General features: G+C 66.7%; 49 protein-coding genes. 25 read left to right on the top strand and 24 right to left on the bottom strand.

The genetic code is table 11. The features are described 5' to 3' along the window. Positions 1–9 precede the first annotated feature (9 nt). Positions 10–501, bottom strand: coding sequence for a JAB domain-containing protein (locus tag QZ546_RS15930; RefSeq protein ID WP_294239716.1), 492 nt, complete (start codon positions 499–501; stop codon positions 10–12). On the opposite strand from QZ546_RS15930, the gene QZ546_RS15935 reads away from it, so the two are divergent. The 7 genes from QZ546_RS15935 to QZ546_RS15965 all read left to right on the top strand — a co-directional run bounded on the left by QZ546_RS15935 (position 500) and on the right by QZ546_RS15965 (position 7689). Continuing rightward, positions 500–1294, top strand: a complete 795-nt coding sequence (locus QZ546_RS15935; RefSeq protein ID WP_294239718.1) for a thymidylate synthase — start codon at positions 500–502, stop codon at positions 1292–1294. The two genes, QZ546_RS15930 and QZ546_RS15935, sit on opposite strands and share 2 nt — an antisense overlap. Next, on the top strand, positions 1291–1758 hold the full coding sequence (locus tag QZ546_RS15940; RefSeq protein WP_294239720.1) for a dihydrofolate reductase: 468 nt from the start codon (positions 1291–1293) through the stop codon (positions 1756–1758). The genes QZ546_RS15935 and QZ546_RS15940 overlap by 4 nt, the downstream gene beginning before the upstream one ends. Before the next feature lie 152 nt (positions 1759–1910). Continuing rightward, on the top strand, positions 1911–2945 hold the full coding sequence (locus QZ546_RS15945) for a diguanylate cyclase (protein WP_294239723.1): 1035 nt from the start codon (positions 1911–1913) through the stop codon (positions 2943–2945). Between the two features lie 33 nt (positions 2946–2978). Then, complete coding sequence (locus tag QZ546_RS15950; protein WP_294239725.1) at positions 2979–3917, top strand: bifunctional riboflavin kinase/FAD synthetase; 939 nt, start codon at positions 2979–2981, stop codon at positions 3915–3917. A 35-nt stretch (positions 3918–3952) separates the two neighbouring features. Then, positions 3953–6784, top strand: a complete 2832-nt coding sequence (gene ileS, locus QZ546_RS15955) for an isoleucine--tRNA ligase (protein WP_294239728.1) — start codon at positions 3953–3955, stop codon at positions 6782–6784. After that, entirely contained in the window at positions 6777–7283 is a 507-nt protein-coding gene (gene lspA, locus QZ546_RS15960) for a signal peptidase II (RefSeq protein WP_294239731.1), read from the top strand. Before ileS ends, lspA begins: the two co-directional genes overlap by 8 nt. Continuing rightward, positions 7276–7689, top strand: coding sequence for a DUF3035 domain-containing protein (locus QZ546_RS15965; RefSeq protein WP_294239734.1), 414 nt, complete (start codon positions 7276–7278; stop codon positions 7687–7689). Before lspA ends, QZ546_RS15965 begins: the two co-directional genes overlap by 8 nt. Positions 7690–7794: 105 nt before the next feature. Here QZ546_RS15965 and QZ546_RS15970 read toward each other — a convergent pair whose 3' ends face one another. From QZ546_RS15970 to QZ546_RS15995, 6 genes are all read right to left on the bottom strand, one after another. Further along, positions 7795–8949, bottom strand: a complete 1155-nt coding sequence (locus tag QZ546_RS15970; protein WP_294239737.1) for an energy transducer TonB — start codon at positions 8947–8949, stop codon at positions 7795–7797. 135 nt (positions 8950–9084) lie between these two features. After that, complete coding sequence (locus QZ546_RS15975; protein WP_294239742.1) at positions 9085–9927, bottom strand: TorF family putative porin; 843 nt, start codon at positions 9925–9927, stop codon at positions 9085–9087. A gap of 212 nt (positions 9928–10139) precedes the next feature. Next, complete coding sequence (locus tag QZ546_RS15980; RefSeq protein ID WP_294239745.1) at positions 10140–11432, bottom strand: mechanosensitive ion channel domain-containing protein; 1293 nt, start codon at positions 11430–11432, stop codon at positions 10140–10142. Then, entirely contained in the window at positions 11429–12625 is a 1197-nt protein-coding gene (metC, locus tag QZ546_RS15985; RefSeq protein WP_294239747.1) for a cystathionine beta-lyase, read from the bottom strand. Before metC ends, QZ546_RS15980 begins: the two co-directional genes overlap by 4 nt. A 5-nt stretch (positions 12626–12630) precedes the next feature. Continuing rightward, on the bottom strand, positions 12631–13482 hold the full coding sequence (locus QZ546_RS15990) for a sulfurtransferase (protein WP_294239750.1): 852 nt from the start codon (positions 13480–13482) through the stop codon (positions 12631–12633). 355 nt (positions 13483–13837) lie between these two features. Beyond that, a complete protein-coding gene (locus QZ546_RS15995; RefSeq protein ID WP_294239752.1) occupies positions 13838–15370 on the bottom strand; it encodes a cryptochrome/photolyase family protein in 1533 nt (510 codons plus the stop codon). A gap of 20 nt (positions 15371–15390) precedes the next feature. On the opposite strand from QZ546_RS15995, the gene queF reads away from it, so the two are divergent. The 5 genes from queF to QZ546_RS16020 all read left to right on the top strand — a co-directional run bounded on the left by queF (position 15391) and on the right by QZ546_RS16020 (position 21884). Beyond that, positions 15391–15831: a preQ(1) synthase gene (queF, locus tag QZ546_RS16000; protein ID WP_294239828.1), complete on the top strand. Its 441-nt coding sequence runs from the start codon at positions 15391–15393 to the stop codon at positions 15829–15831. A 123-nt stretch (positions 15832–15954) separates the two neighbouring features. Beyond that, positions 15955–16752: a PEPxxWA-CTERM sorting domain-containing protein gene (locus QZ546_RS16005; RefSeq protein WP_294239754.1), complete on the top strand. Its 798-nt coding sequence runs from the start codon at positions 15955–15957 to the stop codon at positions 16750–16752. Between the two features lie 193 nt (positions 16753–16945). Continuing rightward, positions 16946–17851: a hypothetical protein gene (locus QZ546_RS16010; RefSeq protein ID WP_294239756.1), complete on the top strand. Its 906-nt coding sequence runs from the start codon at positions 16946–16948 to the stop codon at positions 17849–17851. A 415-nt stretch (positions 17852–18266) separates the two neighbouring features. Further along, positions 18267–20537: a glycosyltransferase family 4 protein gene (locus QZ546_RS16015; RefSeq protein ID WP_294239758.1), complete on the top strand. Its 2271-nt coding sequence runs from the start codon at positions 18267–18269 to the stop codon at positions 20535–20537. Between the two features lie 63 nt (positions 20538–20600). Continuing rightward, positions 20601–21884, top strand: a complete 1284-nt coding sequence (locus tag QZ546_RS16020; protein ID WP_294239760.1) for a glycoside hydrolase family 130 protein — start codon at positions 20601–20603, stop codon at positions 21882–21884. Between the two features lie 213 nt (positions 21885–22097). Here QZ546_RS16020 and QZ546_RS16025 read toward each other — a convergent pair whose 3' ends face one another. The 5 genes from QZ546_RS16025 to hflK all read right to left on the bottom strand — a co-directional run bounded on the left by QZ546_RS16025 (position 22098) and on the right by hflK (position 29887). Beyond that, positions 22098–24074 carry an OPT family oligopeptide transporter gene (locus QZ546_RS16025; RefSeq protein ID WP_294239761.1) on the bottom strand — a complete coding sequence of 659 codons (1977 nt, stop codon included), beginning with the start codon at positions 24072–24074 and terminating at the stop codon, positions 22098–22100. Positions 24075–24515: 441 nt separating this feature from the next. Continuing rightward, positions 24516–26126 (bottom strand): helicase HerA-like domain-containing protein, encoded by a 1611-nt coding sequence (locus tag QZ546_RS16030; protein WP_294239763.1) that lies wholly within the window; start codon positions 26124–26126, stop codon positions 24516–24518. Between the two features lie 119 nt (positions 26127–26245). Then, a complete protein-coding gene (locus QZ546_RS16035; protein ID WP_294239766.1) occupies positions 26246–27772 on the bottom strand; it encodes a Do family serine endopeptidase in 1527 nt (508 codons plus the stop codon). A gap of 106 nt (positions 27773–27878) precedes the next feature. Continuing rightward, positions 27879–28745, bottom strand: coding sequence for a protease modulator HflC (gene hflC / locus QZ546_RS16040; RefSeq protein WP_294239771.1), 867 nt, complete (start codon positions 28743–28745; stop codon positions 27879–27881). After that, entirely contained in the window at positions 28742–29887 is a 1146-nt protein-coding gene (gene hflK / locus QZ546_RS16045) for a protease modulator HflK (protein ID WP_294239773.1), read from the bottom strand. Before hflK ends, hflC begins: the two co-directional genes overlap by 4 nt. Before the next feature lie 71 nt (positions 29888–29958). On the opposite strand from hflK, the gene QZ546_RS16050 reads away from it, so the two are divergent. The 5 genes from QZ546_RS16050 to QZ546_RS16070 all read left to right on the top strand — a co-directional run bounded on the left by QZ546_RS16050 (position 29959) and on the right by QZ546_RS16070 (position 32706). Continuing rightward, positions 29959–30912 carry an Mrp/NBP35 family ATP-binding protein gene (locus tag QZ546_RS16050; RefSeq protein WP_294239776.1) on the top strand — a complete coding sequence of 318 codons (954 nt, stop codon included), beginning with the start codon at positions 29959–29961 and terminating at the stop codon, positions 30910–30912. Between the two features lie 91 nt (positions 30913–31003). After that, positions 31004–31438 (top strand): CoA-binding protein, encoded by a 435-nt coding sequence (locus tag QZ546_RS16055; RefSeq protein WP_294239778.1) that lies wholly within the window; start codon positions 31004–31006, stop codon positions 31436–31438. Between the two features lie 42 nt (positions 31439–31480). Then, the gene (locus QZ546_RS16060) at positions 31481–31744 is read left to right on the top strand and encodes a hypothetical protein (RefSeq protein WP_294239781.1); all 264 of its coding nucleotides are present in this window, start codon (positions 31481–31483) and stop codon (positions 31742–31744) included. A gap of 136 nt (positions 31745–31880) precedes the next feature. Next, entirely contained in the window at positions 31881–32255 is a 375-nt protein-coding gene (locus QZ546_RS16065) for a hypothetical protein (protein WP_294239832.1), read from the top strand. Positions 32256–32268: 13 nt separating this feature from the next. Further along, on the top strand, positions 32269–32706 hold the full coding sequence (locus QZ546_RS16070; RefSeq protein ID WP_294239783.1) for a hypothetical protein: 438 nt from the start codon (positions 32269–32271) through the stop codon (positions 32704–32706). Positions 32707–32710: 4 nt separating this feature from the next. On the opposite strand, the gene QZ546_RS16075 is transcribed toward QZ546_RS16070, so the two are convergent. Next, positions 32711–33274 (bottom strand): 3'-5' exonuclease, encoded by a 564-nt coding sequence (locus QZ546_RS16075; protein ID WP_294239786.1) that lies wholly within the window; start codon positions 33272–33274, stop codon positions 32711–32713. Between the two features lie 125 nt (positions 33275–33399). Here QZ546_RS16075 and QZ546_RS16080 point away from each other — a divergent pair, with 125 nt between their 5' ends. Further along, positions 33400–34689 (top strand): homoserine dehydrogenase, encoded by a 1290-nt coding sequence (locus QZ546_RS16080; protein WP_294239789.1) that lies wholly within the window; start codon positions 33400–33402, stop codon positions 34687–34689. Positions 34690–34854: 165 nt separating this feature from the next. Here QZ546_RS16080 and QZ546_RS16085 read toward each other — a convergent pair whose 3' ends face one another. From QZ546_RS16085 to QZ546_RS16100, 4 genes are all read right to left on the bottom strand, one after another. Then, entirely contained in the window at positions 34855–35811 is a 957-nt protein-coding gene (locus QZ546_RS16085) for a 2-oxoglutarate and iron-dependent oxygenase domain-containing protein (RefSeq protein WP_294239794.1), read from the bottom strand. A gap of 70 nt (positions 35812–35881) precedes the next feature. Continuing rightward, positions 35882–36379 (bottom strand): hypothetical protein, encoded by a 498-nt coding sequence (locus QZ546_RS16090; protein ID WP_294239797.1) that lies wholly within the window; start codon positions 36377–36379, stop codon positions 35882–35884. A 92-nt stretch (positions 36380–36471) separates the two neighbouring features. Continuing rightward, positions 36472–36603 (bottom strand): hypothetical protein, encoded by a 132-nt coding sequence (locus tag QZ546_RS16095; RefSeq protein ID WP_294239798.1) that lies wholly within the window; start codon positions 36601–36603, stop codon positions 36472–36474. 88 nt (positions 36604–36691) lie between these two features. Then, complete coding sequence (locus QZ546_RS16100; protein ID WP_294239800.1) at positions 36692–38218, bottom strand: hypothetical protein; 1527 nt, start codon at positions 38216–38218, stop codon at positions 36692–36694. A 218-nt stretch (positions 38219–38436) separates the two neighbouring features. On the opposite strand from QZ546_RS16100, the gene QZ546_RS16105 reads away from it, so the two are divergent. From QZ546_RS16105 to QZ546_RS16125, 5 genes are all read left to right on the top strand, one after another. Continuing rightward, entirely contained in the window at positions 38437–39684 is a 1248-nt protein-coding gene (locus QZ546_RS16105) for a multidrug effflux MFS transporter (protein WP_294239802.1), read from the top strand. A gap of 67 nt (positions 39685–39751) precedes the next feature. Continuing rightward, positions 39752–40093 carry a DNA primase gene (locus QZ546_RS16110; RefSeq protein ID WP_294239804.1) on the top strand — a complete coding sequence of 114 codons (342 nt, stop codon included), beginning with the start codon at positions 39752–39754 and terminating at the stop codon, positions 40091–40093. Continuing rightward, complete coding sequence (locus QZ546_RS16115) at positions 40090–40434, top strand: MliC family protein (RefSeq protein WP_294239806.1); 345 nt, start codon at positions 40090–40092, stop codon at positions 40432–40434. The genes QZ546_RS16110 and QZ546_RS16115 overlap by 4 nt, the downstream gene beginning before the upstream one ends. A gap of 212 nt (positions 40435–40646) precedes the next feature. Continuing rightward, positions 40647–41294 carry an opacity protein gene (locus QZ546_RS16120; protein ID WP_294239809.1) on the top strand — a complete coding sequence of 216 codons (648 nt, stop codon included), beginning with the start codon at positions 40647–40649 and terminating at the stop codon, positions 41292–41294. A gap of 144 nt (positions 41295–41438) precedes the next feature. After that, positions 41439–41720, top strand: a complete 282-nt coding sequence (locus QZ546_RS16125; RefSeq protein WP_294239835.1) for an HNH endonuclease — start codon at positions 41439–41441, stop codon at positions 41718–41720. Positions 41721–42061: 341 nt separating this feature from the next. Here the strand turns inward: QZ546_RS16125 and QZ546_RS16130 are convergent, their stop codons facing one another. From QZ546_RS16130 to QZ546_RS16140, 3 genes are read right to left on the bottom strand one after another with little or no spacing between them, the layout of a single operon-like run. Beyond that, complete coding sequence (locus QZ546_RS16130) at positions 42062–43117, bottom strand: ribonucleotide-diphosphate reductase subunit beta (RefSeq protein WP_294239810.1); 1056 nt, start codon at positions 43115–43117, stop codon at positions 42062–42064. A gap of 5 nt (positions 43118–43122) precedes the next feature. Beyond that, positions 43123–43422 (bottom strand): hypothetical protein, encoded by a 300-nt coding sequence (locus tag QZ546_RS16135; RefSeq protein ID WP_294239812.1) that lies wholly within the window; start codon positions 43420–43422, stop codon positions 43123–43125. Beyond that, on the bottom strand, positions 43419–43616 hold the full coding sequence (locus tag QZ546_RS16140) for a hypothetical protein (RefSeq protein ID WP_294239815.1): 198 nt from the start codon (positions 43614–43616) through the stop codon (positions 43419–43421). The genes QZ546_RS16135 and QZ546_RS16140 overlap by 4 nt, the downstream gene beginning before the upstream one ends. Positions 43617–43672: 56 nt before the next feature. Here QZ546_RS16140 and QZ546_RS16145 point away from each other — a divergent pair, with 56 nt between their 5' ends. Beyond that, positions 43673–43924, top strand: a complete 252-nt coding sequence (locus tag QZ546_RS16145) for a DUF2171 domain-containing protein (protein WP_294239816.1) — start codon at positions 43673–43675, stop codon at positions 43922–43924. A 74-nt stretch (positions 43925–43998) separates the two neighbouring features. On the opposite strand, the gene QZ546_RS16150 is transcribed toward QZ546_RS16145, so the two are convergent. The 4 genes from QZ546_RS16150 to QZ546_RS16165 form a co-directional block, all read right to left on the bottom strand. Then, entirely contained in the window at positions 43999–44427 is a 429-nt protein-coding gene (locus tag QZ546_RS16150) for an endonuclease domain-containing protein (RefSeq protein ID WP_294239818.1), read from the bottom strand. A 127-nt stretch (positions 44428–44554) separates the two neighbouring features. Further along, entirely contained in the window at positions 44555–46477 is a 1923-nt protein-coding gene (locus QZ546_RS16155; protein WP_294239820.1) for a ribonucleoside-diphosphate reductase subunit alpha, read from the bottom strand. A gap of 338 nt (positions 46478–46815) precedes the next feature. After that, positions 46816–47286 carry a hypothetical protein gene (locus QZ546_RS16160; RefSeq protein WP_294239821.1) on the bottom strand — a complete coding sequence of 157 codons (471 nt, stop codon included), beginning with the start codon at positions 47284–47286 and terminating at the stop codon, positions 46816–46818. Between the two features lie 60 nt (positions 47287–47346). Continuing rightward, complete coding sequence (locus tag QZ546_RS16165) at positions 47347–50001, bottom strand: EAL domain-containing protein (protein ID WP_294239824.1); 2655 nt, start codon at positions 49999–50001, stop codon at positions 47347–47349. Positions 50002–50150: 149 nt separating this feature from the next. Between QZ546_RS16165 and QZ546_RS16170 the strand changes: the two genes are divergently transcribed. Next, on the top strand, positions 50151–51674 hold the full coding sequence (locus tag QZ546_RS16170; protein WP_294239826.1) for a fumarate hydratase: 1524 nt from the start codon (positions 50151–50153) through the stop codon (positions 51672–51674). The last annotated feature ends 50 nt before the right edge of the window (positions 51675–51724 follow it).

The following is a 51724-nucleotide window of genomic DNA, read 5'->3' on the forward strand; positions in this document are numbered from 1 at the left end:
GGAGGGGCTTTAGAGCAGGCCCTGTTCGCGCAGGCTAAAGACCGCTCCATTCGCCAGGATCAGGTGATCCAGCAGCGTCACGTCCAGCGCGCTTAGCCCTTGTGCCAGCCGCCGGGTGAGCGCCAGATCGGCCGCGCTTGGGCGGGCGTCGCCATCGGGATGGTTGTGCGCGATCAACACCGAGTCGGCCGACCACAGGAGCGCGTCGCGAGCGATCCGTGCGATGGGGACCGTCACCGATTCGGGGCGGCCCATGACATGGCGCAAGCCCAACAACATCCGATCCGAACCGAGATAGGCAATTCCCATCGTCTCCCGATCATTCCGGTTCAGGGCGCCAAACAGCGACAGCGCCTCCTGGCGCGTGCGAATGTGAAGGAGGGGACAGGGTAAGCGGTACACCAACAGAACTGCCCGAAAAGCCGGATGGACGCAGCTTTGTTCCGCACCGATCCCGATCCGCTTGGCTCCGGCCCCGCGCGGCGCTAGGCCCGTGGCCATGCGGCAATATCTCGACCTCATGGACCGGGTGATGACCCAGGGCGTCCGCCAGATGGACCGGACCGGCACGGGCACCTTGTCCGTCTTCGGCCATCAGATGCGTTTCGATCTGGCCAAGGGCTTCCCGGTTCTGACCACCAAGAAGCTCCACCTGCGCTCGATCATCGTCGAGCTGCTGTGGTTCCTGCGCGGCGACACCAATGTTCGCTGGCTGCAGGATCGCCGGGTGAGCATCTGGGACGAATGGGCCGACGAGCAGGGCGATCTGGGCCCCGTCTATGGCAAGCAGTGGCGCGACTGGGCGACGGCGGATGGCCGCCATATCGACCAGATCGCCGAGCTGGTGGAGCAGATCCGCACCCAGCCCGCCTCGCGCCGCCAGATCGTGTCGGCCTGGAATCCCGGCGACCTGCACGCGATGGCGCTGGCCCCGTGCCACTGCCTGTTCCAGACGCATGTTGCGAACGGTCGCCTGTCGCTGCAACTCTATCAGCGGTCGGCCGACATCTTCCTGGGCGTACCGTTCAACATCGCCTCCTATGCGCTGCTGACGCACATGCTGGCCCAGCAATGCGATCTGGAGGTGGGCGAGTTCATCTGGACCGGTGGCGACTGCCACCTGTACCTCAACCATCTGGAGCAGGCGAAGACACAGCTGGGCCGTGAGCCGGGCGTGCTGCCGCGTCTGGAAATCCTGCGCCGTCCCGAGGGGATCGACCGTTACGAGCCCGAGGATTTCGTGCTTCACGATTATGTCGCGCAGCCGCATATCAAGGCGCCGGTCGCGATATGATCGTGTTGATCCTGGCCCGCGCGCGCAACGGCGTGATCGGGCGCGATGGCGGGCTGCCCTGGCACCTGCCCGCCGATCTGAAGCGGTTCAAGGCGCTGACCATGGGTCGTCCGATGATCATGGGCCGCAAGACCTTCGAGAGCTTTCCCGCGCCCCTGCCCGGGCGGCGCCATATCGTCCTGACCCGCGACCGCGAATGGCGGGCGGCGGGGGCCGAACGGGCCCATGATCCGGCCGAAGCGCTGCAGATGGCGGGGGAAGGGGAGGTCTTCGTCATCGGGGGGGCAGAGATTTTTGATCTGTTCCGCGACCGCGCCGACCGTATCGAGCTGACCGAGGTCGATTGCGACGCGCAAGGGGATACGATCGTCGCGCCCTTTACTGGCTGGCGGGAAGTTGACCGCGCGCGATATCCTGCTTCGGACGGCCGGCCTGGCTATTCCTTTGTGACGTTACTTCGCTGACAGAAACAGGGCACAGCGAAGACGGATTAACCAGTTCGTTAAAATTTTGTCAGACCCCCGTCTTCATTTGCCCGTCGAGAGGCCGTAAGACTTTCGACAAGGACGAGATGCGGTCCTCAAGCCGCATTCATCTTGAGGGCAGACCCGACGGCATGATCATGGATTGGGAGAGCCAGGGGCAGAATCGGCCGAGTGCCGACCCCCCTGGCCTGTTCGACGCCAGCCGCGAGGCGCTGCTATTCCTCGACCGGCATCATCTGCCGCGCACGACACTCAGCTATGCGATGGCGCTCCAGTCCGTGCTGCACCCCTATGGCCCGCTGGGACAGGAGGTCGCGCGTCGCACCGATGGCGGGGTCCGCCTGACCGAAGACGACGTCCGCGACCTGATGCCGCTGGTCCGCCAGCATGAAATGACCGAGCGCCGTGGCGATCGCGCCCAGCTGGAAAACGAACTGGGCGATCAGGCCGAGCGGCTGGAGACGCTGACCGCCGATGCGCGCCAGATCACGAGCGGCTTTACCTCCGAGATCGCCGCGCTGTCGCAGGCGCATCGCGGCGGCAACGATATGGGCCCCGATACGGGTGCGGTCGCGCTGCTGCTGGAACAGCTGATCGCGCGTATCGCCCGGACCGAGCGCGATCTGGAGGAGCTGGCCGCCAATGTGGCGAGCTTGCGGACCCGGATCGACTCGGTGCCGCATGACGAGGATGTCGACCCGCTGACCGGCGTCATGAGCCGCACCGGCGCGCGCGCCCTGGTCGAGGCGCTGGCCGGCGATCCGCATGGCTATGTCGTGGCGACGTGCAGCCTCGACGATCTGGAGGGGATCAACGACCGCTATGGTCGCTCGGTCGCCGACAATGTCCTGCGCGCCTTCGTCGCCACGCTGCGCCAGAGCTGCGAGGGGGCGGAGATCATCCGCTGGCAGGGCAATCTGTTCGTCGTCGTCCTGCGCGGGCGTCCGCTGTCCATGGCGACGGGGATGCTGGAGGATGCGCGCGGGGCGATGCAGGCGCGCACCCTGCGCCTGCGCGGCTCGGGGGAGCCGATCGGCGTGGTGACGATGTCGGCAGGAGTCGCCGTCGGCATCGGCGTGCCGATGGAGGAGACGTTCCACAAGGCCGAATCGCTGCGCCAGCTCGCGGTGGACGGGATCGGCAACCGCATCCTGTCGCGCGCCTAGCCAATTCGCTCCGGCCTGTTATAGCGCCCGGCCATGCAGCGTGTTGAGGGCGTGGGACCGATCCCCACGCATCTGGCGGGCGGGATCGTCGCGCTGGGCAATTTCGACGGTTTTCATCTGGGGCATCAGGCGGTGGTCGGTGCCGCCGTCGCGCGTGCGCGTGCCGAGGGGCGCCCGGCGCTGGTCGCGACCTTCGACCCGCATCCGATCCGTTACTTCAAGCCCGACGCCGCGCCCTTCCGCCTGACCACGCTCGACCAGCGCGAGCGGCTGTTCGCCGCGGCGGGCGTCGATGCGATGATCGTGTTCCGCTTCGACGAAGATCTGGCCGCGCTGTCGGCGGAGGATTTCGTTCGGGGCCGGCTGTTGGCCGCGTTGCAGGTCGGCGGCGTCGTGACGGGCGAGGACTTCACCTTCGGCCGCGCGCGCAGCGGCGATGTGACGTCCCTGCGCGCCTGGGGGCGGGCGCACGGCTTTTCGACCGATGCGGTGGCACCCGTGATGCTGGACGGCGAGACGATCTCGTCCAGCCGGATTCGCGCGGCGCTGGTGTCGGGAGATGCGCAGACGGCGGCGCGGCTGCTGACCCGACCCTATACGATCCAGGGCGTGGTGCAGCATGGCGACAAGCTGGGCCGCACCATCGGCTATCCGACCGCCAATCTCGACATGGGCGAATATCTGCGTCCCGCCTATGGCATCTATGCGGTGCGCGGGGTTCTGGACGATGGACGCGTGCTGGACGGCGCGGCCAATCTGGGCATCCGGCCCAGTTTCGACCCGCCCAAGGAATTGCTGGAGCCGCATTTCTTTGATTTTACGGGCGATCTCTACGGCCATACCCTGTCGGTCGAGCTGATCGAATATCTGCGGCCCGAAGCGAAGTTCGACTCGCTGGACGCGCTGGTCACGCAAATGGACGCCGATTGTGCCCGTGCCCGTGGGATACTGGCATCGCATAATCCGGCATGACGTGTTAACCTAAAGGCGCTAAGGGCCTGTCCCCTATGACCGACGCGCCCGATTACCGCGACACCGTCTTCCTGCCGAAGACCGATTTCCCCATGAAGGCGGGGCTTGCCGCCAAGGAACCGGCGATCCTGGATCGCTGGGCCAAGATGGGGCTGTACGACCGCCTGCGCCGTGAGCGTGCGGGGCGCGAGCGGTTCATCCTGCATGACGGTCCGCCTTATGCGAATGGCGACATTCACATGGGCCATGCGCTCAACAAGGTGCTGAAGGACATCATCGTCCGTTCGCAGACCCTGCTGGGCAAGGACGCGCCCTATGTCCCCGGCTGGGACTGTCACGGCCTGCCGATCGAGTGGAAGGTCGAGGAGGCGTATCGCGCCAAGAAGCTGAACAAGGACGAGGTGCCCGTCGCGCAGTTCCGCGCCGAGTGTCGCGCCTATGCGGACACCTGGGTCGGCACGCAGAAGGCGCAGTTCGAGCGGCTGGGCGTGATGGGCGACTGGGCCCATCCGTACCTGACCATGACCTATGACGCCGAGGCGGTGATCGCGGGCGAGCTGCTCAAGTTCGCCGAATCGGGTCAGCTCTATCGCGGCGCCAAGCCGGTCATGTGGTCCCCGGTCGAAAAGACCGCGCTGGCCGAGGCCGAGGTCGAATATGAGGATATCGTCTCGACCCAGATCGATGTTGGGTTCGAGGTGGCGAGCTGCCCCGAATATCCCGATCTGGTCGGCGCGCTGGCGGTCATCTGGACGACGACCCCCTGGACGATCCCGGTCAACCAGGCGCTGAGCTATGGCGAGGCGATCGACTATCTGCACTTCGAGAGTGCGGGGCGTCGCTATCTGGTTGCCGAGCCGCTGCTGCCCGCCTTCACCAAGCGGACCGGCATCGCGATGGAGACGTTCATCGGCCTGGCGAAGGGCCCGGTGCTGGAGGGCGCGATGGCGAAGCACCCGATGCACAAGCTGGGCGGTTTCTTCGCCAAGCCGCGTCCGTTCCTGGCGGGCGAGTTCGTCACCACCGATGCCGGTACGGGCCTGGTCCATATGGCCCCCGATCACGGCGAGGACGATTTCCTGCTGTGCAAGGCGCATGGCATCGACCCGGTCTTCGCGGTACAGGGCGACGGCACCTATCGGCCCGACTGGGCGTGGCTGGGCGGCCAGGGCAGCGTCATTAACAAGAAGTTCGTCGCCGCCGAAGGGCCGATCTGTTCGGACCTCCGCGCGGTCGGCGCGCTGCTGTCCGCCTCGGATGATTTCCAGCACAGCTATCCGCATAGCTGGCGCTCCAAGGCGAAGGTCATCTTCCGCGCGACGCCGCAATGGTTCATCCCGATGGACCGGCCCGACACGACGATGGATCCCGGTCTGGCGCTGGCCAGTGTCGACCCGATCTCGGGCGTGACGCCGCTGCTTACCGTGCCGCTGGGCAATGGCGCAACGCTTCGCCAGACCGCGCTGGACGCGATCGAGCGGACCCGCTGGGTGCCCGAGCGCAGCCGCAACCGCATCCGCTCGATGGTGGAAGGGCGTCCCGACTGGGTCATCAGCCGTCAGCGCGCCTGGGGCGTGCCGATCGCGCTGTACGTGAACCGCCAGACCGGCGAATATCTGGCCGACAAGGGCGTCAATGCCCGCATCCTCGACGCCTTCCGCGCAGGCGGGGCGGATGCGTGGTTCACCGCCGATCACCAGGCGCTGCTCGGGGCCGATTACAACCTAGCCGATTACGAGCCGGTCAACGACATCCTCGACGTGTGGTTCGACTCCGGCTCGACCCATGCCTTCGTGATCGAGGCACGCTATGGCGAGGGCACACGCGCGAACCTGTATCTCGAAGGATCGGACCAGCATCGCGGCTGGTTCCAGTCGTCGCTGCTCGAATCCTGCGGCACGCGGGGGCGCGCGCCGTACGATGCGGTGCTGACCCATGGCTTCGCGCTCGACGGGCAGGGGCGCAAGATGTCCAAGTCGCTGGGCAATGTCGTCGATCCGCTGAAGATCATTGGCGAGTCGGGTGCCGACATCCTGCGCATCTGGACCGCCTCGACCGATTATTTCGAGGATGTGCGCATCGGCAAGGAGGTGCTCGCCACCGCCTCGGACAGCTATCGCAAGCTGCGCAACACCTTCCGCTATCTGCTCGGCGCGCTCGACGGGTTCACGGAAGAGGAGCGCATCTCCTACGACGTGATGCCCGAGCTGGAGCTCTATGTCCTCGCCCGCCTGACCCAGCTCGATACCGAGCTGCGCCGTGCGGCCGATGCCTATGAGTTCAACCGCTATCTGCGCGCGCTGACCGATTTCGCGAACGAGGACCTGTCGGCCTTCTTCTTCGATATCCGCAAGGACTCGCTCTATTGCGATGCCGCGACCGATCCGAAGCGGCGCAGCTATCGCACCGTGCTCGACATCCTGTTCCACGCGCTGGTCCGTTATGCCGCGCCGATCCTGTGCTTCACCGCCGAGGAAGTGTGGCAGTCGCGCTTCCCGTCGGAGGATGGCTCGGTCCACCTGCTCGAATGGCCGGAACTGCCGCAGCTGGGCGAGGACGAAGCGCTGATGGCGCGCTGGACCGAGATTCGCGGGCTTCGCGCGCAGGTGACCGAAGCGATCGAGCCGCTGCGCCGCGAAAAGACCGTGCGCTCGTCCAACGAAGCCGAGGTAACGGTGCCGTCGTTGCCGCTGGAGCCCCATGCCCTGGCCGAGGCGTTCATCGTCGCGGATGTCAGCCTGGCTGAGGCGGTGTCCGTGACCCGGACCGACAAACACAAATGCGGGCGCTGCTGGCGCCATCTGCCCGACGTGGTGGTGGACGGCGAATTGTGTGGCCGCTGTGCCGAGGTGGTTGCGCATGGGTAAGTTTCCCCGGCTGGGCCTGGCCACGGCGTTCGCGCTGTTCCTGGTCGATCAGGTCATCAAATGGGCGATCACCGGGCCGCTGGGCCTGCGGTCGCTGGGCGATGTCCGAGAGATCATCGGCATCTTCAACCTGCGTTTCGTGCCCAATTACGGTATTTCGCTGGGGCTGCTGACCGCCGACAGCAACGCCTCGCGCTGGGCGCTGGTCGCGATGACCGGGGCGATCGCGCTCGTCGTGGCCTTCTGGATGACGCGCGAGCGCAACCCGGTCGACCAGGTGGCGCTCGGCTGTGTGCTGGGCGGCGCGCTGGGCAATATCCTCGACCGGGTGCGTTTCGGTTATGTCGTCGACTTCGCCGATCTGCACTTCGGCGAGTGGCGCCCCTTTTTGGTCTTCAATGTCGCCGATGCAGCGATTACGATAGGCGTTCTGGTTCTGCTGGCGCGCGCGCTCCTCGTGCGCGACCGGCCCGCTCCCGTGGAGAAGAGCAATGCGTAAGTTGGTGCCCGTCATCGCAGGTCTGTCCTGCGCCGCGTTGCTGACGGGATGTGGGGCCGGTCGTGGCCTCGACCGGGCGCGCCCCGACGAATTCGCCGTCGCGCGGCAGCCCTCGCTGATCATTCCGCCCGATTTCGCGCTGGTCCCGCCCCAGCCGGGTGCGGCGCCCGTCCAGGCGCGCAGCAGCCAGCAGCAGACGCTCGACGCGCTGTTCGGCGGTCAGGCGGCGCGCAGCCAGTCGGAATATGGTCTGGTCCAGAATGCCGGGGCGGACAGCGCCGATCCGGGCATCCGCTCCTCGGTCGGCGATCCCGGCACCAATGTCGTCGACAAGGGCGCGACCACCCGCGACATCGTCGCCGCGCCGGAAGGCGACGGCCAGGACGCACGCGCCGCGACCAAGTAAACGCGCCGCGACCGCGATACGAAAAGGGCCGGGGGCAACATCGCCCGTCCGGCCCTTTTTGCTGTGCCATAATTCCTCTCCTGCGAGGGGAGGCATGGTGGAGGATCAGCTCTGCGGGTCGGTGCTCGCCCCTTCGCCGCCAGGGCTGGGCGTCCGCTCGGGCCCCATGACGAACCGCACCCGGTCGACACAGCCGGTATAGCCCGCCCCGTTGGTCGGCAGCCGCGCGGCCCGGATCATCGCGACCGCCTGCGTGCCGAAATCGTCGGAGGGCTGGGCGACGACGACCTTCCAGTTGCCCGTCTCGCCCCAGGGCGCGACATCGTAGCGGACGACCGCCCAGCCTTCGATCGACCGGCGTCGATAGGCCTGGGGATAGCGCAATTGCGGTGGGACGGCCCAGCCATGTTCGTCCGGGCAGGTGCCGCCTTCGACCTTGGTGGCGCGGATCGCCTCGGGCATGTCGGGGGCGGGCAATTTCGCCGCACCGCGCCAATAGGGGTAGAGGCACCCCGTCCGCGCACCCTTGGTGAAGCGCGATTCGCGGATCGCCTTCAACGCCGCCGCATCGAGCGCGCGGTTGCCGGTGCCGGTCAGGATGGCGAGCGCCCGTGGCTTGCCCGCCGCATCCAGGTCGTAACGGACCATCGACCAGTCGCGCACGCCCGGCGTGGCGGGGATCGTGGCGAAATCAGGGAAATGGCGTTCGAGCGGCTGGGGCTGCGGATCCTGCAGACAGGTGCCGCCCGCCTCGCGAATCCGCTTCCATCCCTCTTCGGGCAGCACGCCCGACAGTGGTTGCAGCGTGTAGGAGACAAGTTCCGGCACCGCTGCCTGCGCCAGCGGGGTGCTGCGCAGCGTGAAGGTGATGGTACAGCCGTCCCGTGGCTCGCCGGGCGCGAAGCGGCTGGCGGCCAGGGCGGGTGCGACATCCTCGGCAAAGGGCATGTAGCCGGGCGTCTCATGGCTCAGCGAAACCGGGCGGCCGCTTGCGTCGATGGCGAAGTGCAGGGTCAGCGTGCGGGGGGCCTGGGAACCGATCCAGCCCATCTGGTTCCAGGGCCGCCGGATCGGCTGGCCGGTGACGACCATCCCGCCGCACCGCACCTCGCCCGGGTCCCACTGGATGAGCGTCCGGCCGCCAGCGGGCTGCTCGACGGCTATGATCGGCGGGCCCTGAAGTGACCAAGCCGCCCCGGAAGACAGGGCGAACGCCCCGAAGACGCCGATGTACAGGACGGAACGGCGGTATCGATGCATGGGACGCACTCCATCGCGACAGGGCGTCAGCTTACGCAGCCATCATGTCGCGGGAAAGTCGTCCCGGCCGGCGTTTTGTTGAGACAAAAAAAGAGCGGCGCCCCCCAGCGCCGCTCTTCCCTCCCCTCACTTCGATCAGAAGGCGGCGGTCAGCGAGAAGACCACCGTCGCATCCGAGATCGAAGCGCCGCCCGGAACCTGATATTGCGAGAAGTTCGGCTGGATATAGGCCGCTTTCGACTTGGTGATGTCGGTGTCGATATACGACACGTTGAAGGTCAGGTTCTTGTACGCCGCGACATCGGCGCCCAGCGACCAGTCCCAATAGCTGCCGGTCGGGGCCAGGCTGGTGCCGTTCGGGCCCAGGCCGGGATTGCCCTTCGAATAGCCGATATGCGCCTTGGCGGTGATCGGCGTGCCCGGAATGGCCGCCGCGCCGTCGCCGGTCAGATAGATGTTATCCCAGCGCTGGCCACGGCTGTACGAGGTGTTGGAGAAATTGCCGAGCGAGGTCTGCTTGGGCGCGTAATAGGCACCGGCGGTCAGCGTCGCGGGGCCCGCCGTGCCCGAAAGGCGGCCGAAGAATTCGACCACGTCGGTCTCCGACGCACCGCCCGGATAGGTGTACCAGGTGACGCCGACATCGGCGGTCGCGCTGCCATAGGTGTGCTTGTACCCGGCGATGCCGTCCAGCTCCATATTGGCGCCGCCGAACGTGCCCCAGCCCGCCAGGTTCGACGCGAAGGTGCCGATATAGAAGCCGCTTTCATGCGCGACGGTCAGCGCGACCTGCACGGCCGCGTTCTTGTTCGTTTGCGACACGCCGCGCAGGCGATAATCGGTCAGGATCGCCGCGCTGCCGCTGACCGTGATCGGAGAGGGAGCCGCCGTCGGTGCCGCGGCACCGCTGTCCTGCGCAAAGGCCGGGGTTGCGGCAGCCAGCGAGAGGCCGCCAAGAAGAATCGTGGAGAAGCGCATCGTTTCCCTTCCAAACCGGAAATTCGACGTTCTCACCTGCATTCCCGCACCGGTGCGGCTTCTGTCTGTCGGGGCGAACCCGGCGAACCGTCTGCCGTTGCGAGGCCTGAAGACTGGCAGCGCATGGTGCGCCGCACAAGCATAATCTAATGCAGGATGGTTTTTATGAGACGCGATGTTGCGCAATAGGCACAGTCCTGCGCGACGAAATTCTAATCGCGCAGATTCTCGTGACGTTCAGCCGTGGGCAGCGAGCGGATATGAATGTCCCGCTGGGGATAGGGCAGGCCGATGCCATGTTCCTTGAACAGCCACCATAGCCGATTCAGCACGTCCGAGCGGACATTGCCCACCCCGCTTTCGGGGTCGCTGATCCAGGCGAGAATCTCGTGCTGGAGCGCATAGTCGCCAAAGCCCATCAGCCAGACATTGGGCTTGGGGCTTTTCAGCACGCGCGGCGATTCATGGGCGGCGCGCAGCATCAGTTCCTGCGCCAGTTTCAGGTCGCTGTCATAGGCGATCGAGACGGGGATGCGGACGCGGACGTTGCGGTCGGAATAGGACCAGTTCTCCACCTCCTGGGTCATCAGATTCTCGTTGGGGATCAGATGCTCTTTGCCGTCGCGGGTGATGATCGAGACGGCGCGCACGCCGATCTTGTTCACCCAGCCGATCTCGTTCTGGAGTGCGATGACGTCGCCCGGCTTGATCGAGCGGTCCATCAACAGGATGATCCCGGCGATCAAATTGCCGATCGTCTTCTGAAGCCCGAAACCGATCGCCAGGCCGAAGCCGCCGGAGAACAGCGCCAGGCTGGTCAGGTCGATCTCCAGCAGGTCCATCGCGAAGAAGAAGGCGATGACGACGATGGCGATGCTGGCGAGCTTCTGCGCCAGAAGCTTCTGGGTGGGGTCGAGGCCGCGGGCATGGCCGATCCACTGCTCGGTGATCCGCGTGACGGCGCGGGTGACGGCCAGGATCGTGACCACCGTGACCAGCATCGTCACCAGCAACATGACCGAGAATCGGCGCGAGCCCACGGTAAAGCCGATCTGCTCGGCAAGGCGGCTGACCGGCTCCAGCCCGCCGATCTCGCGGCTGAACAGCGCCACGAAACAGACGATGGCAAAGACCCAGGCCAGCCAGCGCGGCAGGTTCAACCCGCGCAGCAGCTGGAACCCGGCGCGCGCCACCGACGCGCCGAGCGCCAGCCCGATGGGCACGCCCGCCAGCGACTCCCACGGCCAGATCGCGCCCAGCGTCATCAACAGGAACGCCGCGACGACATGCCGGGTGATCGCGCAGATCCGCGCGTGCAGCGTCTCGCCCTTGGCGATGGCGAAACGCTGCACCATCGCGGCGATAGGCGGGCCGAGCCTGCGTCCCGCGATCACCCCGCCCGCCAGCATGGCCAGCGTCAGGACCGAGGCGATCCCGGCCTCCATGGCCTCGGCGCGGGTCGGCAGGTCGATGCCGCTCGCCTGAAGCCATTCGGTGAGCGTCATCCGCGCGCGGCCCGGAACCGGGCTAGCCCCCGGTCGAGATCGGCGATCAGGTCGCCTGTGTCCTCCAGCCCGATCTGCAGCCGGATCAGCGGCCCGGCGAAGTCGCGCTTGGTCACGCTGCGATAGCGATGCGGGTCGGCGGGGATGGCGAGGCTCTCATAACCGCCCCAGCTGAAGCCGAGGCCGAAATGCGCGAGGCCATCGAGCATCGCCGTCCGCGCGGCGTCGTTGCCGCCGTCGAGGACGAAGGCGAACAGCCCGCTCGACCCCAGGAAGTCGCGCGCGAAAATCTCATGGCCGGGGCAGGAGGGCAAAGCGGGATGAAGCACCTGCGCCACGCCCGGCTGCTCGGCCAGCCACTTCGCGATGGTCAGTGCGCTCGCCTGGTGATGGGCAAGGCGTACGCCCATGGTGCGCAGCCCCCGGCTGCCCAGATAGGCGTCGTCGGGGCTGGCGACCTGGCCGAGCTGGAAACTCGCATCGCGGAGCGCCGCCCAATGCGAGGGCGCGGCCGTCACCGACCCCAGCATCGCGTCCGAATGGCCGACGATATATTTGGTGCAGGCCAGCACCGTCAGGTCGACGCCCTTTTCGATCGCCGGGAAGAACAGCGGCGTCGCCCAAGTATTGTCGAGGATCGTGGTGATGCCCCTGGCCTTGGCGACCGCGACGATGGCGGGAATGTCCTGCACCTCGAAGCTGAGCGAGCCGGGGCTTTCGAGGAAGATCGCCTTCGTGGCGGGGCCGATCAGCTCGGCGATGCCCGCTCCCACCAGCGGATCGTAGAAGCGCGTCGTGATCCCCATCCGCGCCAGCAGCCCGGTGGCGAGCCCGCGCGTCGGATCATAGGCGCTGTCGACCAGCAGCAGCTCGTCGCCCGGCGACAGGACGGACAGCAGCGCCGCCGCGATCGCCGCCACGCCCGAGGGGTAGAGGAAGGTCGCCTCCGCGCCCGGCTCCAGGCTGGTCAGCGCGTCCGCCAGCGACCATTGGGTGGGCAGGCCCTTGCGGCCATAGAACAGCTTCTCGTGCAGGTTGCCCGACCCCACGGCACGCATATGCGCGACATTGTCGTAGAGCACGGTCGATCCGCGCCAGACGGGGACGTTGACCACGCCCTTCGTCCATTCGGCGCGGCGGCCCGCCTGGACCAGGCGGGTGGCGGGCTTGATGGGCAGGTCGTCGTCGGTCATCGGATTCACACGTCTTTCGCTTTGGGAGTGCTGGGGTCGGAGCCCCATTCGGTCCAGCTGCCGTCATAGACCGGCATCATCCCGCCGATCCGCTCCGCCCCGAAGGCCAGGACGCAGGCGGTGATGCCCGATCCGCAGGTGGCGACCATCGGCCTGGCCGGGTCCACCCCGGCGGCGGCAAAGGCCTCGGCAATGGCGGCGGGGGATTTCCAGCGGCCATCGGCCGCGAACAGCTTGGAATAGGGCAGGTTCAGCGCGCCGGGCATATGGCCGGGCTCGACGCCGGGGCGCGGCTCGGGCTCGGCCCCGGCCCCGGCGAAGCGGCCGGGGGAGCGCGCGTCGACGATCTGCGCATCGCCCGCCTCGACATGGGTCCGCACTTCGCGAAGGCTGCGCACGCGGGCGAGGTCGGGTTCGGCGAGGAACAGGCCGGGCGCTTCGGGCGCGCCCGCGGCACCCAGCATGACCGGATGCCCCGCCGCCTTCCAGGCGTCCAGCCCGCCGTCGAGGAGCGAGACCGACTTCGCTCCGAACAGCGTCAGGAGCCACCAGACCCGCGCCGCGCTGTGCAGCGGCGATCGGTCGTACAGGACGATGCGGTCGGCATGGCCGACGCCCGCCTCGCTCAGGGCATGGGCGAAGTGGTCGGCCGGCGGCAGGGTCATCGGCAGGTCGCTGTCGGGATCGGCGAGACGGCCCATCGGCAGGAAGCGCGCAGCCGGGATATGCCCGTCCTCAAACCCGCGCCGTGCGGTGGTGCCGTCGGGATCGTCGAGGAAATAGGTGACGTCGAGGATGCGCACATCCGCTTCGCCCGCGATGGCGGCGAGTTCGTCCGGAGTGATGAGTGGCGGCATCTCGGGTCCCCTTGGTCGAGTGCCGTACCTAGGCGCGTTGGGGGCGGGGTCGCAAGCGGGGTGCGGTAAGCCCCTCCCGCAGGCGGGAGGGGTTTGGGGAGGGCAGGGCCGCGGGCGGTGGGCTCGGTGAGACTCCTCACCCTCCCCCATCCCAGTTTCAGGTAAACGATGCCCCGCATCGTTTAGGTCATGCCGGGGGGGCATGACCGACCTGAAACTCGCTTGCGGGAGGGGAGCGGCCAGAGGCGAGGGAGGGGCGTGGCCTTCGACTTCGCTCAGGCTGAACGGCGGTTGTAGCGTCGATCTTCCCTCGCGCCGTTCAGCCTGAGCGAAGTCGAAGGCCACGGGAAACCCGCTATTCCAACCCCTTCAAATACCCCGCCGCCTGCGCCCGCACCGCCTTCTTGTCCGCCTCCGGCATCCGGTCCCAGTTCCGATACGCCATCGCCATGCGCACATTCCCCGCGAACCGCGTCTCGTGCCGCGCGAGGAAATCCCAATAGAGCGCGTTGAACGGGCAGGCATCCTCGCCCACCCGTTGCTTCACATCATAGCGGCACGACCCGCAATAATCCGACATGCGGTTGATATAGGCCCCGGACGAGACATAGGGCTTGGAGGCGATGATGCCGCCATCGGCGAACTGGCTCATGCCGACGACATTGGGCAGCTCGACCCATTCATAGGCGTCGATATAGATTTCCAGATACCAGCGATGCACCTCGGCCGGGTCCGCGCCGATCAATATGGCGAAATTGCCCGTCACCATCAGCCGCTGGATATGATGGGCATGGGCGGTGTCGAGCGTCTGGCCCAGCGCCTCGGCCATGCAGTGCATGTCGGTTTCGCCGGTCCAGTAGAAGCCGGGCAGCTTGCGATGCGCGCGCAGGAAGTTGCGGTCCACATAATCCGGCCCGACATGCCAGTAGAGCCCGCGGACATATTCGCGCCAGCCGATGATCTGGCGGATATAGCCCTCGACCGAATTGAGGCTGGCGTTGCCGTCCTCATATTCCCCCTCCGCCATCCGGCAAAGCTCCATCGGGTCGAGCAGCCCCGAATTGATATAGGGCGACAGGACCGAGTGCCACAGCTGGTGCTGGCCGGTCAGCATCGCATCCTGATAGTCGCCGAATTTGGGCAAGCCGTGGGCCATGAACGCCTCGGCCTGGGCCCGGGCCTCCTCGGCGGTCGTGGCATAGGCGAAGCCGTCGAGCGAGCCGGGATGATTGTCGAAGCGGGCGGCGACCAGCTGCAGCACCTCGCGCGTCGTCTTGTCGGGCGCGAATGTCAGCGGCTCGGGCGGGACGCCCTTCTTCGGCGCGGGCTTGCGGTTGTCGGCGTCGTAATTCCATTTGCCGCCTTCGGGCTTGTCACCCTTCATCAGCAGGCCGGTCTTGCGCCGCATCAGCCGGTAGAAATACTCCATGCGGAGTTCCTTGCGGTCCTTCGCCCAGTCCTCGAATTCCGCCTGGCCGGCGATGAAGCGGGCGTCGGGGCGGATGTCGACGGGAATGCCGAACATCGTCTCCCACGCTTCCAGCATCGCGGCGACCCGCCATTCGCCCGCTTGCGTGACGACGATGCGCGCTGGATCGTGGCGCTCGACCGCGCGGGCGACCTCGCCGGTGAAGCTGCCCGCATTGTCCGGGTCGTCCAGCTTCACATAGTCGACCGTCCAGCCCGCCTTCCTGAGCGCTTCGGCATGGTGGCGCATCGCGGACAGGATATAGGCGATCTTGGCCTTGTGATGGCGGACGTAACCCGTCTCGTCCTCCACCTCCATCATCAGCAATATGCTGTGCCTGGGGTCCGCGCCCTCCAGCGACGACGGATTCATCGACAATTGGTCGCCCAGGATCGGGATCAGCGTTGGCGATTGGGGCATGATTATCCTACATGGCCTTCATGAAGCATCTCGGCCAGACCAGCGCGCTGCCCGCTTCCCCGGAAGAGGCGGTGCTCGATTATGTTCCCAACCCGCGCCCGGGGCGCACCTATCTGATCCGGTTCGCGGCACCCGAGTTCACCTCGCTCTGCCCCGTGACCGGCCAGCCCGACTTCGCGCACCTCGTCATCGACTATGTGCCGGGCGAGACGATCGTCGAGTCGAAGTCGCTGAAGCTGTTCCTGGGCAGCTTCCGCAACCATGCCGGTTTCCACGAGGATTGCACCGTCGGCATCGGCGAGCGGCTGTTCGACGAGATGAAGCCGGTCTGGCTGCGCATCGGCGGCTACTGGTATCCGCGCGGCGGCATCCCGATCGACGTGTTCTGGCAGTCCTCTACCCCGCCCGCCGATCTATGGCTGCCCGACCAGGGCGTCGCGGGTTATCGCGGCCGGGGCTGACGCCGGCCCTAACGTCCCGTTCATCCCTTTGTGAAACAGTGACGATGTTTGAAGGCGATGACCGACGGGCGTAAGGGCCCGCCGGTCATCGGCATCGTCATGGTGCGCTGAAGGAACAGGGTTGTGCAGACGTTCGTCAAATATCTCGCCATGCTGCTGCTATCGCTGATCGGCCTGGGAACGGCCGGTGTCGCGAATGCCAGTCCGACCATCCTGATCAACGACGCCAATGGTAGCCTCGTCTCCTATGACACGGCCACGAAGGTGAGCACGGTGCTGAGCACCACGTGCGACACGATGTACGACATCGCGCTGAACCCGGGTGGCGACCTCTATGGTGTCGATGGCGGCACGCTCTACAGGATTTCGACCGCGTCCGGCGCCACCACGATGCTCGGTTCGCTGGGCTCGTTCGTGAACGGGCTGGTCTTCGGCGCCGACGGTACGCTCTATGGCTCGGGCGACAGCAACCTGTACAAGATCAACACCACCACCGGCGTCGCCAGCCTGGTCGGCGCGATGGGCAAGATGCAGTCGGCGGGCGACCTCGCCTTCTTCAAGGGGCAGTTGTACCTCGCCAGCGACCTGGGGCTGGCGGTCGTCAATACGACCACCGGCGTCGCCAGCCTGATCGGCGGCACGTCCAATATCTTCGGCCTCGCCTCCACGGCGGACGCGCTGTTCGGCGTCATGGGCACCAGCATCTACAACATCAACCCGACGACCGGTGTCGGCGTGGCTGTCGCGTCGTATAAGGGCAGCAGCGCTTATGGTGCGGCCTCTATCCCGACGCCGACCGCGATCCCCACGCCGACTTCGGTGCCGGAGCCCGCGACCTGGGCGATGCTGCTGCTGGGTCTGGTCTTGGTCGGCATCGTGCTGCGCCGCCGCCAGACCGCGCCGCGTGCTGCCTTCGCCTGACACGTCCGATCGCCGGATACCGGCGCGAACACCGAATTGCGACCGGCCGTCCTTCGGGGCGGCCGGTTTTGCTTTGGGCCGGTGCCCGGGCACCGACGGGATAAGGATATCGCAACGGATTTGCGCCAGGGAAGACGATGTGGGGGCCGTTAATCGGTCCCATCATCGGACCGATGGAACTGGAGTGACGAGCGTGAAACACCTGCTTTGGAGCGCGGCTCCCCTGGCCCTTCTGCTGCTGTCGGGTTGCCAGTCCCGGTCCGAGGGGCCGGCGGCCGCCAAGGTCGACGGGCGCGACATCCCGGTGGCGACGCTGGACGCCGAGCTGAAGGACGCGCCGCCCAATATCGACCGGGTCGCCTATCGCAAGACGATCCTGCCTCAGGTGATCGACCGCGACCTGCTGGCCCAGGCGGCGCGGCAGATGGGGCTCGACAAGACCGCCGAATTTGCCATCGCGCGCGACCGCGAAGAACAGAAGCTGCTGATTGCGATGCTGGCGCAGAAGCTCGCCAACACGCTGCCCGCCCCGACCGGCCAAGCGATCGACGTCTATATCGCTGCACATCCTTACGAATTCGCGCAGCGGCAGAAATTCTATGTCGACCAGATCCGCTTCGCCAAGCCGTCCAGCACCGAGGCGCTGATGGCGTTGGGCCAGTATAAGACGCTCGACGCGCTGGCCGATGCCCTGACGCAGAATGCCGCGACCTTCACGCGCAGCCATGTGCTGGTCGACTCGGCATTCCTCGATCCCGCCATTGCGGGCGCGATGACCAAGCAGCCGCTGGGCGATCCGATCCTCGTGCCGCTGGACGGCTTCTACACCGCCAACGCGATCGTCCAGCGCATGGCGGAGCCGCTGACGGGGCCCGCCGCGCGCGGGCTGGCCGCGGAAATCCTGCGCCGCAAGGCGATCGCCGACGCGCTGGGCAAGGCGCTCCAGGACCAGCGCAAGGCGGCGTCGATCGCCTACCAGCCGGGTTTCCAGCCTGCGGCCAAGACGTCCGGCACTAGCCCCGGCACCAGCAAGGTGGTCGAGGATGCGGCCGGACGCGCCGCCGGTACAGCGGGCGCGACGCCGGGCACTCGTCCGTAAGAGGCCGTCCCGATCGGCATTCGGGGTCGGCTTACTCCTCCCTCTCCCCTGTCCAGGGGAAAGGGAAGAATAGGCGACGCGGACGTTCTGCGACGCCCCGTACGGCGGCAGCTCATCTTCCCATCCCTTCGTCGTACAGCCGAACACCTGCATCGCCGGGGCTGCGCTTGCAGAACAGGGCGAAACCAGCCGGCCACCAGGCCGGCCAGGGAAAGCTGTCATTGCCATGCGGTAATGATCCGAGGCGCCCCTTCCCCGATCGCCCATGACCCGTTGTTTGGCCGAGCGATCAGAAGTTGCGGTGCAGCAAATATGTCATAAGATGTGCAACCATAGTGCCCCCGACGGGTTGACCTTCTCGGGAGAGGAGACTGGCGGATCTGCCGCTTTCCTCGTGCCTGCAAGGACATGCGACATGGTGGATGCGAACGGAACCGTGATTGAACGACTGGCGCTGATCGGAAACTTCCTGCCCCGCCAGTGTGGGCTCGCGACCTTCACCACCGATGTCTATTCCGCGCTGCGCAATCGTTTTCCCGACATCGCGGTCGACGTTTATGCGATGGACGATCATCCCGGCCGCTATGCCTATCCCCCGGCGGTGACCGCCGCCATTCCGCAGCATGAGCGGTCTGCCTATATCGACATGGCCCGCCGGATCGAGGCGAGCGGCGCCCAGGCGATCTGGGTCCAGCACGAATATGGCATTTATGGCGGCGCGGCGGGCGAGCATCTGCTCGCACTGCTCGACCGCACGACCCTGCCGGTCATCGCCACGCTGCACACCATCCTGGAAAAGCCCTCCGCCGACGAGCGTCGGGTGATGGAAGGGCTGCTACGCCGGTGCTCGCGCATCATCGTGATGGCCGACAAGGGGCGCGACATCCTGCAGCGCGTCTATGGCGCCGATCCGCGCCAGATCGCGATGATCCCGCATGGCGTGCCCGACCGGGCGCTGATGTCGCCCGAGGCGCTGAAGCCGCGTTTCGGTTGGGAAGGACGCAAGGTCGTGCTGACCTTCGGCCTGCTTGCCCCGAACAAGGGGATCGAGACGATGATCGAGGCACTGCCCGCGGTCGCCGCGAACCAACCCGAGCTGCTCTATGTCGTGCTCGGTGCGACCCACCCGAACCTGATCGCGCATGAGGGCGAGGCGTATCGCGACCGGCTGAAGGCGCTGGCGGACACGCTGGGCGTGTCGCAGAACGTCGCCTTCATCGACTCCTTCGTCGAGCATGATGAACTGCTCGACTATCTCCAGGCGGCCGATATCTACGCGACGCCCTATTCCAACCCCGCCCAGATTACGAGCGGCACGCTGTCCTATGCGGTGGGTGTGGGCAAGGCGGTGATCTCCACCCCCTATGTCCATGCGACCGAAATCCTGGACGACGATCACGGTGTGCTGGTCGGTTTCGGCGATGTGGGCGCGTTCGCGCGCGAGATCGACCGGCTATTGTCCGACGAAGCGGCGCGCAACCGCTTGTCGAGCAGGGCCTATGCGCGCGGACGCACCATGACGTGGCCGCGCCTGGCCGAAGCCGCCGTCGAGCAGATCGGCATCGCCATCACCGCGCGCCCGCGCCGGATCGCAAGCCAGTATCAGAACGCGATCAAGCCGTTGACCCCCGACCTGTCGGCCGTCGAACGGATGAGCGACTCAACCGGCATGTTGCAGCACGCCATCTATTCGGTGCCCGATCGTCGCCACGGCTATTGCATCGACGACAATGCCCGGGCGCTGATCTTCATGACGCAAGCGCCGGATATCGACCCGGTCACGCGCGACAAGTGGACCACCATCTACGCCTCGTTCCTGCAATATGCCTGGAACCCGGAGGCGCGACGCTATCGCAACTTCATGCGCTTCGATCGCACATGGTGCGAGGATGTCGGGTCGGAAGATTCCAACGGCCGCACCCTCTGGGCGTTGGGCGTCACCGCGCGCGATGCACAGATGCCCAAGCATCGCGACTGGGCGCAGATGTGGTTCGACGCCACCGCCTCGCTCGCCTTGGATCTGGGATCGTTGCGCGCCCAAGCCTTTGCCATGCTGGGCGCCGCCGCCATGCTGGAGGCGCGGCCGGGCCATCAACTGGCCCGCGCCATCCTGGAAAAGCTGCCGCCGCTGCATCTGGCCTTGCTGGAGGAAGCACGGCGTCCCGAATGGCAGTGGTTCGAGATCGTGCTCGCCTATGACAATGCCCGGGTGCCGCAAGGCCTGATCGAGGCTGGGCGTGCGCTGGGGCGTCAGGACCTGATCGACTGCGGCATTTCCACGCTGGAATGGATCGTCGCCAAGCAGACCTCGCCCGAGGGGCGTTTCCGCGCGGTCGGCAGCGAAAGCTTCGGCCGCCCCTATGCCGATCCGTTGCAGTTTGACCAGCAGCCGCTGGAGGCGCAGGCGACGGTCGAGGCGTGCAGTTCGGCCTATCTGGCGACCGGCGACGTGCGCTGGATCGCGGAGGGCGAGCGGGCTTATGGCTGGTTCCTGGGGGCCAACGACCTCGACCTGCCGCTGGCCACCGCGCATGACGGCGGCTGTTTCGACGGGCTGATGCCGACCGGGCTCAACCGCAACCAGGGCGCGGAATCCATCCTGGCGCTGCAATTGGCGAATTGTGCGATTTCCAGCCTTTGCCAATCCGCCTCATCCATGGCAGGAGCCGAACGTCATATCGCCTGATTGCGTCATCGCGTTCGGGGGATGGGATGAGCGTTTTGGGTAACATGGCGAGACAGTAGCGCGATGGATTTGTTCAACCACCGGCTGCGGCTTCATGCCGATCCTTCGCGCGTCGTCGTGCGCCCCTTCCATATCGCCTGGGGCGGCGGCAACGGCGCGCCCCCCAGCCGGACCGAGCGTCTGGTCGACGAGGTGCTGGCCATGTCGCCGCAGGAGGCCCGCGACCAGCTGGAAACCGTGCTGAAGGACTTTGAGGCGCGGCACTGGCAGACGCGGCGCGTCTTCATGACCCGCTACGACCAGATCGAGGATTTGCTGAAGCTCGACGGGTCGAAGATCAGCGACGAGAAGCGTCAGCTGATCGGCGCCTATTTCTGTCACGAATATAGCTATGCCGCCGCCGCGCTGATGAACCCGTCGGCGGTGCCGCATTTCGACCAGACCGGCATCCAGCCGGGGTCGCAGCGTATCCTGATGTCGATGCGCGCGGTGGGCGAGGGGCATATCTCGTCGGTCGCCTTCCGCGAAGGCATCATCAACGACCAGAATCAGCTGCGCTTGGCGCCCGAGCCGCCCTTTGCGACGGCGACCGACGTGCATGGCTGGGGCGACGACGATGTGCCGAGCGGCCCGATCACGGTGCATCGCCACCGCGATTCGACCCTGTCGGGCACCGTCATCTTCCCGATCACCAAGGCCCAGTCCAAGGGGCTGGAGGACATGCGGATCGTCCAGTTCACGCATGACGACGGTTCGGTCGAATGGATCGGCACCTACACCGCCTATGACGGCGCGGGCATCCAGTCCGAGCTGATGCGCACCCGCGACTTCCGCGCGTTCGACTTGGTGCCGATGACCGGATCGGCGGCGCGCAACAAGGGCATGGCGCTGTTCCCGCGCAAGGTCGGCGGGCAATATATGATGATCGGGCGGCAGGACGGCGAGAATCTGTTCCTGCTCAAGTCCGACTCGCTGACCCATTGGGACGAGGGCGAGAAGATCCTGACCCCCGTCTATCCGTGGGAGCTGGTGCAGATCGGCAATTGCGGCCCGCCCATCGAGACGGATGAGGGCTGGCTGCTGCTGACCCATGGCGTCGGCGCGATGCGCAAATATTCGATCGGCGCGGCTTTGCTCGACAAGAACGACCCGTCCAAGGTGCTGGGCCGGACGAAGCAGCCGATCCTGGCCGCGAAGGATCAGGACCGCGAGGGCTATGTGCCCAACGTCGTCTATTCCTGCGGCGCGATCCGCCACGCCGACTCGCTGTTCCTGCCCTATGGCATCGCGGACAGTTCGATCGGCTTTGCGTTCGTGAAAATCAGCGAGCTGCTGTCGGCGATGTAAAAGCCCGGTGGCGCGTGTAGCGATACCTCGCGCCGTCAAGGCTCCTCTCTTCCTCCCCTGTAAGGGGAGGGGGACCATGCGAAGCATGGTGGAGGGGTGTCGCCCTTTGTAAGCAAAGCCCGCCCTCTCCCACCGGGACACCCCTCCGTCAGGGCTGCGCCCTGCCACCTCCCCTCGCAGGGGAGGAATATCACTTCGCTCTCGTAGTGAGGGTCAGCGTGCCGCGGGTGGCAGGCTGACGGCCTGACGGCGGGTATAGCGATACAGCGCCGCCATGATCCCAAGGAACAGGATCGTGCCCCCGACCAGCGCGGGGGTGGCGAAGCCGTCGTCGACCAGCGCCAGCGGCGCGTCGGAATTGGTCAGATAGACGATTCCCGCAAATCCCACGCCCCACAGACTCTCGCCGACGATCAGGCCAGTCGCAGCCAGCACGCCCAGCCGCTCGGCCGCTTCGGGGTTGGCGCTGCGCCGGGCCCAGTGGTCATAGACATGGCCGACGACCGCCCCCAGCACCACCGGCAGCGTCGCCGACATGGGCAGATAGATGCCCAGTCCCACGCCCAGCGGCGGCAGGCGCAGCCAGCCCAGCTTGCCGCAGATTTCGTCCGCGACGATCACTGCGACGCCCACTAGCGCCCCGACCCCGATCATCGCCCAGTTCAGGTCGCCGCCCAGCACGCCCTTGGCCAGCGCCGAGATCAGCGCGGCCTGCGGGGCCGATAGGGCATTCGGTCCCGCGCCCGGGGTGCCCGCAAAACCCAGCGTAGCGTTGAGCAGGTCCAGCACCGGCGGGATCACCAGGCTGCCGAAGACGACGCCGATCATCAGCGCCACCTGCTGTTTCCATGGCGTCGCACCGACCAGCTCGCCGGTCTTCAGGTCCTGGAGATTGTCGTTGGAGATGGTCGCGACGCCGAACACGATTCCGGTGACGATCAGCGCATAGGCGACCAGTGCCTGCGTCGTCTCCGGCGGGGTGCCGCGTCCGAACAGCCCGACCAGCAGCAACGCGGCGGCCAGGACGGACAGGATGCCGATGCCCGACACCGGGCTGTTCGACGCGCCGATCAGCCCCGCCATATAGCCGCACACGGCCGCGATCACGAGGCCGATGAGCAGGATGAAGAGTAGCGCGCCGCCGATCAGCGCGACGCCCGATGCGGCCAGCGGCCCACCCGCGATCACCGACCAGAGCAGCCCCGCGATCGGTACGAGCGTCGCCAGCGTGACGGCGGCGACGATCCCGATCGGCAGGTCGCGCTCGCCGATCGCCAGCACCGCGCCGTCCCGCTTGGCCGAGGCGGCGGCGAGCGAGGAGCGGATGCCGCCGATGACTGGCCCGATGATCTTGAGGAGTGTCCAGATCGCCGCCACCCCGATCACGCCCGCGCCCAGGAAGCGGACGTCATGCGAAAAAATGCCGCCCGCCCACGCCGCGACCGGCCCGGTCGAGGGGGCCATGGCGGTCAGGATCGGCAAGGCCACCCACCAGCCGATCGCGATGCCGACCAGCATCGCGATACCGACCGACAGGCCGACCAGATGCCCGACGCCGATCAATGCGAAGGACAGCCCGCCCGAAATCCCGGTCGCGCCCGCCCCGGTGCGGAACCAGACCGCGGCTTCGGCCACCGCCAGCTTGGTTTGGGTCAGGATGGCGAAACCCGCCGAGGCGAGGGCATTGACGACGATCAGGCGCAGGCCGGTGGCGCTCTCCGCCTCACCTTCACGACTGCCTGCGCCGACCTTCAGCACCTCGGCGGCGGCGCGGCCTTCCGGGTAGGGCAGGTCGGTGTCGACCACCAGCGCCCGGCGCAGCGGCACCGAAAACATCACGCCCAATATGCCGCCCGTCGCGGTGATTCCGGCGGTCAGCAGGTACGGAAAGCCCTGCCACCAGCCGATCATGACCAGCCCCGGCAGCACGAAGATGATCGCCGCCAGCGTCCCCGCCGCGGAGGCGACCGTCTGGACGATATTATTCTCCAGCACCGAGCTGTTCGGCAGATAGCGCAGGATCGCCATCGAGATCACCGCGGCCGGAATCGAGGTGGCGAAGGTCAATCCGACCTTCAGCCCCAGATAGACGTTCGCGGCGGTGAACAGCAGGGTGATGATCCCGCCCAGCGCGATGCCGCGCAGGGTCAGTTCGGCAACGGGGGCGGCGGCGGGAGGCGTACGGCTCATGCGCGCAGATGTGGCAGATGGCGGGCCGCGCGCCTAGGGTTTCGTGTGGGGTGTGTAGCGGGGCGTGTGCTTCGCCTTCGCTTGGTGCGAACGGGGCGGGGGATGGATGGTCCATCCTGGTCAGCGAGCGGGTCTTCTCCGACATCCGTTCAGCGGGCGGGGGATTCTCCGACATCCGTTGAGCGTGCGGGGCAGTCTCCAACATCCGTTCAGCCTGAGCGCAGTCGAAGGCCAAGGGAATCCACCCGCCAAAAATCCGCCGCCACCCCGGCGAAGGCCGGGGTCCAGTTGCCGCGAAGTCCGTGGCGTTGGAAGGCAAGGGCGTCGCGCCTTCGATATCGCATTGCAACTGGACCCCGGCCTCCGCCGGGGTGGGGGCTTGGGGTAGCCCGATTCCCTTGGCCTTCGACTGCGCTCAGGCTGAACGGAGGTTGGGGAGGATCAACCCCGGAACAGATTCCCCAGTACGCCCCGAACCACCGCGCCGACGATCCCGCCACCGCTGTTGCTCGACCGCCGCCTGGAGCCGGTCCCGAACACCTGCTTGCCGATCTCGTTGGCGACCTGTCGCCCGATCGAGGAACTGGCGGCGCGTGCGGCGCTGTTCGCCATCTTGGCCCAAGGCGAGTTGGCCGCCTCCCGCTGTTCGGCGATGCGCGCGCGTTCCGCTTCCTTGGCGGCCTTCGCATCGGCCTTGGCGGCTTGTGCGGCCTGTTTGTCCGCCTCGGTCTGCGCCTTGGCCTCGGCGGCGGCAGCAGCGGCTTCCTGCGTCTTGGCGGCGAGCAATTCCTCGGCCGACTCGCGGTCGACCGCCTGGTCGTATTTGGTGCCGACCGCGTCGGTTTCGACTAGGACCTTGCGCTCCTCAGGGGTGACCGGGCCGACCCGGCTGCGCGGCGGGGCGATCAGGGTGCGTTCGACCGGCGATGGCGAGCCGTCGGGCTGGAGCAGCGAGACCAGCGCCTCGCCGACCTTCAGCTCGGTGATCGCGGTCGCGACATCGACGCCGGGATTGGCGCGAAACGTCTCGGCGGCCGATCGCACCGCCGCCTGGTCGCGCGGGGTGAAGGCGCGCAGCGCGTGCTGGACGCGATTGCCCAGCTGACCCGCGATCTTGTCGGGCACGTCGATCGGATTCTGGGTGATGAAATAGACGCCGACGCCCTTCGACCGGATCAGCCGCACGACCCGCTCGATCGTATCGACCAGGGCGGGGGCGGCATCGTCGAACAGCAGATGCGCCTCGTCGAAGAAGAAGACGAGCTTGGGTTTGTCGGGATCGCCGATCTCGGGAAGCTGCTCGAACAGCTCGGAGAGCAGCCACAACAGGAAGGTGGCGTAGAGTTTGGGGCTGGCCATCAGCTGGTCGGCGGCCAGGATGTTGACCATGCCGCGTCCCGCATCGTCGGTGCGGATCAGGTCGCCGAGTTCCAGCGCGGGCTCGCCGAAGAAATGCTCGGCCCCTTGCGTACGCAATTGGAGCAGCGCGCGCTGGATCGCGCCGACCGATTGCTTGGACACATTGCCATAGGTGGTGGTCAGCTCTTCGGCCCGCGCGGCGCAATCGGCCAGCATCGCCTGCAGGTCGTCCAGGTCGAGGAGCAGCAGCCCCTCCTTGTCCGCGATGTGGAAGGCGATGGTCAGCACGCCTTCCTGCGTCTCGTTCAACCCCATCATCCGCGACAGCAGCAGAGGGCCCATCTCCGATACGGTGGCGCGGACCGGGTGGCCCTGCGTTCCGAACAGGTCCCAGAACTGGACGGGCGCGGCTTCATAGGCCCAGTCGGTCATGCCCAGTTCGGCGGCGCGCGCGGTGAAGGCGGCGTGGGTCTTGCCCTGCGGCGATCCGGCCATGCCCAGGCCCGACAGGTCGCCCTTCACGTCGGCGACGAAGCTGGGCACGCCCGCGCGGGAGAATCCCTCGACCATGGTCTGCAGAGTCACGGTCTTGCCGGTGCCGGTCGCGCCCGCGATCAGGCCGTGCCGGTTCGCGCGCTTGAGGTCGATCGCTTGGGGCTTGCCGCCGCCCATGCCGATGAAGATGCCGTCCATGGGGGCATCTTATCGCCTGTGCGCGTGACGGAAATAGGAAAAGGCCGCCGCATCCGGAGATGCGACGGCCCTTTGATTCGGCAAGCCATTCTTCCTCTCCGGGGAGAGGGCGAACGGACTTACTTGATGCGCAGCGGCATCAGGCGGTCGGCGATCCGCCCGCGGGTGATCTGCGCCAGCACCTGCGGACGCCCGGCGGCCTTGGCCGCGGCGACCACGCGCTGAAGGTCCTCGGGGCTGCGGATCGGCACGCCGTTGACGGCGCTGATCACGTCGCCGCGCTTCAGCTTGGAGGCGGCATCGCTCGACGCATCGACCGCCGCGATCACCACACCCTGGGTCGACGGATCGACGTTGATCGCCCGTGCGATCGCCGGGGTCAGCGTCTGGACCGACAGGCCCAGCCCGCCACCGGCGGTCGGCGCGACCTGCGCATCGTCGTCGCTGTCGGGGAAGGCATCCGAGCCGTCGCCCATCTGCGCGGCCAGCACGTCGTTCGACGGACGCGTCGCGGCGGTCGCGGTCAGCGACATCGGCTTGCCGCCCCGCAGGATTTCCAGCTGGACGCGGCCGCCCGGCTGAACATTGGCGATCAGATAGGACAGGGTCTGGTCGGGGGTCACCGCCTGGCCGTTGACCTTCGTCACCACGTCGAACGCCTTCAGCCCCGCCTTGGCCGCCGGGCCGTTGGGCTCGACCTTGGCGATCACTTCGCCCTGGTTCTTGGGGATGCCGAGCGAGGCGGCGACGTCGTCGGTCACCGGGCCGCCGATCTGGACGCCCAGATAGCCGCGCTCGATCTTCTGACCCTTCATCAGACGGTCGATGATCGGCTTGGCGTCCTCCGCCGGGATGGCGAAGCCGATGCCGATATTGCCGCCCGACTGCGAATAGATCTGGCTGTTGATGCCGATGACGTTGCCGTTCATGTCGAACATCGGGCCGCCCGAATTGCCCTGGTTGATCGCGGCATCGGTCTGAATGAAGCGGTCGTTCGCACCGCCCTGGCCGGTGACGCGGTGGACGGCCGAGACGATACCGGCGGTCACCGTGCTCGACAGGCCGAAGGGCTGGCCGATCGCCAGCACCCAGTCGCCCGGCCGCGCCCGCGACGAATCGCCGAAGCGGACGAAGGGCAGGTTGGTGCCGTCGATCTTCAGGACGGCGAGGTCCGAGGTTTCGTCACGGCCGACGACCTTGGCGGTATATTCCTTGCGGTCGTTCAGCGTCACCGTGATCGAATCGACCGACGCGCCCTGCGCGCCCGGTGCGATGACGTGGTTGTTGGTGACGATATAGCCGTCGGGCGAGATCAGGAAGCCCGAGCCCAGCGACATGCCCTCGCGCTTCTGCGGCTGGGCGCCGCCGCCGCCGGGCGCACCGAAAAAGCCCTCGAACGGCGTGCCCGCAAACGGGTTCGCCTGCTGCTTCACCGAGATCGACTGCTTGGTCGAGATGTTGACGACGGCCGGCTGGAGCTTGGCGACCATGTCGGCAAAGCTCATCGGCGCGCCGGCACGCGGGGCGACCGCCTGGATCGCGCCGGGTTCGTTCTGCGCAACCTGCGCGGTGCCCGGCTGAAGGGCCAGGGTCGCGGTCGCGCCACCGAGGAGGAGCGCACTGGTAATGGCGTAGGCGTAGCGCACTGGGTGAAGGTCCTCTCAAAGAAAATTCAGTTTGACCGTGGCCTATTTGTCACGGTTTGGCTGAACGACGCTTGAATATGAACGGGTGGAAAGGTGGAAAATCCCCTTATCGACCCGGCGCGGTGAATTCCTTCAGATAGCTGTTCTCAGGCGACAGAATGATCTGGGTCGATCCCCGTTCCTGATTGGTGCCGTCCGTGCCGAAGGTATGGCGATAGGACTGCATGGCGCGGTAGAAGTCGTAGAAGCCGGGGTCCTTGCCAAAGGCCTGGGCATAGATCTGCGCGGCCTGGGCATCGGCATCGGCGCGTACGATCTGCGCCTGCTTCTGGCCTTGCGCGGCGATGGTGATCGCCTCCTGCTGGCGTGCGGTCTGCATCCGGGCGAGCGCGCTTTGCAGCGGCGTGCCGGTCGGCAGTTCGGCTTCCTTGATCCGCACGTCGACGATCTGGACGCCGTACTGGCGCGCGATCCGGTCGAGCTGGACCTGGATCGCGTCCATCACCTGGCTGCGCTCGGGGCTGAGCAGTTCGGCGGACAGCCGCTTGCCCAGTTCGTTGCGCAGCGCCGAGCCGAAGATCGGGCGCAGCTGGTTGACGACGCCGTCCACGCTGCCTGCCGTCGCCAGCATCCGGCGCGGGTCGATCACGCGGAAACGGGCAAAGGCGTCGACGTTCATGCGCAGCTGATCGGTCGACAGCACCTGGGTCTTTTCCAGGTCGAGGTCGAGCACGCGCTTGTCGACCCAGACGATCTGGTCGAAGAACGGGATGCGCGCGATCAGGCCCGCACCGCTATTCCCCGGTTCCTCGCCGGGGCGATAGCCGTTGATGACCTCCCGGGGCTGGCCGAAGCGGTAGATGACCGCCTGTTTGGTTTCCGGCACGATCGCGAAGGTCGCCGCCGCCAGGATGACCGCGACCAGCAGGGCGACGCCCAGCACGATCGGATTGCGCAAGGTCAGGCCGTTCACTGGCCACCTCCCTGCGCCTGTGCCGCGTTGGGCTGGGCCGGGGCAGTGGCGGTGATCTCGGGCGGCAGCGTCCGGGCCGGTGCCTTCGACAGCGGCAGATAGGGGACGACGCCCGGCGTTTCGACGATCGTCTTGTCCGACTTGGCCAGCACGGCCTCCATGGTCTCGTAATACATGCGGCGGCGGGTCACTTCGGGGGCCAGGCGATATTGCTCATAGACCTTGTCGAACTGGGCGGCCTCGCCCTGCGCGCGGGCGATCACCTGCTGCGCATAGGATTTGGCCTGGTTGACGTCGGCGATCGCGCGCTGCTGTGCCACGGTCACCTTGTTGAAGTCGTCGACGATCTGCTGCGGCGGCGCGGCCTGCTTGATCGCGACGCCCTGGATGCGGACGCCGGAGCGATATTCGTTGAGGATCGACTGGGTCAGGTCCTGCACCCGCTGGCCGATTTCGCCCCGGCCCGACCCCAGCGCCTGGTCGAGCGTGGTCTGGGCGATGACCGCACGCATCGCGCTTTCGGCGGCGGCGCGGACCGTCTGCTGCGGTTCGGCCAGGCGGAAGGCATAGTCGCGCGGATTGGCGATGTCCCAGCGCACCGAATAGCTGAGGTCGATGATGTTCTGGTCCCGCGTCAGGACCAGATTCTCCGCCGTTCCTTCCGGGAAATTCTCAGTCCGGATCTTCTGCACGTCCAGCACACGGACGGCGGCGATCGGGGCGGGGGCGGTGAACTGGATGCCGGGTTCCAGAATGCCGGTATAGCGGCCGAAATAGGTGACGACGCCGCGCTGCTGCGGGCCGATCGGGTGGATCGAGGTATAGAGGACCCAGATCGCGACCAGGATCGCCGCGCCGATCGCCCAGAGCGTCCGGCTGCCGGGCGCGCCGGGAATGCCGCCAAAGCCGCCGCCCGAACCGCCGGGGCCTTCGCCCGGTCCGCCGCCGCCCGAGCCGCGCGCCTTGCGGATGAACTCGTCCAGCGCGGTCGGCTTGGCCGGTCCCTTGCGCCCGCCCGGCGGCACCGCCCAGGGGTTGCGGGGACCGCTGTCGGAGTCGTCGCCGGAGCCTCCCCAGGGGCCCTTTGGCGTTTCTGCGGCAAGAATGGGGGGGCGTCGCAACCAGCCCGTCAGATTTCTCATGCTCATCGTTATAGGAACGGTTCGTCGACAAAAACAGTGCCAAGCCGCGTATCGCATCCTATCTGGCGGCCATGAGCATGATCGAGACGGTGAAGGCGGCGGTCGCCGCGGTGGCGGGCAAGCGCGCCAATGTGCGGATGGAGGGCGCGCGGGCGGGCGTCGTCCTCGATACCACGGGGCTGGACGGCGCCGGTCGCCACGCGTTGGAGGAAGAGGTGAAGGCCGCCGCGATGCAGTCGGGGGTCGAGGATGTCCGCGTCGTCCTGACCGCCGAGAAGCGCGAGCGCCGGATCGTCGCGGTCGCCAGCGGCAAGGGCGGCGTGGGCAAGTCGACCCTGTCGGCGAATCTGGCGATCGCGTTGGCGCGGGGCGGCGTGAAGACCGGGCTGGTCGATGCCGATATCTATGGTCCCTCGCAGCCCCGGCTGATGGCGGCCGAAGGGGTGAAGCCGGTCGCGCAGGACGGCAAGCTGCAACCCGTGCCCACGCCTTACGGTGTGTCGCTGCTGTCCATGGGCCAGCTGGTCGAACCCGACAAGGCGATCGCCTGGCGCGGGCCGATGGCGGCGGGCGCGCTCAGCCAGCTGGTCGATGGCGATTGGGGGGCGACCGAGCTGCTGGTCCTCGACCTGCCGCCCGGCACCGGCGATGTGCAGCTGACTATGGTGCAAAAGCATCGCCCGGCGGGTGCTGTGATCGTCTCGACCCCGCAGGACCTGGCGCTGATCGACGCGCGCCGCGCCATCGACCTGTTCCAGAAGGCGGGGGTGCCGATCATCGGGCTGGTCGAGAATATGGCGGGTTATTGCTGTCCCCATTGCGGCGGCATCTCCGACCCGTTCGGATCGGGCGGTGCCGAGGCGGCGGCGGCGGAGCTGGGCATTCCGTTCCTGGGCCGGGTGCCATTGACCATCGCGATCCGCACCGCCTCCGATGCGGGTCAGCCCCCGGCGGCGGGGGAGGGGGATGCGGTGTTCGCCCCCCTGGCCGCGAAGGTCGCCGACTGGCTGGACGCGTCACGATGAAACCGGCGGCGCGGCGGGGCGTTGGACGACGATAACCCGCCGTTTTCGCAGGAGTATGTCCGGTGGCGCGGCGGGTCGAAGGGGACTTTTGATGCCGCTGACCGCCGATGAGGATATTCGCGACCTGTTGACGACCGCACGGACCATCGCGCTGGTCGGCGCGTCGGATCGGCCCGACCGCCCTTCCTATGGCGTGATGAAGCGGTTGCAGGATCATGGCTACCGCGTGATCCCGGTCAATCCGCAGATCACCGGCGAGCATGTCCATGGCGAGTTCGTATTCCGCGAACTTGGCCAGCTGGGCGACCCCATCGACATCGTCGACATCTTCCGCCGGTCCGACGCGGTCGGCCCGATCGTCGACGAGGCGATCGCGATCGGTGCCAAGGCGATCTGGATGCAACTGGGCGTCATCAACGACGAGGCGGCGGCGCGGGCCGAGGCGGCCGGGTTGAAGGTCGTGATGGACCGGTGCCCGGCGATCGAGATTCCGCGCCTGGGCGTAGCACCCGTGGGCGCGAACTGAGGACCGAAAGCAGGGCTGATAGCGAATAAGGGGAGAAGAACGATGGTGCCGTTGTTGCTGGTGCTGGGCGCCGTTGCCGAGGGGAGCATGGCTATGGTCCCGCTGCCCCGGCTGACCTCGGCCTGTACGCTGTCGACTTGTCATGGCGGCAAACGTCCGTCGCCCTATCGCCTGACCCCCAGCGACACCGTGCCGATCGACTCCAAATCCCGCGCCTTTGCCAATGACGGGACCTATTGCGCCGTGGTCGGCGACAAATATTGCACCAGCAAGCCGCGCACCCTGTTCCGCGCCGCGATTGATTAGCCGCGGGCGGCCTCGGCCCACCCGATCCTCCGGAACGGGCTCGTAATGACGCTGGCGGTCGGTCTTTAAAACAGGCATGATCCCGGCCGAGCCGATACGGGGCTCGCAAGCGCGGGAGAGCGTCTTGGTGACGACGATGCTGGTCATGCTGATGCTCGGAACGCCGGTCCAGGGCGAGGCGCCGCCGCCTCCCTCGGTCGATACGATCCTGGCCAATACCCGTCAGTTGACCAGCGTCGAGACGCATTGCGTCTATGACCCCAACGCCACCGACATCACGGTTTGTGGTCGCCGCAACGCCGATCGTTTCCGCATCCCCTTCGAATTGCCGCCCGAACCCGGCGATCGTCGCCATGAAGGGGTGATGGAGGAACGGACCCGCCTGCTCGCGCGGAGCACGCCGGTGAAGGATTTGTCGCCCTTCTTGGTCGGTGGGGGTTTTGCTGGCGCGACGATGGACACCAACCCGCGCGGCGGCGGCGGGCCGACCCTGCGCAAGCCTGCGCCATAAGGAGGAAACGCCGATGCTCCCGCTGTTGCTCGTCGCGCTTCAGGTTGCGCCCGCCGTGCCCCTGCCGCCGCCCGGCCCCGGTGCGCAGCGTTTCTCGATCCTGGCCCGCGATCCCTGTCCGCCCTCGGCGGGCACGAAGGACGAGGTGATCGTCTGCGGGCGCCGGCTGGGTGACGATCGGCTGCCGCACGACCCGGATGCGCCACCTGCCAAGCCGCTCATGTCCAATCCTGAACTGACCGGCATCGGCGCGATGCGGGCGGAGGGGGCGCCCTGTGCGGCGGTCATGCGAGGCTGCACGGTCGGGGTCGATGTGATCACCCCTGCCGTGATGCTGGCCAACGAGGTGCGGATCGGCATCAGCAAGCTGGTCGACAAATCGCGCGACAAAAGCAAGCGCATCGCGATCGTGCTCGACGATGCGGGGCCCAAGGGCCATCTGGAGCCCTGAGGCTTTACGCGCCGCGCCGTGCGCGCGATCGCGCCGAGGGTGGGGGCAGGAACCAGTCGCCAAGGCCGAGCCCCGTCGCCGCCATCGCGCGCAGCACCACCTGGCCCGCGGCACGCGCATCGCTGAGCGCGTCATGGTGGCGATGCTCCAGTTCCAGAAACGCCGCCAGCGTATTGAGCTTGTGATTGGGCAGCTCCGGCCAGGCGCGTCGGGCGATCGTCACGCTGTCCAGCCAGCGGGCGGCGATCGGGGGCAGGGCGTCGCGCTCGCACACCCGGCCCAGCGCGCCCTTGTCGAATCCCGAATGCGCCACCGTCACCCGCCCGGCCAGATGCGCCGCCAGTTCGGGGTAGAGCATCGCAAAGGTCGGCTTGCCCGCGACATGATCGGCGGTGATGCCGTGGATGCCGATATTGAAGCCGCTGAACTCGTCGCACGGGTCGACCAGCGTCTCATAGGCCAGCACCTCCACCCCGTCCGCATAGCCGACAATGCCGATCTGGCAGATGCTGCTGGTGCGCGAACAGGCGGTCTCGACGTCGATGACCACGAAATCGGGGGAGATCATGGTCAGGTGCCTTAGCGACTTTGTCGGTTTCAAGCAATAAAAGGTCGCGGTGTGGCTCGACAGCGACCATTTCTATCCGCTACGCGCCGTGGCTCTACGAACGCTCTGGATACGGGATACGGGTGATGGGCGAAGCTTTGCGGGTGGCGTTGGCGGGACTGGGCACGGTGGGGGGCGGCGTCATTCGCCTGCTCGACGCGAACCGTGACCTGATTACCCGGCGTGCCGGTCGCCCCATCGAGATCGTCGCGGTGTCCGCGCGCGACCGGACCAAGGACCGGGGCGTCGACCTGTCGCGCTTCGAATGGGTCGACGATACCGCCGCGCTCGCCTCGCATCCTGATGCCGATGTGGTGGTCGAACTGATCGGCGGGTCGGACGGCCCGGCGCTGACGCTGGCGCGGACCGCACTGGGGGCGGGGCGTGGTTTCGTGACTGCCAACAAGGCGATGCTGGCGCATCACGGGCTGGAACTGGCGCAGAAGGCGGAGGCTTCCAACGCCGCGCTGAAGTTCGAGGCGGCGGTCGCGGGCGGCATTCCGGTCATCAAGGGCCTGCGCGAAGGGGCGGCGGCCAACGCCATTGCGCGGGTCTATGGCATCCTCAACGGCACCTGCAATTTCATCCTGTCGAAGATGGAGGCCGAAGGCCGCGACTTTGCCGAGGTGCTCGCCGAAGCCCAGGCGCTGGGTTATGCCGAGGCGGACCCCAGCTTCGACATTGACGGGGTGGACGCGGCGCACAAGCTGTCGATCCTGGCTGCCATCGCCTTCGGTACACAGCCGGCATTCGGTGACGTCGCGATCGGCGGCGTGCGGCACGTCCTGGCCGCCGATATCGCGCAGGCGGCGTCGCTCGGCTACCGGGTGCGGCTGGTCGGCGTGGCGGAGGAGGGGGCGAACGGCCTGTTCCAGCGGGTGCACCCGCATCTGGTGCCGCTCGACCATCCGCTGGCGCATGTCACCGGATCGACCAATGCGGTCGTGGCGGAAGGAAATTTCGTCGGGCGCCTGCTGTTCCAGGGCGCGGGCGCGGGCGACGGGCCGACCGCCAGCGCGGTGGTCGCCGACCTGATCGACATCGCGCGCGGCGAATATGGCGCGTCCTTCGCCATGCCCGCGCATGAGCTGAGCTCTGCGCCCAAGGCCGATAGCGGCGAGCGGCGCGGGCGCGCTTACCTGCGCTTCACCGTGCAGGACAAGGTCGGCGTGCTGGCCGAGATCGCGGCCGCCATGCGCGATGCGGGGGTTTCGATCGAAAGCCTGATCCAGCGGGGCGAGGCGGCGGACGGCGGTGTGATGATCGCCATCGTGACCCATGAGGGGCCGGAGCGGGCGGTCGCGCAGGCGCTGGAGCGGTTGCGCGGGAGCCAGAGCTTGGTCGGCCAGCCTCTGTTGATGCATATTTTGGGGTGACGGTGGGGCGGTAAGGTCTCTGCGAGGCCCCTTGCCCTCCCCCAACCCCTCCCGCCTGCGGGAGGGGAGTTGTCTGGCCCTGCGGCTTGACCTTCTCCAACAAGCTCCCCTCCCGCAGGCGGGAGGGGCTGGGGGAGGGCTCGGTGTCTCACCGAGCCCGCACTATCACTTCTTGATCAACCCGATCTCCACCAGCCGCTCGAACAGATAGTCATGCGCGGTGATCGGCTCGGGATACCGATCCGGATGCCCCTCGCTGATCGTCCCCGGCAGCGTCTTGATCAGGAAGTCGGGCGCCGGATGCAGGAAGAACGGCATCGAATAGCGCGAGAAGCCGCGCCGCTCGACCGGCGGGTTGACCACCCGGTGCGTGGTCGAGGGCAGGACATGGTTGGTCAGCCGTTGCAGCATGTCGCCGACATTGACCACCATCGCGCCTTCGGGCGGACGGATCGCCAGCCACTCGCCCGAATCGCGGTCCAGCAGTTCCAGCCCCGCTTCCTCCGCGCCGAGCAACAGGGTGATCAGGTTGATATCCTCATGCGCGCCCGCCCGCACGCCCTCGGCATCGGCGGGGATCGGCGGATAGTGGAGCAGGCGCAGGACCGAGTTGCCGTCCTTCACCGCCGGATCGAACCAGTGCGGATCGAGCTTCAGATGTCGCGCGATCGCCGAGAGCAGCCGGTCGCCCGCCTTGTCGAACGCGGCGAACAGCGCGATGAAATCCGCGCGGAACCCCTCCGGCCGGTCGGGCCAGATATTGGCGGGCATCCGGTCGGCATAAGCGTGACCTTCGGGCAGTTCGCGGCCGACATGCCAGAATTCCTTCAGGTCGACGACCTTGGCGTCCTTGGCGATCTCGGTCTTGAACGGGGTATAGCCGCGCGCGCCGCCGCCGCCGGGGACGTGATAACCGCGCTTCTCCTCCTCGGGCAGGTCGAACAGCGCCTTGGTCTGCGCCCAGGCACGGTCGATCAGGTCGGCGGGGACGCCGTGATCGGCGACGATGGCGAACCCGAACCGCTCGAACGACTCGCCCAGCGCTGCGGCGAAGCCCTCGGGATCGCGGTCCTGGTCGGCGAGGCTGAGCGTCGGAACCTCGGCGGAGCGGGTGTCGGTCATGGCGATATGTCCAGAAAATCGAATAGGCTGGCTCTTATATAACGCCGCCGTCATCCCCGAACAGGGTGCGTTATCCGCCTAAAGTGATCGTCCCCGTCGATCGGTCGCCGCCCGCGGCGTGCAGATCGAGGCGGAAGGGCTTTTCCTCCGCCGTCTTGCCGACCAGCGCGCCACCCTGATCGGTCAGCGTGAAGTCGGCGTCACCCATCTTCTCCCGGAACCAGTCGCGCACGGTGGCGGGGTCGGCGGGGCTGTCGAAGGTCATGACCAGCGCCTTGTCGCGGCCATTGCCGACATCGACGTTGCGGATCGTCGAGCCGGGATAGAGGTGGACGCCGTTCAACTCGAAATTGTCCGCCTCGACGGACATCTTGGGCAGCTTGAACGCGCCCTGGAAGCCCGGCAGCGCCAGCTTCACCTCGCCCGACTTGCCATCGACCGAGGCCAGCGTGCCGTCGGCGCCGTTGACGGTGATCGACGTCCCCTGGCTCGGCCGGTCGCAGGCCGACAGCGCCAGCGCGGCGAGCAACGGCAGGGCGAGCGTGGTTCGGGTCAGCAAGGTCGTCATGGCAAACTCCTCTGAACGTCCTGTCGCACCAATAACGGGCCATGATGCTGGTCGTTGCAAGATGACGAGGCGCTGAACGCCCGGATGTTGCGTCAGCGTTTCCGCTCGCCCGCCAACGTGCGGGCGTAGCAGCCGAGGGCGACTAGAGACAGGCCGATCGAAATGCCCATCGCCAGCCCCAGCGCCCGGTCCGACAGATGACGCGAAAGCAGCAGCGGCAGCATGATCGCGGGCAGGAGCGCGGGAAAGATGACGAGCGGTAGAAGGACGATCTTGGGAGTTTTGTTGCGTACGGTTCCTCCTCGGATAGCGCTAGGGGCGATGGAACGGGGTGGCCGCAGAGGGGCTGGAGAAGATCAATGGTGTTGCTCCGCTCAACGCGTAGCGTCCATTGGCCTCCGTCTGGGCTACGATGATCCCGGGGATCGACGTCGAGAGCATCAGGCCCCGGACGGGGTGGAGATCCGGAAAATCATGCCGCTCCACCGCGCCGCGATTGGCATGATAGAGCGCTCTGGGGGTGACCGCCCAGAAGCCGCCCGGCGCGGGCAGAAGAGCGAAAACGGGTTCGGTCTCCGGCGAAAACCGTCGGGCGTGGGGCGACAGCGCGCGACGGATACGCATACCGAGCGGCAGGATCTGCGCCTGCCAGACCGTCTCCACATGCTGGGCGCAAACGCGTAGCACCCGGCCTTGCTCTAACATATGCGACAGGCCGATCGAGGCCAGGACGCAGGACGGGTGATCCGGATCGTGGATCAGGCCGGTCACCGGATCGCAGCCGCCGCTTAGCGGACCCGAGCAAATCTCCGTTCCGTCGATCCGCTCGACGGGCGAAACCCGGCCGCTCGATACGCTGATCCGCAGCAATCCGCCGCCCCATTCGCCGCGATTGGCGCCGAGATAGAGCGTGTCCCGGCCGACCATCAGTGCGATGAATTGGCCCCATGGCTTGATCGGTTCGTTGAGCGAGCGGCGTGCAAAACCGCCTTTGGCATCCGACAGATAGAGGGCCTTCGGACCGATCACGACGGGGCCTTGCTGGCCGAGCGTCAGGGCGAGCGGTGGTTCGCCGCGGCCATAGTCCTGCCGTGCCGAGTAGCGCCACGGTCCACCGGACGAGACGGCCAGCCGGAACCGGCCGGCAGGCTGGTCATCCGCATCGCCAACCAACGGTGCCGCCTGAAGCGCCCAGACATGTGCGCCATCTGCCGCGATCGCGGTCACGCCCGCGGCGCTGCGGCGGGTCGGGCGCCAATCTTCAAGGCGGTAGGACGCCATCCGGCCGATGTCATCGAGCAGCCATAGCTCCGAGCCGAATGTCACACCGCCGACGATGTCCGTTCCCAGGATCGTGGAGCCCGAACCCGCCAAAGGCGCGCGCTCCGATGGAGACTGTTCGATCGCGGCCAGCGCGACCCAGACGATCCAGAACAACAGGCCCCCGCCCATGAGGATTGCACCGACCCGCGTCATCGACCTGACGCGCGCGAGCAGTATGCCCGCCACAAAACCCGCCGGGGCCGCCAGCAGGCCGAAATCGGGCCGGAAGCTCAGCAGAGAAAGTGGCAAACAGAATAGCAGGGCGCCGATCGCACCGGCGCTCCAGGGGCCGACCGGTCGGATACGCCGAGCCACGGCCAGGATGCCCAGCAGGACCAACGACCCGAACGCGCCGCCGATGAGCATCCCGGCCGTCAGTCGCCACGCGCGCGCAAGCGGCAGGACGAGGCGATCGTCCATGATCCAGCCGACCAGCGCGGAGGTGCCGATCAGGGTACAGGAGGATCCCAGCGTGGCGATGCCCCATCGAGTGACGATCGCGGTCCGTCCCGTCATTCGCTCCCCCTTCTCCGCTGGACAGGATACATGTTTCCGGCTGCGCGCAAAGGCGTTCGAACCGCGTCGGTTTGGCGGATTCCTCTCCTTTTAGAGAGAAACCGGTGAGGGCATTTGCACTGCTGCGATGTATCTCCACGGAAGGGCTTGATTTCGGTCGCCCTTGGTCGGATTCCCGGGTTTCCCTGATCCGCATTCCCCCCTAAGGGACAGTCATCATGTCCGATACCCGTTCCGCTGATCCGGTGACGCCCGTCACCGCCGAACCCCCTGGCGCGCCGATCGGCTTTGTCGAGTTCGTGCTGCTGATCGCGGCGCTGATGGCGTTGACCGCGTTGGGGATCGACTCGATGCTCCCCGCGCTGCCCGCGATCGGTGAGGCGCTGGGGGCGTCGCCGATGGCGCGGCCCTTCGTCGTCACCGCCTTTCTGATCGGGTTCGGGGTGGCGCAGCTGGTGCATGGGCCGCTCGCCGATCGGTATGGGCGGCGGCGGGTGCTGATCGTCGCCCTGGTCATCTATATCGTCACCAATGGCCTGGCGGCGGTCTCGGCCAGCTTTCCGCTGCTGCTCGCCGCGCGGGTCTGTGCGGGGGCGGCGATCGCCGCTACGCGGGTGGCGACGGTGGCGCTGGTCCGCGACTGCTATCACGGCCGGGCGATGGCGCAGGTCATGTCGATCGCCTTCATGGTGTTCATGATCGTGCCGATCCTGGCACCGGCGTTCGGCGAGCTGGTGCTGCTGTTCGGCAATTGGCGGCTGATCTTCTGGACGATCGCGGGGCTCGCCACGCTGGTGCTGATCTGGTTCTCGTTGCGGATGCCCGAGACGCTGGCACCGGAGGCGCAACTGCCCATCTCGCTGTCGCGGATCGCCAGCGGGTGGTGGGCGACGCTCAGCGACCGGTTGTCGCTCGGCTATACGCTGGCGGCGACGGCGTTGATGGCGGCGCTCTATGGCTATCTCAACTCGGTCCAGCCGATCATGGCGGTGAGCTTCGGTCGCGAAAAGCTGCTCGCGCTGATCTTCGCCACCACCTCGCTTACTATGGCGGCGGCCAATCTGCTCAATTCGCGGATCGTCATGCGGCTGGGCACGCGGCTGATCAGCCACGGCGCGGTCGCCATCCTGATCGCGGTGTCGGCGATCCACCTGACCATCGCGCAGGCGGGTGCCGAGACGATGATCGTCTTTGCGGTGCTCCAGGCGATCACCATGGCCTGTTTCGGTCTGGCGACCTCCAACTTCTCGGCGATGGCGATGGAGAATATGGGGCGGATCGCGGGCACCGCCTCCAGCGTGCAGGGCTTTGCCAGCGTCACCATCGGCTCGCTGGTCGGCGCGGGGATCGGCCAGGCGTTCGACGGGACGACCCGGCCGCTGACCCTGGGCTTCCTGATCGCCGGGTGCACGGCCTTCGCCTTCGTCTTCGTGACCGAGCGCGGGCGGATGTTCCGTCCCGCCTGAGACGGGCGCGGGGAACCGCCCGGCCAGCCCCACCGTTCCACCCTCCACAGTTCAAGAGGAGGCAGTGATGGGCGGACATCAGGTTCCGAGTCAGGGGCCCGGCGACGATGGCTGGGACGAGGAAGGCTATGACGAGAGTCAGCGCGCCGAAATCCTGGAGGCGACGCGCAACGGCCCCAGCGACGGCGTTCTGCTGACCGATATCGAACCCGATCTGGGCGACGACACGGTCGAAGACGAGCCGATCGGCGAGATCGAGATGGATTCCGAGGATGTCGGAACCAGCGATGCCTCGGTCGACATGGACGATGCGGATATCGACGAGGACGATCTGCAGGAAGATTTCGAGGACGATAACGTCGCCGACGGCGATATCGACGAGGCCGACGACACCGCGCTGCGGCCATGATGCGTCTGCCTCTGGCCCTGGCGGCGGGCGGGCTGGTGCTGATGGGGTGTTCGACCCTGCCCGATGGCCGCACCGGCCTGCCCCCGATGGTGTCCCAGACCTTTCAATGCGACAATGGCAGCCGTTTTTGGGCGCGCTTCGACAATCGTGACGACAGTGCCCTGTTGCGCTTCGACGGCGATCTGGAGCTGCGACTGGCGGGGCAGCCGGTCGCGTCCGGCATCCATTATGCGGGCTTCGGCCACGACCTGCGCGGCAAGGGGGGTGAGGTTGTTTTGACACGCCCCACCGGCGACGCCCTGCGCTGCACCGCCCTGCAAGGCGGGTCGAGGGCACAATAAGGGCGGGAAAGTGGCGGAAAACGGCCATTGCCCCATTGTGCCCCATTTGGTTCATCTTGGTGACAGGAAGTGTGGCTTGTCGGACACAGGTCCCGGCCAGGTGTTCAAAAAAGTCAATTCCTTTGCAACCCATGGCGGTTTTGCCGGTTAAGCGGGCCTGGGCTGAGCGGTTGGTTCCGCCGCCCCACATAGAACAAAGAAGGGTATCTCGTATGCGTAAGCTTTCCCTCGTCGCCGCTGCGGCGGCTGCGTTCGTCGCTGTGCCTGCCATGGCCCAGGACATGAGCACCACCACCGACACCACGACGGCGGCCCCGGCTCCGGCCGCCGACGCGCCGCGCGCTCCCGATGGCTCGAAGGCCTTCGGTATCGAGCCGTATGTCGCGATCATGGGTGGTTGGGAGCAGTTTGATCGCCAGTCGGTCGCCGGCATCCCCGCGCAGCCCAAGGGCTATAACCTGGACGGCGCGCTGGTCGAAGGCCTCGTCGGCGTCAACGTTCCGCTCGGCCCCGTGTTCGTCGGTGCGGAAGGCTCGGTCGCCAAGGGCGTGTCGGGTGACATCGACTGGCAGTATGGCGCCTATGGCCGCGCGGGCTTCCGTGCCGGTGACAGCGGCCTGTTCTACGGCAAGGTCGGCTATCGCTGGAACAACTTCCACAACTTCGCGCCCGGCGTTTCGGGCGACCTGAAGCGCGACTATGGCGCGACCGTCTACGGCGTCGGCGCCGAAGTCGGCCCGAAGGACATCGGCCTGGGCGGCATCACCGGCAACGCCGGCCTGCGCCTGCGCCTGGAAGTTTCGACCTTCGACGACGCGCATTCGTTCCGCCCGATGGCGGGTGTCGTCGCACACTTCTGATCCCTCTCGGATCCAGTTGGCGTAAAGGAATGGGGTTCGGCAGCGATGCCGGACCCCGTTTTCTTATGCACCGCGCCACCCCATATTCCCTTCATGGTCGGACGCGTGAAGCGCAAGGCGGGGCTGTTGGCCGCCGCCGAACGGATGGAGCCGCTCATGGTGCCTTCCTGCGCGCTGTGCGAGCGGCCGCTGGGGGTGAAGGTGGAATGGCATCACCCCGTTCCCAAGAGCGAGGGCGGGCGCGAAACCGTGCCGGTGCATCCGATCTGTCACCGGACGATCCATGCCACGCTGACCAATGCGGAACTGGCGCGCGACTATAGCGATTTCGCGGTGTTGCGGGCGCATCCGGACATGGTGCGGTTCCTGAAGTGGATCGCGGGCAAACCGGCGGACTTCCATGCCCCGACACGGACGGCGCGGTAGCTTCTGGCTCGCGCGAAGACGGACGATTCGCGCAGAGGCGCAGAGGACGCAGAGAAAAAGTGAAATCCCCACCCTCCGTTCAGCCTGAGCGAAGTCGAAGGCCACGGGGCAACGCCTGCCATATCACGGGGATTTCGGGTCGGAACTGCGGTCAGAGCCCCCCGGGGAGATGCTTTCCCTTGGCCTTCGACTTCGCTCAGGCTGAACGGAGGGTGGGGAGCGGGCGGTATTCCCGAAATCGCCTCCGCGCCCTCCGCGCCCTCCGCGCCTCTGCGCGCACCAGCCTTTTTCGCGCCTTCGCGCGAACAAAAAAAGGGCGGACCGAAGCCCGCCCTTCCCGATCACTCCGCCGCGACGCCCGCGGCCGAGAACATGTCGCCGGTCTCGCTCGGCTCCTCGTTCGCCGCCTTGGCAACCTTCGCCTTTTGCCGCGTGTCGAACGCGTCCCACACGTCGTTCCACTGGCCGCGCGTCGCCGCCTTGGAATATTCCGTAGCGCGCGTCTCGAAGAAGTTCGCATGTTCCACGCCGTTCAGCAGCGGGGTCAGCCAGGGCAGGGGATGCTCGTCGATCATGTAGATCGGCTTCAGCCCCAGCTGGCCCAGGCGCCAGTCGGCGATGTAGCGGATATACTTCTTGATCTCCTTGGGCTTCATCCCCTCGACCGGGCCCATTTCGAAGGCGAGGTCGATGAAATTATCCTCCAGGCGGATCGTCGTCTGGCACACATCGGCGATGTCGTCCTTGACCGCCTTGGTCAGGCACTGGCGCTCCTGGCAGAAGGCGTGGAACATGCGGATGATGCCCTCGCAGTGCAGGCTCTCGTCGCGCACCGACCAGCTGACGATCTGGCCCATGCCCTTCATCTTGTTGAAGCGCGGGAAGTTCATCAGCATCGCGAAGGACGCGAACAACTGAACGCCCTCGGTAAAGCCGCCGAACATCGCCAGCGTGCGCGCGATGTCCTCGTCGCTGTCGACGCCGAAATTCTGCATGTAGTCATGCTTGTCCTTCATCTCGGCATATTCGAGGAAGGCGCCATATTCGCTTTCGGGCATGCCGATCGTGTCGAGCAGATGGCTGTACGCCGCGATGTGCACCGTCTCCATGTTGGAGAAGGCGGTCAGCATCATCTTGATCTCGGTCGGCTTGAACACCCGGCCATATTTCTCGTGATAGCAGTCCTGCACCTCGACGTCCGCCTGGGTGAAGAAGCGGAAGATTTGGGTCAGCAGGTTGCGCTCGTGATCGGTCAGCTTCTGCGCCCAGTCGCGGCAATCCTCGCCCAGCGGCACCTCTTCGGGCAGCCAGTGGAGCTGTTGCTGGCGCTTCCAGAACTCGAACGCCCAGGGGTATTCGAAGGGCTTATACTGCTTGGAGGCTTGGAGGAGAGGCATGGGGGTTACTCCGGACGAATGGTGTTCAGGGAGGCACGGCGCAGGTGGCGCCGGGCGGAAAAGGCAAAGGCGGTGATCGTCACGGGGAACGACCAGAGCCAGACAAAGGCGAACCAGTCACGCGGACGGCCCGCCAGCAAATAAGGGCTGCACAGATAATCGCCGATGATCCGGGCGCGGCGCCCATGACCGCCGATCCCACAGGCGCTGAGATCGGCATCGCCATAGGCCTGAAAGCCCGAGACGACGAAGCCGACCACCGCCAGGGCGGCGAGCAATGCCAGAAGCCGCTCGACCATGGTCATGACCCCATGCTCCACCGGCGCAAGGCGGTCGCGAAACCGGCAAGGATGATCCCGCCAGTGGCGAACATGGTACCCGCGATCAGCCGGGCATAGCGGCCTTGCTCCGACCGGGGCGTGCGGAGTTGCAGCAACAGCGTCGCGCCGATCCCGCCCAGCACGGCGGCCACCGCATACATGATCGTGGCCCCTGTCATGCGACCAATTCCGGCTTGGCGCGTTTTGCAGCCGTCCCCCAAGCAGGAGAAGAAAAATGGTCGATATCAGCCAGATCAAGGAACATGCCGAGGTCATCGGCGCCGATGGCGTGCATGTCGGTACCGTCGATCATGTCGATGGCGACCGTATCAAGCTGACCAAGAACGACAGCCCCCAGACGGAAGACGGGCAGGGTGCCAAGCATCATTACCTGCCGATCGGCCTGGTCGCCGAGGTCGAAGGCGACACGGTTCGCCTGTCGGCCACGGCGCAGAACGCCGTCGACGAGTTCGAAGAGGCGGAGTGAGCCATAATCTCCCTCTCCCCGTGGGAGAGGGAGGGAGCGCCCGTCAGGGCGCGGAAGGGTGAGGGTGGTACCGGTCATGCGGCACCGCCCTTTTTCGTGGACTTGCCACCCTCATCCTTCCCACGCGGCTGCGCCGCGCGGGCCCCTTCCTTCTCCCGGAGGGAGAAGGAGATTTGGTCGATCACCCCTTCGATGTTCTCCATCACATCCGCATTGCTGACGCGGATCGTCCGATAGCCTTCCCTCGCCATGAAATCTTCGCGAGACGCGTCATACCCTTTCGCGACGGCGTGCGTATCGCCGTCGACCTCGATGACCAGCTTTTCGGAAAAGCACATCATGTCGGCGAAGAAAGGTCCCAGCGGCGTCTGGTGACGCCATTTCAGATACGGATAGGTTTCACGCAGCGCGCAGAGCAGGCGGCGTTCCGAAGCGGAGGCTTCACGGCGGAGCTGGCGGGCACGTTGTACCGTACCGGAGCGATGGTTGTCGTAGCTACGCACGCAACACCCTCACCCTTCCGCCGCTTCGCGGCTCCCTCCCTCTCCCGAGGGGAGAGGGATCAGGCTGCTTCACCCCTCTCCCCTTGGGAGAGGGAGGGTGAGGGCAGCCTGTGCTGTCAAAGCCTGCTCACTGACACGCTAGGCATTCGTCATAATCGGTCGTCTCGCCGATCTCGAATTTCGGCGCGCTGATCGTGTTGTCGGCCTCGACGCCGCCCGACCCTGCGAACCCGGCGCGTTGCACCGACTTCGACCGCAGATAATAGAGCGACTTGATGCCCAGCTCCCAGGCGCGGAAGTGGAGCATCAGCAGATCCCACTTCTCCACGTCCGCCGGGATGAACAGGTTCAGCGACTGCGCCTGGTCGATATAGGGCGTCCGGTCCCCGGCGAGTTCGAGCAGCCAGCGCTGGTCGATCTCGAACGAGGTCTTGAACGTGTCCTTCTCTTCCGCCGACAGGAAGTCGAGATGCTGGACCGAGCCGCCATGCTCGAGGATCGAGTTCCAGACCGCGTCCGAATTCTTCGACTTCGCTATCAGGATCTTCTCGAGATAGGGGTTCTTGACCGAGAACGAACCCGACAGCGTCTTGTGGGTATAGATGTTCGCCGGGATCGGCTCGATACAGGCGCTGGTACCGCCGCAGATGATGCTGATCGACGCAGTCGGCGCGATCGCCATCTTGCAGCTGAAACGCTCCATCACGCCGACATCCGCCGCATCGGGGCACGGCCCGCGCTCGACGGCCAGGGTCATCGACGCCTGGTTAACCTGCGCGCTGATATGCTTGAACATGCGCAGGTTCCACGACTTGGCCATCGCGCCCTCGAAGGGGATGCCGCGCGCCTGGAGGAAGCTGTGGAAGCCCATCACGCCCAGGCCCACCGAGCGCTCGCGACCGGCCGAATAGGCGGCACGCTCCATGCCCGGCTCGTGGCGGTCGATATAGTCCTGAAGGACGTTGTCGAGGAAGCGCATCACGTCCTCGATGAACTGCTTGTCGTCCTTCCACTCGTCCCAGGTTTCCAGGTTCAGCGACGACAGGCAGCAGACGGCGGTGCGGTCCTTGCCCTTATGATCGATGCCGGTCGGCAGGGTGATTTCCGAGCACAGGTTCGAGGTCGACACCTTCAGCCCCAGCTCGCGGTGATGCTTGGGCATGTTCTTGTTCACATGGTCGGCGAAGACGATGTACGGCTCGCCGGTCGCCAGCCGGGTCTCGACCAGCTTCTGGAACAGCGCGCGCGCATCGACCGTGGCGCGGACCTCACCGGTCTTGGGGCTCTTCAGATGCCATTCGGCGCCGTCGCGCACCGCCTCCATGAAGGCGTCGGGGATCAGCACGCCGTGGTGCAGGTTCAGCGCCTTGCGGTTGAAGTCGCCCGAGGGTTTGCGGATTTCCAGGAACTCCTCGATCTCGGGATGCGAGATGTCGAGATAGCAGGCGGCCGAACCGCGACGCAGGCTACCCTGGCTGATCGCCAGCGTCAGCGAGTCCATCACGCGGACGAACGGGATGATGCCGCTGGTCTTACCGTTCAGGCCGACCGGCTCGCCGATGCCGCGGACCTGGCCCCAATAGGTGCCGATGCCGCCGCCGCGCGACGCCAGCCACACATTCTCGTTCCAGGTGGTGACGATGCCGTCCAGGCTGTCGGGCACCGAGTTGAGATAGCAGCTGATCGGCAGGCCGCGACCCGTGCCGCCGTTCGACAGGACGGGCGTCGCGGGCATGAACCACAGCTTCGAGATATAGTCGTACAGCCGCTGGGCGTGCTCGGCATTGTCGGCATAGGCCGAGGCGACGCGCACGAACAGGTCCTGATAGCTTTCGCCGGGCAGGAGATAGCGGTCGTTCAGCGTTTCCTTGCCGAAATCGGTCAGCCGCGCGTCGCGGGCATGGTCGACCTCGACCGGATAGGGTTGCGGACGCACCGACTTGGTGTCCGCCGGGGTGGGGGTGGGGGCCGCGTTCTGAACCGCGTCCGCCGCCATCTTTTCGAGCATATCAGTCGTCATGTCGCTATCCCGGCTATCCCTGAAATCCATCACTGATGCCGCTCCTTCGTTCTTGTTTCGTTCGAGTCGGCATCCTGCCCCCCTAGCACCGCGCGCCACAGGTGTCGCGGACCGGACAGGGGGGAGGAGGAGGCTCCGTTCCGATGCCCTGATCCTGTCCCTGGCCTACCAGTGCTTGGGGCCACCCCCGGCCTCTTCCACAATCCATAGTGGAAAATCCCGGGCGGCACCGCAAGGGCCTAAAGCTTGGGAAAGGGGTTGGTTGCGACGAATGACGCTTGCGTCAGGCGCTCCAAAAGCCGCGACGCATGGATGTCTGCGGGGTTCGTGAAGTGCAAGCCCCTAAAAATTTTTTTAAGCGGCTGCGATCAGCCGAGCGACAGCGCGAACAGTGCGATCAGGCCCAGCAGCGCGACCACCATCTGGGGTGGCCGCAACCGCGCGAAATGTTGTGGCGCGCCGCCCCATCGCGCGAACCAGGGATCGGTCAGCGCGATCGAGGCATAGCCCAGGATCAGCAATCCGAAGCCGATCGTCGGTCCGGCGACCAGCGCCAGCAGGCCCAGGCTGAATCGCACGATCATCGCCAGCATCTGCGAGACATGGGTGCCGCCTGGCGTGAAAAAGCTGAGTCCCCGTGCGACGCCAGCCAGGAAGATCAGGATCGCCGCCCCCCATATCTGGCCGATCAGCAGGGCGAGCGGCGTGCCCGCCCAGGCGGCCAGTGCGGCAAGCGGCAGGACCAGGACGGGGCCATAGCCGAAGATCAGGCTGAGCGCGGGTATGCGCGGCGAAGCGCCTTCGCGCGTAGGGGCGGGCGTGGGGGCGGGCGAGGTCATGCGGCGCGAACGTGCGGGGCCGGCTTCCTATCCATTCCGCCCCGCGCCGAAGGGGCCGGGTCACGCCGACCGGCGGCGCGGCTCCTGTTCCTCGTCCGTCTCCAGCCAGGGATGATCGTCGAACAGCGGCGTGGCGAAGGCGATGCCGACCCGGCCTTCGCGCTCCCAGCGGATATAGCCGCGCAAGGGGCGGTCCGCGCCCAGGCGGATGCCGACCGCCGCGCCGCAGACGATATAGGCCGGCGGCAGTCCCTCGACCATCACGCCGGTCGCCGACAGGTCGCGGATGCGCACGTCGACCGTCGCGCTGCCCGACAGGATCTGGGCGGTGCGCAGGATCTTCATGCGGGGACGGCGATTCGATTTCAGGCCGACCGGCTCGGCGCGACCGTCATGCGCGCGCAGCATCCGGTGCACCTCGGCCGATTCGACGGGCTTGCCATAGACGAATCCCTGGATGTGGCTGCAGCCCAGGTCGCGGATCAGTTCGATCTCGTCCTGGATCTCGACCCCCTCGGCCGTCGTCTCCATGTCCAGCGTGTCGGCCAGCGTCACGATCGCGCGGATGATGGCGGCATTGCGGCTGCCGGTGCGGATCGCGCCGCGGACGAAGGACTGGTCGATCTTGATCTTGTCGAACGGCGCGTGGCGCAGATAGCCGAGCGAGGAATAGCCGGTGCCGAAATCGTCCAGCGCCAGCCGCACGCCGAGCGCCTTGAGTGCGGCGAACTGCCGCTGCGATTCGTGATCGTCGCGCAGGAACACGCTTTCGGTGATTTCCAGCTCCAGCCGCGCGGGCGCCAGGCCGGCCTGCGCCAGCGCCTGGGCGACGAGCGCGGGCAGGTGCGGCTTGGCGAACTGGATCGACGAGACGTTGACGGCGACGCGCGCAGGGGTCGGCCAGCTCGCCGCCTCGATACAGGCGGTGCGCATCACCCATTCGCCGATCTGTTCGATCAGCCCGCATTCCTCGGCGACCGGCACGAACTGTGTCGGCGAGATGTCTCCCTGGGTCGGATGCCGCCAGCGCAGCAGCGCCTCATAGCCGACGATCGTCGCATCGCTGGTCGACACGACGGGCTGATAGGCGAGCTGTAACTGCCCCTGCGCGACGGCGACCCGCAGGTCCTCCTCCATGCGCTTGCGGCTGCGCGCGCCTTCCAGCATCGCCTCGGCATAGAAACGCGCGACGCCGCGTCCGTCGCCCTTGGCGGCATAGAGACCCAGATCGGCATTGCGGATCAGCGTCTGCGAATCCTCGCCGTCATGGGGCGCGATGGCGATGCCGATGGAGCAGCCGATCGTCACCTCGTTGCCGTGAATGTCATAGGGGCGCGAGAGCGTCTTGATGATTTCGCTCGCCAGCCCGGCCAGCCGGTCGCGCGCGTCGATGCCGGGCAGCAGGATCTGGAACTCGTCGCCCCCCAGTCGCCCGACCAGCCCGACATCGCCCACCACCTGCTCCAGCCGCCGCGCGACCAGTTGCAGCAACAGGTCGCCCGCCGGATGGCCCAGCGTGTCGTTGACCGCCTTGAACCGGTCCAGGTCCATGAGGAACAGCGCGGTGGGGCGATAGGGGCTGACCGACTGCTTCAGCGTCTTGTCGAGCGACAGCTTCATCCGCTGGCGATTGGCCAGACCGGTCAGGCTGTCGAACAGCGCGAGGCGGGTGATCTCGGCCTCCGAGCGGCGCTTCTCGGTCAGGTCGGATCCCGATCCGATAAAGCCCCGGAACCGGCCGATACTGTCGATGATCGGGCGGCCCGAAATCGACCACCAGCGATCCGCGACGGCCGGACCGCCGCCGATGGCGCACACGGTATAGTCGGAAAAGCTGGTGCGCGACGCCATGTGGAAGGACAGGGTCCGCTCGCTGCCCGGTTCGGCCGAGTCCATCCGGAACAGCTCGGTCAGCATCCGGCCCTGGCTGGCGATGCCCAGGGTGGCCAGATCGTCGGCGACCTTGCGCGACAGATAGGTCAACCGCCCCTGGCGGTCGGTTTCCCAGAACCAGCCGGTGCCATGTTCCTCGAACTCGGCGATCATCTTGACCGCCTGTTGTCCCTGGCCGAACTCGCGGGCGCGGGCGCGCGCCGCATCATGGTCCAGCCAGTCCATGCGCCGGGCATTGAGCAGCAGGGATGCCAGGCAGGGGACGACCGCCGCCAGTACCGGCAGGACCGCCACGTCGCTCGCCAGCGCGGCGATCGGGGCCATGAACGCAAATCCGAAGGAATAGCCGAACAGCGCGCCGCGTACCGGGTTCAGGATCGCCGCTGTCGTCCACATCAGGCAGAGCAGGATCAGGATCGAACCCCATCCGTCGCCACTATGATGGAACGGCGCCAGGACCATGATCAGCGGGCCGGTGGCCAGCGCCAGCAGCATACCCGTCGCGACCAGCCATTGCTTGAATCGGTAGAAGGGCCATTGCTGCCTGTGGCCGTGCCACAGCACCAGGCCGAACGCCATGGTTCCACCCAGCATGATCGCCGCCGCCACGCCCTTCCGGGCCAGCAGGGGATGGGGATCGCCCAGCGCGGCAACGCCCAATATGATGCCGATCGCCACCAGATTCTGCAGGATCGCCAGCGGCCAGGTGCGGATCAGCGTCTGCAATCGGCTATGGTACAACGACGCGAGCACCTCGTCATTGTCCTCGACAAGGCCGAGCAGGGCCAGGAACGATGTTCGCGCGGGGACGGCGGACGGCATGCGGGGTTTCGCTATTCCACTAGGGGTTTGGCCGACCTTGGCCCGATCAAGGTTAAGATTGGTTGAAACCGCCCCGGTCGCCGGAATCCACCGCCATTCGGCACACGCGGGCGTTGCGCGACCGCCCTTGCTGGCGCAAAAGGCGGGCCATGACGACCCTGATCCGCGACACCGACCTGATCGAGAGCGTGGCCGACGCGCTCCAGTTCATCAGCTATTACCACCCGATGGATTACATCCGTGCCCTGGGTAAGGCCTATGAGGCCGAGAAGAGCCCGGCGGCCAAGGATGCCATCGCGCAGATCCTGACCAACAGCCGGATGTGCGCGGAGGGGCATCGCCCGATCTGCCAGGACACCGGCATCGTCACGGTCTTCGTCAAATGGGGCCAGGATTGCCGCCTGTCGGGCGACCGTTCGCTCCAGGAGGTTGTCGATGAGGGCGTGCGCCGCGCCTATCTCCACCCCGAAAACAAGCTGCGGGCCTCGATCCTCGCCGACCCCGCCTTCACCCGCCGCAATACCAAGGACAACACGCCCAGCGTCCTCCATGTCGAGATGGTGCCGGGCAATAAGGTCTCCGTCGACGTCGCGGCCAAGGGCGGCGGGTCGGAGAACAAGTCCAAGTTCAAGATGATGAACCCGTCCGATTCGATCGTCGACTGGGTGCTGGAAATGGTGCCGCAAATGGGTGCCGGCTGGTGCCCGCCGGGGATGCTCGGCATCGGCATCGGTGGCACGGCGGAAAAGGCCGTGCTGCTCGCCAAGGAATCGCTGATGGGCGCGATCGACATGGGGCAGCTAAAGGAACGTGGCCCCCGCAACGATGTCGAGGCGCTGCGCATCGAGCTGTTCGACAAGGTCAATGCGCTGGGCATCGGCGCGCAGGGGCTGGGCGGCCTGTCCACCATCCTCGACGTCAAGATCCTCGACTGGCCGACCCATGCGGCGTCCAAGCCGGTGGCGATGATCCCGAACTGTGCCGCGACCCGCCACGCGCATTTCACGCTGGACGGCTCCGGCCCGGTCTATCTCGAAGCGCCCAAGCTGGAGGAATGGCCCAAGGTCGACTGGAAACCCGACCTCCAGGCGGCCAAGCGCGTCGACCTGAACACGCTGACGCCGGAAGAGGTGAAGAGCTGGAAGCATGGCGACCGGCTGCTGCTGAACGGCAAGATGCTCACGGGGCGCGACGCCGCGCACAAGCGGATCAAGGACATGCTCGACCGTGGCGAGGAGCTGCCTGTCGAGTTCCGGGGCCGCGTGATCTATTATGTCGGCCCGGTCGATCCGGTCGGCGAGGAAGTGGTCGGCCCGGCGGGCCCGACGACCGCGACCCGCATGGACAAGTTCACCCGCATGATGCTCGACCAGGGCCTGCTGGCGATGGTCGGCAAGGCCGAGCGTGGCCCGGCGGCGACCGACGCGATCCGCGAATATCAGTCGGCCTATCTGATGGCGGTCGGTGGTGCGGCCTACCTTGTCGCGCGCGCGATCAAGGGATCGAAGGTCGTCGGCTTCGAGGATCTGGGCATGGAGGCGATCTACGAGTTCGACGTGGAGAATTTCCCCGTCACCGTCGCGGTCGATTCCGAAGGCCAGAACGTCCACACCCTGGCCCCGCTGGTGTGGCGCGACAAGATCGCCAAGGAAGGCCTGCTGACCCCCGCTTGATCGGGGGGGGGGGGGGGGGGGGCCCCCCTTTTTTTCCCCCCCCCCCCCCC

The organism is uncultured Sphingomonas sp. (assembly GCF_913062585.1).
Classification (GTDB): domain Bacteria; phylum Pseudomonadota; class Alphaproteobacteria; order Sphingomonadales; family Sphingomonadaceae; genus Sphingomonas.

Bases quoted from the DNA above. Each gene is read 5' to 3' on its own strand.
- QZ546_RS15935 (WP_294239718.1), top strand. From the start codon at position 500: ATGCGGCAATATCTCGACCTCATGGACCGGGTGATGACCCAGGGCGTC.
- QZ546_RS15930 (WP_294239716.1), bottom strand. From the start codon at position 501: ATGGCCACGGGCCTAGCGCCGCGCGGGGCCGGAGCCAAGCGGATCGGG.
- QZ546_RS15940 (WP_294239720.1), top strand. From the start codon at position 1,291: ATGATCGTGTTGATCCTGGCCCGCGCGCGCAACGGCGTGATCGGGCGC.
- QZ546_RS15945 (WP_294239723.1), top strand. From the start codon at position 1,911: ATGATCATGGATTGGGAGAGCCAGGGGCAGAATCGGCCGAGTGCCGAC.
- QZ546_RS15950 (WP_294239725.1), top strand. From the start codon at position 2,979: ATGCAGCGTGTTGAGGGCGTGGGACCGATCCCCACGCATCTGGCGGGC.
- ileS (WP_294239728.1), top strand. From the start codon at position 3,953: ATGACCGACGCGCCCGATTACCGCGACACCGTCTTCCTGCCGAAGACC.
- lspA (WP_294239731.1), top strand. From the start codon at position 6,777: ATGGGTAAGTTTCCCCGGCTGGGCCTGGCCACGGCGTTCGCGCTGTTC.
- QZ546_RS15965 (WP_294239734.1), top strand. From the start codon at position 7,276: ATGCGTAAGTTGGTGCCCGTCATCGCAGGTCTGTCCTGCGCCGCGTTG.
- QZ546_RS15970 (WP_294239737.1), bottom strand. From the start codon at position 8,949: ATGCATCGATACCGCCGTTCCGTCCTGTACATCGGCGTCTTCGGGGCG.
- QZ546_RS15975 (WP_294239742.1), bottom strand. From the start codon at position 9,927: ATGCGCTTCTCCACGATTCTTCTTGGCGGCCTCTCGCTGGCTGCCGCA.
- QZ546_RS15980 (WP_294239745.1), bottom strand. From the start codon at position 11,432: ATGACGCTCACCGAATGGCTTCAGGCGAGCGGCATCGACCTGCCGACC.
- metC (WP_294239747.1), bottom strand. From the start codon at position 12,625: ATGACCGACGACGACCTGCCCATCAAGCCCGCCACCCGCCTGGTCCAG.
- QZ546_RS15990 (WP_294239750.1), bottom strand. From the start codon at position 13,482: ATGCCGCCACTCATCACTCCGGACGAACTCGCCGCCATCGCGGGCGAA.
- QZ546_RS15995 (WP_294239752.1), bottom strand. From the start codon at position 15,370: ATGCCCCAATCGCCAACGCTGATCCCGATCCTGGGCGACCAATTGTCG.
- queF (WP_294239828.1), top strand. From the start codon at position 15,391: ATGAAGCATCTCGGCCAGACCAGCGCGCTGCCCGCTTCCCCGGAAGAG.
- QZ546_RS16015 (WP_294239758.1), top strand. From the start codon at position 18,267: ATGGTGGATGCGAACGGAACCGTGATTGAACGACTGGCGCTGATCGGA.
- QZ546_RS16020 (WP_294239760.1), top strand. From the start codon at position 20,601: ATGGATTTGTTCAACCACCGGCTGCGGCTTCATGCCGATCCTTCGCGC.
- QZ546_RS16025 (WP_294239761.1), bottom strand. From the start codon at position 24,074: ATGAGCCGTACGCCTCCCGCCGCCGCCCCCGTTGCCGAACTGACCCTG.
- QZ546_RS16030 (WP_294239763.1), bottom strand. From the start codon at position 26,126: ATGGACGGCATCTTCATCGGCATGGGCGGCGGCAAGCCCCAAGCGATC.
- hflK (WP_294239773.1), bottom strand. From the start codon at position 29,887: ATGAGAAATCTGACGGGCTGGTTGCGACGCCCCCCCATTCTTGCCGCA.
- QZ546_RS16050 (WP_294239776.1), top strand. From the start codon at position 29,959: ATGAGCATGATCGAGACGGTGAAGGCGGCGGTCGCCGCGGTGGCGGGC.
- QZ546_RS16055 (WP_294239778.1), top strand. From the start codon at position 31,004: ATGCCGCTGACCGCCGATGAGGATATTCGCGACCTGTTGACGACCGCA.
- QZ546_RS16060 (WP_294239781.1), top strand. From the start codon at position 31,481: ATGGTGCCGTTGTTGCTGGTGCTGGGCGCCGTTGCCGAGGGGAGCATG.
- QZ546_RS16065 (WP_294239832.1), top strand. From the start codon at position 31,881: ATGCTGGTCATGCTGATGCTCGGAACGCCGGTCCAGGGCGAGGCGCCG.
- QZ546_RS16070 (WP_294239783.1), top strand. From the start codon at position 32,269: ATGCTCCCGCTGTTGCTCGTCGCGCTTCAGGTTGCGCCCGCCGTGCCC.
- QZ546_RS16075 (WP_294239786.1), bottom strand. From the start codon at position 33,274: ATGATCTCCCCCGATTTCGTGGTCATCGACGTCGAGACCGCCTGTTCG.
- QZ546_RS16080 (WP_294239789.1), top strand. From the start codon at position 33,400: ATGGGCGAAGCTTTGCGGGTGGCGTTGGCGGGACTGGGCACGGTGGGG.
- QZ546_RS16085 (WP_294239794.1), bottom strand. From the start codon at position 35,811: ATGACCGACACCCGCTCCGCCGAGGTTCCGACGCTCAGCCTCGCCGAC.
- QZ546_RS16090 (WP_294239797.1), bottom strand. From the start codon at position 36,379: ATGACGACCTTGCTGACCCGAACCACGCTCGCCCTGCCGTTGCTCGCC.
- QZ546_RS16095 (WP_294239798.1), bottom strand. From the start codon at position 36,603: ATGCTGCCGCTGCTGCTTTCGCGTCATCTGTCGGACCGGGCGCTGGGG.
- QZ546_RS16100 (WP_294239800.1), bottom strand. From the start codon at position 38,218: ATGACGGGACGGACCGCGATCGTCACTCGATGGGGCATCGCCACGCTG.
- QZ546_RS16105 (WP_294239802.1), top strand. From the start codon at position 38,437: ATGTCCGATACCCGTTCCGCTGATCCGGTGACGCCCGTCACCGCCGAA.
- QZ546_RS16110 (WP_294239804.1), top strand. From the start codon at position 39,752: ATGGGCGGACATCAGGTTCCGAGTCAGGGGCCCGGCGACGATGGCTGG.
- QZ546_RS16115 (WP_294239806.1), top strand. From the start codon at position 40,090: ATGATGCGTCTGCCTCTGGCCCTGGCGGCGGGCGGGCTGGTGCTGATG.
- QZ546_RS16120 (WP_294239809.1), top strand. From the start codon at position 40,647: ATGCGTAAGCTTTCCCTCGTCGCCGCTGCGGCGGCTGCGTTCGTCGCT.
- QZ546_RS16125 (WP_294239835.1), top strand. From the start codon at position 41,439: ATGGAGCCGCTCATGGTGCCTTCCTGCGCGCTGTGCGAGCGGCCGCTG.
- QZ546_RS16130 (WP_294239810.1), bottom strand. From the start codon at position 43,117: ATGCCTCTCCTCCAAGCCTCCAAGCAGTATAAGCCCTTCGAATACCCC.
- QZ546_RS16135 (WP_294239812.1), bottom strand. From the start codon at position 43,422: ATGACCATGGTCGAGCGGCTTCTGGCATTGCTCGCCGCCCTGGCGGTG.
- QZ546_RS16140 (WP_294239815.1), bottom strand. From the start codon at position 43,616: ATGACAGGGGCCACGATCATGTATGCGGTGGCCGCCGTGCTGGGCGGG.
- QZ546_RS16145 (WP_294239816.1), top strand. From the start codon at position 43,673: ATGGTCGATATCAGCCAGATCAAGGAACATGCCGAGGTCATCGGCGCC.
- QZ546_RS16155 (WP_294239820.1), bottom strand. From the start codon at position 46,477: ATGGATTTCAGGGATAGCCGGGATAGCGACATGACGACTGATATGCTC.
- QZ546_RS16160 (WP_294239821.1), bottom strand. From the start codon at position 47,286: ATGACCTCGCCCGCCCCCACGCCCGCCCCTACGCGCGAAGGCGCTTCG.
- QZ546_RS16165 (WP_294239824.1), bottom strand. From the start codon at position 50,001: ATGCCGTCCGCCGTCCCCGCGCGAACATCGTTCCTGGCCCTGCTCGGC.
- QZ546_RS16170 (WP_294239826.1), top strand. From the start codon at position 50,151: ATGACGACCCTGATCCGCGACACCGACCTGATCGAGAGCGTGGCCGAC.